This window comes from Meridianimarinicoccus roseus (assembly GCF_003172915.1).
GTDB classification, from domain to species: Bacteria; Pseudomonadota; Alphaproteobacteria; order Rhodobacterales; family Rhodobacteraceae; genus Meridianimarinicoccus; species Meridianimarinicoccus roseus.
In genome coordinates, this window is record NZ_QGKU01000012.1 from 1 (window position 1) to 54,521 (window position 54,521).

At 67.7% G+C, this 54,521-nt stretch carries 56 protein-coding genes, 3 tRNA genes and 1 pseudogene (1 of these 60 running past the window's edge); 33 read left to right on the forward strand and 27 right to left on the reverse strand.

Annotation, left to right across the window (positions count from 1 at the left end; translation table 11 throughout):
* Positions 1-94 precede the first annotated feature (94 nt).
* Both DKT77_RS02805 and DKT77_RS02810 read left to right on the forward strand, forming a co-directional pair.
* Complete coding sequence (locus DKT77_RS02805; protein ID WP_109809696.1) at positions 95-1,291, forward strand: IS256 family transposase; 1,197 nt, start codon at positions 95-97, stop codon at positions 1,289-1,291.
* A 133-nt stretch (positions 1,292-1,424) separates the two neighbouring features.
* Positions 1,425-2,267 (forward strand): hypothetical protein, encoded by an 843-nt coding sequence (locus DKT77_RS02810; protein WP_109810228.1) that lies wholly within the window; start codon positions 1,425-1,427, stop codon positions 2,265-2,267.
* A 150-nt stretch (positions 2,268-2,417) separates the two neighbouring features.
* Here DKT77_RS02810 and DKT77_RS02815 read toward each other — a convergent pair.
* A tRNA-Arg gene (locus DKT77_RS02815) sits at positions 2,418-2,494 on the reverse strand.
* A gap of 157 nt (positions 2,495-2,651) precedes the next feature.
* On the opposite strand from DKT77_RS02815, the gene DKT77_RS02820 reads away from it, so the two are divergent.
* Complete coding sequence (locus DKT77_RS02820; protein ID WP_109810364.1) at positions 2,652-2,834, forward strand: hypothetical protein; 183 nt, start codon at positions 2,652-2,654, stop codon at positions 2,832-2,834.
* Here the strand turns inward: DKT77_RS02820 and DKT77_RS02825 are convergent.
* Entirely contained in the window at positions 2,831-3,592 is a 762-nt protein-coding gene (locus tag DKT77_RS02825) for an alpha/beta fold hydrolase (RefSeq protein ID WP_109810229.1), read from the reverse strand. The genes DKT77_RS02820 and DKT77_RS02825 overlap by 4 nt on opposite strands.
* A 164-nt stretch (positions 3,593-3,756) precedes the next feature.
* On the opposite strand from DKT77_RS02825, the gene DKT77_RS02830 reads away from it, so the two are divergent.
* On the forward strand, positions 3,757-4,140 hold the full coding sequence (locus DKT77_RS02830; protein WP_109810230.1) for a hypothetical protein: 384 nt from the start codon (positions 3,757-3,759) through the stop codon (positions 4,138-4,140).
* A gap of 128 nt (positions 4,141-4,268) precedes the next feature.
* On the opposite strand, the gene glyA is transcribed toward DKT77_RS02830, so the two are convergent.
* Positions 4,269-5,564, reverse strand: coding sequence for a serine hydroxymethyltransferase (gene glyA, locus DKT77_RS02835; RefSeq protein WP_109810231.1), 1,296 nt, complete (start codon positions 5,562-5,564; stop codon positions 4,269-4,271).
* Positions 5,565-5,752: 188 nt separating this feature from the next.
* On the opposite strand from glyA, the gene DKT77_RS02840 reads away from it, so the two are divergent.
* Entirely contained in the window at positions 5,753-6,511 is a 759-nt protein-coding gene (locus tag DKT77_RS02840; protein WP_109810232.1) for an NAD kinase, read from the forward strand.
* 33 nt (positions 6,512-6,544) lie between these two features.
* Positions 6,545-7,213: a DUF4396 domain-containing protein gene (locus tag DKT77_RS02845; protein ID WP_109810233.1), complete on the forward strand. Its 669-nt coding sequence runs from the start codon at positions 6,545-6,547 to the stop codon at positions 7,211-7,213.
* A gap of 24 nt (positions 7,214-7,237) precedes the next feature.
* Here the strand turns inward: DKT77_RS02845 and prpE are convergent, their stop codons facing one another.
* Together prpE and DKT77_RS02855 are read right to left on the reverse strand one after the other, a co-directional pair.
* Complete coding sequence (prpE, locus tag DKT77_RS02850; protein WP_109810234.1) at positions 7,238-9,145, reverse strand: propionate-CoA ligase PrpE; 1,908 nt, start codon at positions 9,143-9,145, stop codon at positions 7,238-7,240.
* A gap of 242 nt (positions 9,146-9,387) precedes the next feature.
* Positions 9,388-11,667, reverse strand: a complete 2,280-nt coding sequence (locus DKT77_RS02855; protein ID WP_109810235.1) for an NADP-dependent malic enzyme — start codon at positions 11,665-11,667, stop codon at positions 9,388-9,390.
* Positions 11,668-11,722: 55 nt separating this feature from the next.
* Between DKT77_RS02855 and DKT77_RS02860 the strand changes: the two genes are divergently transcribed.
* From DKT77_RS02860 to DKT77_RS02885, 6 genes are read left to right on the forward strand one after another with little or no spacing between them, the layout of a single operon-like run.
* Positions 11,723-12,229, forward strand: coding sequence for a cytidine deaminase (locus DKT77_RS02860; RefSeq protein WP_109810236.1), 507 nt, complete (start codon positions 11,723-11,725; stop codon positions 12,227-12,229).
* Between the two features lie 3 nt (positions 12,230-12,232).
* On the forward strand, positions 12,233-13,537 hold the full coding sequence (locus DKT77_RS02865; RefSeq protein WP_109810237.1) for a thymidine phosphorylase: 1,305 nt from the start codon (positions 12,233-12,235) through the stop codon (positions 13,535-13,537).
* On the forward strand, positions 13,534-14,739 hold the full coding sequence (locus DKT77_RS02870) for a phosphopentomutase (protein ID WP_109810238.1): 1,206 nt from the start codon (positions 13,534-13,536) through the stop codon (positions 14,737-14,739). Before DKT77_RS02865 ends, DKT77_RS02870 begins: the two co-directional genes overlap by 4 nt.
* Positions 14,739-15,776, forward strand: a complete 1,038-nt coding sequence (locus tag DKT77_RS02875) for an adenosine deaminase (RefSeq protein ID WP_109810239.1) — start codon at positions 14,739-14,741, stop codon at positions 15,774-15,776. Before DKT77_RS02870 ends, DKT77_RS02875 begins: the two co-directional genes overlap by 1 nt.
* Positions 15,769-16,416 carry a uracil phosphoribosyltransferase gene (upp, locus tag DKT77_RS02880; RefSeq protein WP_109810240.1) on the forward strand — a complete coding sequence of 216 codons (648 nt, stop codon included), beginning with the start codon at positions 15,769-15,771 and terminating at the stop codon, positions 16,414-16,416. The genes DKT77_RS02875 and upp overlap by 8 nt, the downstream gene beginning before the upstream one ends.
* The gene (locus tag DKT77_RS02885; protein WP_109810241.1) at positions 16,413-16,922 is read left to right on the forward strand and encodes an SPOR domain-containing protein; all 510 of its coding nucleotides are present in this window, start codon (positions 16,413-16,415) and stop codon (positions 16,920-16,922) included. Before upp ends, DKT77_RS02885 begins: the two co-directional genes overlap by 4 nt.
* A gap of 63 nt (positions 16,923-16,985) precedes the next feature.
* On the opposite strand, the gene DKT77_RS02890 is transcribed toward DKT77_RS02885, so the two are convergent.
* From DKT77_RS02890 to DKT77_RS02920, 7 genes are all read right to left on the reverse strand, one after another.
* A tRNA-Gly gene (locus DKT77_RS02890) sits at positions 16,986-17,059 on the reverse strand.
* Between the two features lie 34 nt (positions 17,060-17,093).
* Entirely contained in the window at positions 17,094-19,196 is a 2,103-nt protein-coding gene (locus tag DKT77_RS02895; RefSeq protein WP_238547647.1) for an ASKHA domain-containing protein, read from the reverse strand.
* A gap of 135 nt (positions 19,197-19,331) precedes the next feature.
* Complete coding sequence (locus DKT77_RS02900; RefSeq protein WP_109810242.1) at positions 19,332-19,835, reverse strand: cupin domain-containing protein; 504 nt, start codon at positions 19,833-19,835, stop codon at positions 19,332-19,334.
* Positions 19,836-19,948: 113 nt separating this feature from the next.
* Complete coding sequence (locus DKT77_RS02905) at positions 19,949-20,908, reverse strand: methyltetrahydrofolate cobalamin methyltransferase (RefSeq protein WP_109810243.1); 960 nt, start codon at positions 20,906-20,908, stop codon at positions 19,949-19,951.
* 5 nt (positions 20,909-20,913) lie between these two features.
* The gene (locus DKT77_RS02910; RefSeq protein ID WP_238547648.1) at positions 20,914-21,582 is read right to left on the reverse strand and encodes an HAD family hydrolase; all 669 of its coding nucleotides are present in this window, start codon (positions 21,580-21,582) and stop codon (positions 20,914-20,916) included.
* Positions 21,579-22,496, reverse strand: coding sequence for a methylenetetrahydrofolate reductase (locus tag DKT77_RS02915; protein WP_109810245.1), 918 nt, complete (start codon positions 22,494-22,496; stop codon positions 21,579-21,581). The genes DKT77_RS02910 and DKT77_RS02915 overlap by 4 nt, the downstream gene beginning before the upstream one ends.
* Positions 22,497-22,520: 24 nt before the next feature.
* Positions 22,521-22,808, reverse strand: coding sequence for a virulence factor (locus tag DKT77_RS02920; RefSeq protein WP_109810246.1), 288 nt, complete (start codon positions 22,806-22,808; stop codon positions 22,521-22,523).
* Between the two features lie 164 nt (positions 22,809-22,972).
* Here DKT77_RS02920 and DKT77_RS02925 point away from each other — a divergent pair, with 164 nt between their 5' ends.
* On the forward strand, positions 22,973-24,106 hold the full coding sequence (locus tag DKT77_RS02925) for a Ppx/GppA phosphatase family protein (protein WP_109810247.1): 1,134 nt from the start codon (positions 22,973-22,975) through the stop codon (positions 24,104-24,106).
* A 1-nt stretch (position 24,107) separates the two neighbouring features.
* Positions 24,108-24,866 carry an RlmE family RNA methyltransferase gene (locus tag DKT77_RS02930; RefSeq protein WP_109810248.1) on the forward strand — a complete coding sequence of 253 codons (759 nt, stop codon included), beginning with the start codon at positions 24,108-24,110 and terminating at the stop codon, positions 24,864-24,866.
* Between the two features lie 72 nt (positions 24,867-24,938).
* Here the strand turns inward: DKT77_RS02930 and DKT77_RS02935 are convergent, their stop codons facing one another.
* Positions 24,939-26,069 (reverse strand): HupE/UreJ family protein, encoded by a 1,131-nt coding sequence (locus tag DKT77_RS02935; protein WP_109810249.1) that lies wholly within the window; start codon positions 26,067-26,069, stop codon positions 24,939-24,941.
* Between the two features lie 151 nt (positions 26,070-26,220).
* Here DKT77_RS02935 and DKT77_RS02940 point away from each other — a divergent pair, with 151 nt between their 5' ends.
* Positions 26,221-27,042: a DUF4198 domain-containing protein gene (locus DKT77_RS02940; protein WP_238547649.1), complete on the forward strand. Its 822-nt coding sequence runs from the start codon at positions 26,221-26,223 to the stop codon at positions 27,040-27,042.
* On the opposite strand, the gene DKT77_RS02945 is transcribed toward DKT77_RS02940, so the two are convergent.
* The 10 genes from DKT77_RS02945 to DKT77_RS02990 all read right to left on the reverse strand — a co-directional run bounded on the left by DKT77_RS02945 (position 27,039) and on the right by DKT77_RS02990 (position 37,791).
* Positions 27,039-27,905: an NAD-dependent epimerase/dehydratase family protein gene (locus DKT77_RS02945; RefSeq protein WP_109810250.1), complete on the reverse strand. Its 867-nt coding sequence runs from the start codon at positions 27,903-27,905 to the stop codon at positions 27,039-27,041. The two genes, DKT77_RS02940 and DKT77_RS02945, sit on opposite strands and share 4 nt — an antisense overlap.
* Positions 27,902-28,750, reverse strand: a complete 849-nt coding sequence (locus tag DKT77_RS02950) for a glycosyltransferase (protein WP_109810251.1) — start codon at positions 28,748-28,750, stop codon at positions 27,902-27,904. Before DKT77_RS02950 ends, DKT77_RS02945 begins: the two co-directional genes overlap by 4 nt.
* Before the next feature lie 66 nt (positions 28,751-28,816).
* Entirely contained in the window at positions 28,817-29,491 is a 675-nt protein-coding gene (locus tag DKT77_RS02955) for a class I SAM-dependent methyltransferase (protein ID WP_109810252.1), read from the reverse strand.
* Positions 29,492-29,494: 3 nt separating this feature from the next.
* Entirely contained in the window at positions 29,495-30,721 is a 1,227-nt protein-coding gene (locus tag DKT77_RS02960; protein WP_109810253.1) for a BtaA family protein, read from the reverse strand.
* A 28-nt stretch (positions 30,722-30,749) separates the two neighbouring features.
* On the reverse strand, positions 30,750-31,613 hold the full coding sequence (locus DKT77_RS02965; RefSeq protein ID WP_109810254.1) for a UDP-2,3-diacylglucosamine diphosphatase: 864 nt from the start codon (positions 31,611-31,613) through the stop codon (positions 30,750-30,752).
* Positions 31,614-31,704: 91 nt separating this feature from the next.
* Positions 31,705-33,330, reverse strand: coding sequence for an ATP-binding protein (locus tag DKT77_RS02970; RefSeq protein WP_109810255.1), 1,626 nt, complete (start codon positions 33,328-33,330; stop codon positions 31,705-31,707).
* A 132-nt stretch (positions 33,331-33,462) separates the two neighbouring features.
* Positions 33,463-35,181 (reverse strand): methionine--tRNA ligase, encoded by a 1,719-nt coding sequence (metG, locus tag DKT77_RS02975; RefSeq protein WP_109810256.1) that lies wholly within the window; start codon positions 35,179-35,181, stop codon positions 33,463-33,465.
* 68 nt (positions 35,182-35,249) lie between these two features.
* Entirely contained in the window at positions 35,250-35,819 is a 570-nt protein-coding gene (locus DKT77_RS02980; RefSeq protein WP_109810257.1) for a YceI family protein, read from the reverse strand.
* 174 nt (positions 35,820-35,993) lie between these two features.
* On the reverse strand, positions 35,994-37,055 hold the full coding sequence (locus DKT77_RS02985; protein WP_238547650.1) for a glycerophosphodiester phosphodiesterase family protein: 1,062 nt from the start codon (positions 37,053-37,055) through the stop codon (positions 35,994-35,996).
* A 121-nt stretch (positions 37,056-37,176) separates the two neighbouring features.
* The gene (locus DKT77_RS02990; protein ID WP_109810258.1) at positions 37,177-37,791 is read right to left on the reverse strand and encodes an ImuA family protein; all 615 of its coding nucleotides are present in this window, start codon (positions 37,789-37,791) and stop codon (positions 37,177-37,179) included.
* A 109-nt stretch (positions 37,792-37,900) separates the two neighbouring features.
* Between DKT77_RS02990 and DKT77_RS02995 the strand changes: the two genes are divergently transcribed.
* A complete protein-coding gene (locus DKT77_RS02995; RefSeq protein ID WP_109810259.1) occupies positions 37,901-38,944 on the forward strand; it encodes an aldo/keto reductase in 1,044 nt (347 codons plus the stop codon).
* A gap of 17 nt (positions 38,945-38,961) precedes the next feature.
* On the opposite strand, the gene DKT77_RS03000 is transcribed toward DKT77_RS02995, so the two are convergent.
* Positions 38,962-39,690 (reverse strand): NUDIX hydrolase, encoded by a 729-nt coding sequence (locus tag DKT77_RS03000; RefSeq protein ID WP_109810260.1) that lies wholly within the window; start codon positions 39,688-39,690, stop codon positions 38,962-38,964.
* 4 nt (positions 39,691-39,694) lie between these two features.
* On the reverse strand, positions 39,695-40,090 hold the full coding sequence (locus tag DKT77_RS03005) for a DUF983 domain-containing protein (protein ID WP_338016057.1): 396 nt from the start codon (positions 40,088-40,090) through the stop codon (positions 39,695-39,697).
* A gap of 197 nt (positions 40,091-40,287) precedes the next feature.
* On the opposite strand from DKT77_RS03005, the gene DKT77_RS03010 reads away from it, so the two are divergent.
* The 4 genes from DKT77_RS03010 (at position 40,288) to DKT77_RS03025 (ending at position 42,428) form a co-directional block, all read left to right on the forward strand.
* Complete coding sequence (locus tag DKT77_RS03010; RefSeq protein WP_238547651.1) at positions 40,288-40,767, forward strand: EF-hand domain-containing protein; 480 nt, start codon at positions 40,288-40,290, stop codon at positions 40,765-40,767.
* 92 nt (positions 40,768-40,859) lie between these two features.
* Positions 40,860-41,441 carry a sigma-70 family RNA polymerase sigma factor gene (locus DKT77_RS03015; RefSeq protein ID WP_109810262.1) on the forward strand — a complete coding sequence of 194 codons (582 nt, stop codon included), beginning with the start codon at positions 40,860-40,862 and terminating at the stop codon, positions 41,439-41,441.
* Complete coding sequence (locus tag DKT77_RS03020; protein WP_109810263.1) at positions 41,431-41,835, forward strand: hypothetical protein; 405 nt, start codon at positions 41,431-41,433, stop codon at positions 41,833-41,835. Before DKT77_RS03015 ends, DKT77_RS03020 begins: the two co-directional genes overlap by 11 nt.
* 2 nt (positions 41,836-41,837) lie before the next feature.
* Complete coding sequence (locus DKT77_RS03025) at positions 41,838-42,428, forward strand: periplasmic heavy metal sensor (RefSeq protein ID WP_109810264.1); 591 nt, start codon at positions 41,838-41,840, stop codon at positions 42,426-42,428.
* A gap of 320 nt (positions 42,429-42,748) precedes the next feature.
* On the opposite strand, the gene DKT77_RS03030 is transcribed toward DKT77_RS03025, so the two are convergent.
* A complete protein-coding gene (locus tag DKT77_RS03030; protein ID WP_238547652.1) occupies positions 42,749-44,170 on the reverse strand; it encodes a diguanylate cyclase in 1,422 nt (473 codons plus the stop codon).
* A gap of 73 nt (positions 44,171-44,243) precedes the next feature.
* Here DKT77_RS03030 and DKT77_RS03035 point away from each other — a divergent pair, with 73 nt between their 5' ends.
* The 6 genes from DKT77_RS03035 to DKT77_RS03060 all read left to right on the forward strand — a co-directional run bounded on the left by DKT77_RS03035 (position 44,244) and on the right by DKT77_RS03060 (position 48,576).
* Positions 44,244-44,546 carry a DUF3572 domain-containing protein gene (locus DKT77_RS03035; protein WP_109810266.1) on the forward strand — a complete coding sequence of 101 codons (303 nt, stop codon included), beginning with the start codon at positions 44,244-44,246 and terminating at the stop codon, positions 44,544-44,546.
* Between the two features lie 83 nt (positions 44,547-44,629).
* A complete protein-coding gene (locus DKT77_RS03040) occupies positions 44,630-45,346 on the forward strand; it encodes an HAD family hydrolase (protein WP_109810267.1) in 717 nt (238 codons plus the stop codon).
* A 95-nt stretch (positions 45,347-45,441) separates the two neighbouring features.
* A complete protein-coding gene (locus DKT77_RS03045) occupies positions 45,442-46,026 on the forward strand; it encodes a heme NO-binding domain-containing protein (protein WP_109810369.1) in 585 nt (194 codons plus the stop codon).
* On the forward strand, positions 45,954-47,066 hold the full coding sequence (locus tag DKT77_RS03050) for a GGDEF domain-containing protein (protein WP_109810268.1): 1,113 nt from the start codon (positions 45,954-45,956) through the stop codon (positions 47,064-47,066). Before DKT77_RS03045 ends, DKT77_RS03050 begins: the two co-directional genes overlap by 73 nt.
* Positions 47,067-47,487: 421 nt before the next feature.
* A complete protein-coding gene (locus DKT77_RS03055; RefSeq protein WP_109810269.1) occupies positions 47,488-48,045 on the forward strand; it encodes a hypothetical protein in 558 nt (185 codons plus the stop codon).
* Between the two features lie 93 nt (positions 48,046-48,138).
* Positions 48,139-48,576: a hypothetical protein gene (locus DKT77_RS03060; protein WP_109810270.1), complete on the forward strand. Its 438-nt coding sequence runs from the start codon at positions 48,139-48,141 to the stop codon at positions 48,574-48,576.
* Positions 48,577-48,861: 285 nt separating this feature from the next.
* Here DKT77_RS03060 and DKT77_RS03065 read toward each other — a convergent pair.
* Positions 48,862-48,951 (reverse strand) — tRNA-Ser (locus tag DKT77_RS03065).
* 292 nt (positions 48,952-49,243) lie between these two features.
* Between DKT77_RS03065 and DKT77_RS03070 the strand changes: the two genes are divergently transcribed.
* The 7 genes and pseudogenes from DKT77_RS03070 to DKT77_RS03100 all read left to right on the forward strand — a co-directional run.
* The gene (locus tag DKT77_RS03070; RefSeq protein WP_109810271.1) at positions 49,244-50,062 is read left to right on the forward strand and encodes a hypothetical protein; all 819 of its coding nucleotides are present in this window, start codon (positions 49,244-49,246) and stop codon (positions 50,060-50,062) included.
* A 163-nt stretch (positions 50,063-50,225) separates the two neighbouring features.
* Positions 50,226-50,600: pseudogene (rplU, locus tag DKT77_RS03075) on the forward strand (50S ribosomal protein L21); the annotation flags it as partial.
* Between the two features lie 20 nt (positions 50,601-50,620).
* Positions 50,621-50,890, forward strand: coding sequence for a 50S ribosomal protein L27 (gene rpmA / locus DKT77_RS03080; RefSeq protein ID WP_109810273.1), 270 nt, complete (start codon positions 50,621-50,623; stop codon positions 50,888-50,890).
* 224 nt (positions 50,891-51,114) lie between these two features.
* The gene (locus DKT77_RS03085; protein WP_109810274.1) at positions 51,115-51,654 is read left to right on the forward strand and encodes a GNAT family N-acetyltransferase; all 540 of its coding nucleotides are present in this window, start codon (positions 51,115-51,117) and stop codon (positions 51,652-51,654) included.
* 85 nt (positions 51,655-51,739) lie between these two features.
* Positions 51,740-52,780 carry a GTPase ObgE gene (obgE, locus tag DKT77_RS03090; RefSeq protein ID WP_109810275.1) on the forward strand — a complete coding sequence of 347 codons (1,041 nt, stop codon included), beginning with the start codon at positions 51,740-51,742 and terminating at the stop codon, positions 52,778-52,780.
* A 23-nt stretch (positions 52,781-52,803) separates the two neighbouring features.
* On the forward strand, positions 52,804-53,904 hold the full coding sequence (gene proB, locus DKT77_RS03095) for a glutamate 5-kinase (protein WP_109810370.1): 1,101 nt from the start codon (positions 52,804-52,806) through the stop codon (positions 53,902-53,904).
* 71 nt (positions 53,905-53,975) lie between these two features.
* Positions 53,976-54,521 carry the beginning of a glutamate-5-semialdehyde dehydrogenase gene (locus tag DKT77_RS03100; RefSeq protein ID WP_109810371.1) on the forward strand. The gene runs 720 nt beyond the window's last position, so only the first 546 of its 1,266 coding nucleotides appear in the window; it begins with the start codon at positions 53,976-53,978; its stop codon lies off the right edge, out of view.

Sequence of the window (54,521 nt, forward strand, 5' to 3'; positions counted from 1 at the left end):
AGCGCAGCGCGCGGCCGGCGGTGACGCTGGCGGCCATCGCCGGTCTTCGGAGAAGGTTCGGGTTGCGAAACCTGGAACCGAACCGGAGACGACGATGACCGACGATAGAATGACCCTGATGGAGCTGGTGGAGAAGTCCGCCGACGAGGATCTCGTCCGCGACATGCTCGCCTATGCCGCCGAGCGGCTGATGGAGATGGAGGTCGAGGCTGCGACGGGCGCGCCAAAAGGAACGCGCACACCGGCGCGCACCACGCAGCGCAATGGATACCGCGAGAGAGGCTGGGAGACCCGCGCCGGCCGGATCGACCTGGCGATCCCGAAGCTGCGCAAGGGCAGCTACTTCCCGAGCTTTCTCGAACCGCGCAGGACGGCGGAGAAGGCCCTCGTGGCCGTCATCCAGGAAGCCTATGTGCACGGCGTCTCGACGCGCGCCGTGGACGATCTGGTGCGTGCCATGGGCGGGAGTGGCGTGTCTAAGAGCCAGGTGAGTCGGCTCTGCGCCGAGATCGACGAGCGCGTGCTGGCATTCCTCACCCGGCCTCTCGAGGGCGCCTGGCCCTATCTCTGGCTCGATGCAACCTACATCCGGGTGCGCGAGAACGGCCGGATCATCAGCCGTGCCGTAATAATCGCGGTGGCGGTCAACGGGGACGGCCGACGCGAGGTGCTCGGCGTCGCCACCGGCCCCTCCGAGGCGGAGACGTTCTGGACTGGCTTCCTGCGCTCTCTCGCCGATCGCGGCCTGCGCGGCGTGAAGCTCGTCGTGGCCGACGATCACAAGGGGCTCAGGGCCGCAGCCCGCCGAGTGTTCGATGCGACCCACCAACGGTGTCGCGTGCACTGGCTCAGAAACGCGCTCGCCCATGCCCCGGCCAAGAGCCGCACCGCCGTGGCCGCAATGCTCAAGACGATCTTCGCCCAGGAGACCAAGGCCGAGGCGGAGACCCAGTGGGACGCCATCGCCGACGCCCTCCGTGAGAAGAATGACCGGCTCGGCGCCATGATGGACGCCTCCCGCGACGACGTGCTCGCCTACATGGACTTCCCCAGGGAGCACTGGGCGCAGATCAGCTCGACCAACCCGCTTGAGCGCGTCAACAAGGAGATCAAGCGCCGTTCCAATGTCGTCGGGATCTTTCCGAACGACGCGGCCATCATCCGTCTGGTCGGCGCGCTGATGATCGAAACCAACGACGAGTGGGCCGTCGCGCGCCGTTACATGGGGCTGGAGTCGCTGGCCCGCATCACCGATACTCACAACGTCAGACTGCCCGCCGTGGCGACCTGACCAACTCGAGCCTCTCCGAAGGCCGGCCCTCTTACACCACGCCGCGGGGCACTACCTGACAGAGCGGCGCCTGCACTCCCTAACGTCAGCATCCAAGGAAACGCGCATCGGCCCGGCTGTTCTGGATGATTTCTTGACAGAAGCGGGCGCGTTTGCGCCCGGTGACGCGCGTGCCGATGCCCGCAAGACCTTTGATGCGAAAGTCTGGCAGAACATTCTTGGTGAAATCCCGACATTGGTTGGCCCGATTGCGCTGCGACGGGCAATCGGCGCAACCTTGGCCGAATTGAACGGGTTGAAGGCTGACGGTGTCCTCGTCCCGAGGACCAACTTCGCAACGATCAAATCACCTTGGCGGATTGCGGATGGCCACGCTCTTCTTGAGGAGTTGGAGGCCTATGCGCAGCCGGTTGCCGCAGAGGAGCCAGGGTGGGAGACGATCCAACGCGTTCACAAGCGGCTGGACTTTCCTGTTGGCGGGATCATTGCGGCCATTCGGACGGGTTCTCTGCGCCTTGGGCAGCGTCCTGATGTGTTCGGCTACCACGGGCTTGCGGTGAATATCAGTGAGGTTGCTGCGTTCAAGGCGAGGGTTGCGCCAAAGCGCAAGCCATCAATCAACCAGGGAGAGATGGCAGCAGCGGCCTTCGCCCGGTCGGCGGGTATTCGGGGGAGAGGTCAATTCTTGGCTCTGATCGGAGGTGGTAACACGCCTGCGATGTTGGTTTTGAATCCTACGACCAGGCGTCGGGAATGGCGCATGAGCCGCGACGACATCACTGCGTTTGAGGCGAACTACACGACGCCATCGATGCTGTCGGCCGAAACCGGTGTGCATTTGAACACGATTCGGGCCGTTCTGCAGAGCGAGGGGGTCCAGCCGTTCCGCCCGAACGGCTTGGATGTCGGACCGGTATATCTTCGCAACGCCGTTGAGCCGGTTGTGGCACTCCTGAAATCTCAGGAAGGAAAGTGACCGCTAGCCACGGGTTATGCTGAGATACCGTTCTAACCCAGTGTGCTAGAAGAAACCTTCGACACGGCACCCCGAGCCTCTCGACAGGGGGTGCGCATGAAAAAATGCCAAATCGCGCAAGCTTATGGTGCATTGGCAATAATGAGGCACTGGCGACCCCGGAAGGAATCGAACCCTCAACCTGCCGATTAGAAGTCGGCTGCTCTATCCAGTTGAGCTACGGGGCCTGTGCACCAATATCTCATAGGCGGCGACGGGGCGCAGCTAAAGCCCGAAAATGGCACCGCGATATGGTTTTCGGCCTGTGCGGCTGATCTGGATCAAGGTCACATGCGGTTAAATAGATATGATGGGCCCATCTTTAACCGACCGATGGAGTCCATCATGTTGCGCCTTGCTTCCCTACTGTATTCGCTGATCGGCACGACACTTGCGGGCAGCGCGATCGTGGTCGCGCTGGTCATGGGACATGACGATCTTCAGGGCATCGTCGTTGCGGCGGCGCTTGGCGCGGTTGCAGCGCTGCCGGTCGCGGTGGCGGTGGCCCGGCGGCTTTACGCGGCCTAGGCCGCCAGCCAAGTATCGACGGCGGCTTCGAATTCGCGGGGTTTCTCGGCGTGGAGCCAATGCGCTGCGCCGGGGATCTTCACGAATTGCGCCTTCGGAAACAGTGCCTTGATGCGGGGGCGGTGATCGGGCTGGACATAATCCGACCGGCCGCCCGACAAGAACAAAACCTTTCCGTCGTAACTGTCCGACGTGTCGGGGAAATCCATGATATCGGGCATGTCGGCTTCGAGCGTGTCGAGGTTGAGGCGCCAGCGTTTCTCAGGCACGTCGAGGGACTGCACGAGGAAGGCGCGGATCGCGAGTTCCGGCACGGCGTCCTTGAGCTGCCGGTCTGCATCGCCGCGAGAGCCGATCGTGTCCACGTCCACTGCCCGCATCGCGTGGATGTAGGGCAACTGGCTGTGCCCGTAGGCCACCGGAGCGATGTCGGCGACGATAAGTCGCCCGACCCGCGAGGGCTGCGTCAGCGCCAGCCACATCGCCGCCTTGCCGCCCATCGAATGGCCCAGCACATCCGCCACACCGCCATTTTCCTCAATGACTTCAGAAAGATCGGCGGCCATGTCGGGATAGGTATGGCGGTCGGTCCACGGGCTGGCACCGTGGTTGCGCATGTCCACGGTGATGATCGGGCGCTCCTTTGCGAGGTTGCGAGCGATCACACCCCAGTTTCGGCCGGACCCGTAAAGTCCGTGCGCGATCAGCAGCGGGCGGGCGCCGTCGCTGGCCGTTCCGTGGTGATAGGTTGCAAGCATGGGCATTTCCCTTTGGTCGTCGCGGCGCTTATCCGGGCCGCGCGGTGGCGCTGTCAAGCGCCGGAATCGGGTGTAAGAACCCTGTAGGAGTCTTGTAGGAGTCCAGTGGAAGTCCCGTCCGGAGTTCGCGCCGGGATCGGGGCCGAAGGCGGAAGGGGAAGGCAATGAGATACCGGGGCATCATCGAGCGCAACGCGGCGCTGGCGCAATACTTGGGCGTGAAGCTGGACGTGCCGGGCGACGACCTGCGCACGGTGATCGGACGGGCCGGGCGCGAACTGCCGTCGCGGATGCGCAGCGAGGCCCGTTATCTCGTGATGGCCGAGACGATGGCGGGCCACCCGAAGCTGCGTCACCTTGTGGACCGGACCCGGCTGAAGAATGCGGACCGCGCGTTGCGCCGCCACGTGCGTGGGCGTGATCCGGCGAAGGCCCGCACCGACCGCCTGCTCGGACAGATTGCCGGGCTGGTGCTGGGCCTGCTGATCTTCTTCGCGGTGCTGGTCTGGTTCCTCGCGTGGCGCGGCGTGATCGGCCCCGGCGGCTGACACCGCTTTATGCCGTGCCGCGCGGCCCGGCCCCGCCGGGGAGAGGGCCGCCTGGAACGCAAGCGGCGCGCTCCCGGCAGGAGACGCGCCGCGCGCTGCCCCGCGCGGGGCAGCGATAGCCGAAAGGATCAGAGCGTGGGGTAGACCGGGAAGCGGCCGCAGAGTTCCAGCACTTCGGATTTCACCCGCGCCTCGATCGCCGCGTCGCCCTCGCCGCCACTGGCGGCCAGCCCGTCCACGACCTGCACGATCCAGTCCGCGATCTGGCGGAACTCTGCCTCGGCGAAGCCGCGCGTGGTGCCCGCCGGGCTGCCAAGCCGGATGCCGGAGGTCACGGTCGGCTTCTCGGTGTCGAACGGGATGCCGTTCTTGTTGCAGGTGATGTGCGCGCGGCCAAGCGCGACCTCGGTCGCATTGCCCTTCACGCCCTTGGGCCGCAGGTCCACCAGCAGCAGGTGCGTGTCGGTTCCGCCGGTAACGGTGCCGAGTCCACCCGCGATCAGCTGGTCGGACATCGCCTGCGCGTTCTTCACGACCTGTTCGATATAGGTCTTGAATTCGGGGCGCAGCGCTTCGCCGAAAGCGACGGCCTTGGCGGCGATCACGTGCATCAGCGGGCCACCCTGGATGCCCGGGAAGATGGCGGAGTTGAACTTCTTTGCCAGCGCCTCGTCATCGGTAAGGATCATGCCGCCGCGCGGGCCGCGCAGGGTCTTGTGCGTGGTGGTGGTGGCGACATGGGCATGGGGGAAGGGCGAGGGATAGGCGCCCGTCGCCACGAGCCCGGCGAAATGCGCCATGTCCACCAGAAGATAGGCGCCGACCATATCCGCGATTTCGCGGAAGCGCTTGAAGTCCAGCACGCGCGGGATGGCCGAACCGCCCGCGATGATCATCTTGGGCTGGTGTTCCTTCGCCAGCTTCTCGATCTGGTCGTAATCGGGCAGCAGGTCGTCTTCGCGCACGCCATACTGCACCGCGTTGAACCACTTGCCCGACTGGTTCGGGCGGGCGCCGTGGGTCAGGTGCCCGCCGGCATCGAGGCTCATCCCGAGGATGGTGTCGCCCGGTTGCAGCAGCGCGGTGAACACGCCCTGGTTGGCCTGGCTGCCGGAGTTCGGCTGAACGTTGGCGAAGCCGCAGGAAAACAGCTTGCACGCGCGTTCGATCGCGAGGTTCTCGGCGATGTCGACGAACTGGCAGCCGCCGTAGTAGCGTCGCCCCGGATAGCCTTCAGCGTACTTGTTGGTCATCACCGAACCCTGCGCCTGCATCACGGCGTGGCTGACGATGTTTTCCGATGCGATGAGTTCGATCTCGTCGCGCTGGCGTCCCAGTTCGCTGGTGATCGCGCCGAACAGTTCGGGATCCCGGCTTGTCAGGTCTTCGGTGAAGAAGCCCGTGTCACGATGGGGTGCGTTCATTTCTTCCCTCCTCTGAGCGGTGTCGGCGGATCGCCGTTGGAAGGTGTGTATGCCAGCCGGGTGCGCAAAAAAAGACCCTGAGGGGACCCTTTTCGGTCTGTTTGCGAAATGTGGAGCGGTTTGAAGGGGTTGTTTTCGTCGCGGCGCGGGGTCAATGCTGCGCGCTAGGGGCAGGGTGACGGGTGACGATGACCAAGATTTCGTTTCTGGCGGGCGAGTCGCCGGTGGCGCAAGCCGCGCGGCGGGAGTTGTCGTCGCTTTACGGGCACGTGGCGCCCGAGGCTGCCGAGGTGATCGTCGCGCTCGGCGGCGACGGCTTCATGCTGAGCACGCTGCACGGCACCGAACACCTGAACGTGCCGGTCTATGGCATGAACCGCGGCACCATCGGTTTCCTGATGAACGAGTATTCCATCGTCGGGCTGCACGGTCGGCTTGCGTCGGCGGAAGAAGCGGTGATCAACCCGCTGCGGATGCGCGCGGGCACTGCGGGCGGGCAGGAGCACCGGGCGCTGGCGATCAACGAGGTGTCGCTGCTGCGCGCGGGGCCGCAGGCGGCGCGGCTGCGCATCAGCGTGGACGGCCGAGAGCGGATGGCGGAATTGGTCTGCGACGGTGCGCTGGTCAGCACCCCCGCAGGGTCGACCGCCTACAACTATTCGGCGCATGGGCCGATCCTGCCGATCGGCGCCGAGGTGCTGGCGCTGACCGCGATGGCCGCCTTTCGCCCGCGGCGTTGGCGCGGCGCGCTGCTGCCCAAGGCGGCGCGGGTGCGATTCGACGTGCTCGACCCCGAGAAACGCCCGGTGATGGCGGATGCCGACAGCCGGTCGGTGCGCGACGTTCTGTGGGTCGAGGTCGAGAGCGAGCCGCAAGTGCGCCACCGGCTTCTGTTCGATCCCGGTCACGGTCTTGAAGAACGGCTTTTGCGGGAACAGTTCGAGTAGGCACACGTTGGTCGTGGGAGAAAGGATGGTCCCATGATCGAGTTTCTTTCACAGCCGATCGTGCTTGCTGTCTGGCTCGCCGCGGTTGCGGTGTCGCTGGTCATCGTGGTGCGCGATCTTCGCGAGAACAACAGCCACCTCATGAGCCTGATGAAGGCGGTCTGGGTGCTGACCGTTGCCTATTCCGGGCCGCTGGGGCTGACGATCTACTGGCTGACGGGGCGCAGCGCGATCTCGTCCGACGGCACCGCGCGGCGCGCGTTCCGGTCGGTGGCGCATTGCTATTCGGGCTGCGGGATGGGTGAGATCGTCGGTGTCTCATTGGCTGCGGGGCTGCTCGGGCTGGGCAACTGGACGACGGCGATCGTAACTTTTGCGCTGGCCTATCTTTTCGGGTTCGCCCTGACCGTCGGGCCGATGGTGCAGAACGGTGTGGCTTTCCGGCAGGCGATGAAGGATGCCGCGATCGCCGAGACACCGAGCATCACGGTGATGGAACTGGTCGCCATCCTCATCGGCCTTTATGTCGCGGGCGGCGCGGAGATGGGCGAGACGCTGTTCTGGACCTCGCTCATCCTGTCGCTGTCCTGCGGGCTGCTGGCGGCCTGGCCGGTGAACGTTGTTCTGATCCGCAAAGGCGTGAAAGAAGGCATGATGGACCCGCGCCACACCCATCACGGGCATGGCGCGCAGGATGCCTGAGGCGGCAAGCCGCCGCCTGAGGCGTCAGGTCGCGGTGGCCGGGGTGCGCGCGTAGCCCAGCCCTTCGAGCGCGGTACGGATCTCGTCTAGGATGGCGGGATCGTCGATGGTCGCGGGCAGCTTGAACGGCTCGCCATCGGCCAGCTTGACCATCGTGGCGCGCAGGATCTTGCCCGAACGGGTCTTCGGCAGTCGATCGACCACCGCGCAGAGCTTGAACGCCGCGACCGGGCCGATCTTCTGGCGCACCAGTGTCACGCATTCCTTCACGATGTCCTCGTGCGGGCGGTCCACGCCCTTGGTCAGGCACACGAAGCCCATCGGCAACTGGCCCTTCAGATCATCCGCGACACCGATCACGGCGCATTCGGCCACGTCCGGGTGGGAGGCGAGCACCTCTTCCATCCCGCCGGTGGACAGCCGGTGCCCGGCGACGTTGATCACGTCGTCGGTGCGCGCCATGATGTAAAGATACCCGTCCTCGTCGATCATGCCGGCGTCGCCCGTCTCGTAATAGCCTGGGAAATGTTCCAGATAGCTTTTGCGGAACCGGGCCTCGGCGTTCCAGAGCGTGGGCAGCGTGCCGGGCGGCAGCGGCAGCTTGATGGCGATGGCGCCAAGCTCGCCCGGTTTCATCTGGTGCCCGCCCTCGTCTAGGATCTGCACGTCGTAGCCGGGCATCGCCACCGACGGGCTGCCGATCTTGACCGGCAGGTGTTCGATCCCCATCGGGTTGGCGGCGATGGCGTAGCCGGTTTCGGTCTGCCACCAGTGGTCGATCACCGGCACGCCGAGCATGTCCTGCGCCCACGTGATCGTGTCGGGATCGGCCCGTTCACCGGCGAGGAACAGCGCGCGCAGGCGCGACAGGTCGTACTTCTTCAGGAATTCGCCCTTCGGGTCCTCGCGCTTGATCGCGCGGAAGGCGGTCGGTGCTGTGAAGAACACAGACACGCCGTGTTCCTCGATCACGCGCCAGAACGTGCCGGCATCCGGCGTGCCCACCGGCTTTCCTTCGAAAACGATGGTGGTGCAGCCGTGGATCAGCGGTGCATAGCAGATGTAGCTGTGCCCGACGACCCAGCCCACGTCGGAGGCCGCCCAGAACACTTCGCCCGGCGCCACGCCGTAGACATTGGTCATCGTCCAGTCGAGTGCGACGAGGTGCCCGCCTGTGGCGCGGATCACGCCCTTGGGCGCGCCCGTGGTGCCCGACGTGTAGAGGATGTAGGCCGGGTGATTGCCTTCCACCGGCAGGCAATCCGCCGGTTCGACGCCATACTGGAAGGCGTGCCAGTCCACGTCGCGCCCGTCTTCCAGGTGCGCGACTTCCTGTTCGCGCTGGAAAATGACGCAGAAGTCCGGCTTGTGGGAGGCGCCTTCGATCGCGCCATCCAGAAGCGGCTTGTAATGTACGACGCGGCCCGGCTCGAGGCCGCAGGAGGCGGCGATGATGCATTTCGGTTGCGCGTCGTCGATCCGCACGGCCAGTTCGTTCGCGGCAAATCCGCCGAACACGACCGAATGGATCGCGCCGATCCGCCCGCAGGCCAGCATCGCTTCCAGCGCCTCGGGAACCATCGGCATGTAGATGATGACGCGGTCCCCCTTTTCCACGCCCTTGGCGCGTAGCGCACCGGCAAGGCTTGCAACCCGGTCGCGCAGTTCGGAATAGGTGATCGCGTGCTTGGAATGGGTGATCGGGCTGTCATGGATGATCGCCACGCGGTCGCCATTGCCCGCCTCGACATGGCGGTCCACCGCGTTCCAGCAGGTGTTGACCATCCCGTCCGCGAACCATTCGTAGAGCGGCGCATTGTCGTCGAACAGGGCCTTGCTGGGCGCGCGGTCCCAGTCGATCGCGCGGGCGGCCTCCATCCAGAACGTTTCGGGGTCGGCCTGCCATGCCGCGTATGTCTGCTTGTATCCCATAGCGTTCCCTCCTGCTCCGGACCGTCATTGAATACGAGAGCGGAGGGCCATTGGGCAAGCGCACACCCATGCGCCCGGTCGTCACGTTTCGCGCTAACGCGGTGGCAGTGCCCGGGCCGGAACGGTTAACCTGTAGCGCCGATGTTTCTTTCGGTTGGTCCTGACGGACAACGGCGCCAAATACCGCGCGCGCAGTGCGTGAAGCGCGAAGGCGCGCGCAGCGTTCCTGATCCCGACGCGGGTCAGCCGTATTCGGCGACCGGCGTTCCGGCGATTGCGGCGATGTTCAGCAGGCCCCGCACCGTGACGCCGGGCGTCGTGATGTGGGCGCGGTTGCCCATGCCCATCAGGATCGGCCCGACCTCAAGCCCACCCGCGCGCGCCTTGAGCGTGTTGCGCACCCCGGAGGCCGCGTCGGAATTGGCGAAGACCAGCGCGTTCGCGGCACCGGTGAAACGGGCATGGGGGAACACCCGTTCGCGCAGCGTCGGGCTGAGTGCAGTGTCTACGTTCATCTCGCCCTCGTAGGCGAAGTCGCGCGGCGCGCTGTTCAGCAGGTCCAGCGCCGCGCGCATGGTGCGTCCGGAGCGGGTGTCGAGATTGCCGAATTCGCTGGAGGAACACAGCGCGATGGAGGGTTCCACGCCGAAGCGGCGCACGTGCCGGGCGCAGCCGATGACCGTGCTGGCCAGCTGTTCCGGGGTCGGTTCAGGGTTCACGTGGGTGTCGGCGATGAACAGCGGCCCGCCTTCGCCGATCACCAGCGACAGCGCGCCGACAGGCTGAAGATGTTCTGTACCAAGGATTTGCGTAATGTAGTTCAAGTGCCACAGATACTGTCCGAAGGTGCCGCAGATCAGGCTGTCGGCTTCCTCGCGCTGCACCATGATCGCGCCGATGGCGGTGGTGTTGGTGCGCATGATCGCGCGGGCGAGGTCTGGGGTCACGCCGCGCCGTTCCATCAGCGCGAGATAGGTTTCCCAGTAGTCACGGTAGCGCGGGTCGTTTTCCGGGTTCACCACTTGGAAGTCAACGTCGGGCCGGATCGTCAGCCCTGCGCGTTCGCAGCGGGTTGCGATCACGTCGGGTCGGCCGATCAGAATTGGGGTTTCCGTGGTTTCCTCGATCACCGCGTGGGCGGCGCGCAGCACGCGTTCGTCCTCGCCCTCTGCAAACACGATGCGGCGGCTGGCCTTCGCGGCTGCCTGGAACACCGGGCGCATGATCAGTGCGGACTTGAACACCGACCCGTCCAGATCGGCCTTGTACTTCTTCAGGTCCTCCAGTGGGCGTTCGGCCACGCCAGAGGCCATCGCGGCCCCCGCGACCGCGCTGGCGACCACGCCCATCAGGCGCGGATCGAAGGGTTTGGGGATCAGGTAGTCGGCCCCGAAGGACAATTGTTCGCCCTGGTAGGCGGCGGCCGCTTCTGCGCTGGTGGTGGCGCGGGCCAGCGCGGCGATGCCTTCCACACAGGCGATCTGCATGGCGTCGTTGATTTCGGACGCGCCGACATCTAGCGCGCCGCGGAAGATGAACGGGAAGCACAGCACGTTGTTGACCTGGTTCGGGAAGTCCGACCGGCCGGTGGCGATGATCGCGCCGGGCGCCACGGCGCGGGCGAGGTCCGGCATGATTTCCGGTGTCGGGTTGGCCAGCGCAAATATGATGGGGCGGTCGGCCATACGGGCGACCATTTCGGGCTTCAGCACCCGGGGTCCCGACAGACCGAGGAACAGGTCCGCGCCCTCAATCACGTCGTCCAGCGTGCGCAGGTCCGAGGCCTGGGCGAAGCCGGCCTTCTGCGGGTTCATGTCCTGCTCGCGCCCTTCGTGGACCAGCCCGTGGATATCGCACAGCCAGATGTTCTCGCGCTTGACGCCCAGCTTCACCAGCATGTTCAGGCAGGCGATGCCGGCCGCGCCGCCGCCGGTGGAGACGACCTTGATGTCGCCGAAGTCCTTGCCCGCGACGCGCAGCGCGTTGGTGGCGGCCGCGCCGACGACGATGGCTGTGCCGTGCTGGTCGTCATGGAATACCGGGATGTTCATGCGCTTGCGGCAGATTTCCTCGACGATGAAGCAGTCCGGGGCCTTGATGTCCTCAAGGTTGATCGCGCCGAAGCTGGGTTCGAGCGCGCAGACGATGTCGGCCAGACGTTCGGGATCGTCGGCGTTCAGTTCGATGTCGAAGCAGTCGATATTGGCGAACTTCTTGAACAGGACCGCCTTGCCCTCCATCACCGGTTTGGAGGCCAGCGCGCCGATATTGCCGAGCCCGAGCACGGCCGAGCCGTTGGTGACCACGGCGACAAGATTGCCGCGGGCGGTGTAGCGCCGCGCGGCGAGCGGGTCGGCGGCGATTTCGAGGCAGGCTTCGGCAACGCCTGGGGAATAGGCGCGGGCCAGGTCGCGGCCGTTGGCCAGCGGTTTGGTCGCGCGGATCTCCAGCTTACCGGGGCGCGGGAATTCGTGGTAGTAAAGGGCTTCTTCGCGCAGGCTGTCGCCGCCGTCTGTGGTCATTTGTCTTCTCCGGATCATCCGACTTTGGTCGTAGCCGATCCGTCCGGCCAAGGCCATGCCCTGCGTGCGCCGCCGCCCCTTGCAAAGCCACGCGCATCGCCGCAGTCTGGCGCGCGGGATCGTCCCCAAGCGACGCCGCAGCGCCGCATCACAGCAATGGAGACCGCGCATGGATCTTGTCAGCGCCGCAACCGAAGTACGCGCGCGCGCCTACGCCCCCTATTCGCGGTTCCAGGTCGGGGCGGCGCTGCTGGGTGCGAGCGGAGCGGTGCATGTCGGCTGCAACGTCGAGAACGCGGCCTATCCCGAGGGCACTTGCGCCGAAGCGGGCGCGATCGCGGCGATGATCGCGGCGGGCGAGACACGCATCGCTGCCGTCGCCGTCATCGCGGACAGCCCGCGCCCGGTGCCGCCCTGCGGTGGCTGCCGTCAGAAGCTGGCGGAGTTCGCGGATCCTGACACGCCGGTCACTTTGGCCACCATGGCGGGCGCGCGGCTTGAGACGACGGTCGGCGCCCTGCTGCCCGGCGCGTTCCGCCCGGACGACATGCCGGACACCTGAGGCATGGACGCGCCCACTGTCCTCGCCCGGCTTCGCGCCGGCACTCCGCCGGGCGAGGCCGCGTTGCAATGGTTCGCGCGGGGGCTGGCGAGTGGTGTGGTCAGCGATGCGCAGGCTGGTGCCTTCGCCATGGGCGTGTGCCTGTCGGGCCTGACCGACGCCGAGACCGCCGCGCTCACGCTGGCGATGCGCGACACCGGCAGGGTGCTTGACTGGGATCTGCCGGGCCCGGTGCTGGACAAGCATTCCACCGGCGGCCTTGGCGACGCGACATCGCTGGTCGTGGCGCCGGTGCTGGCCGCGCTGGGGTGCTATGCGCCGTTCCTGTCCGGGCGCGGGCTGGGGCACACCGGCGGCACACTGGACAAGCTGGAGGCGCTGGAAGGCCTGCGCACGGACGTGTCCGAGGCGCGGCTGCGCGCCATCGTCGCCGATGTGGGCTGCGCCGTGGTCGGGGCAGGCGGTGACATCGCCCCCGCCGACCGTCGGCTCTATGCCATACGGGACGAGACCGCGACGGTGGACAGCCCCGGCCTGATCACCGCCTCGATCCTGTGCAAGAAGCTGGCCGGCGGGGCGGAGGCGCTGATCCTTGACGTGAAGGGCGGCAGCGGTGCCTTCATGAAGACCCGCGCCGAGGCAGAGTCGCTGGCCCGCGCGCTGGTCGCTGCAGCGCAGGCTGCGGGCTGCCGGGCCCGCGCGCTGATCACAGACATGAACCAGCCGCTCGGGCCCAGTGTCGGCAACGCGGTCGAACTGGCCGACGTGCTGGAGGTGCTGCGCGCGCCGCGCCCCGAAAGCCGCCTGTGCGCGCTGTCGCTGGCGCTTGCGGGCGAGCTGTTGGCGCTTGCCGGGCGTCATTCCGATGCCAAGAGCGGCGCGCGCGCTGCGCTGGAGGTGCTGCAATCAGGCGCGGCTGCCGAGAAGTTCGGCGCGATGGTGCAAGCGCTTGGCGGCCCGGCGCGGCTGCTGGACGATCCCGCGCGCCATCTGCCGCGCGCGCCGGTCTGCCTGCCCGTGGCGGCTGCCGTTGCGGGGCATGTCGCCGCGATCGACGGGGTCGCGCTGGGGCAGGTCGTAGCCCGGCTGGGCGGAGGCCGTCTGCGCGCGGACGACGTGATCGATCCACGGGTCGGGCTGACCGGGGTGGCGAGCCTCGGCACCGCTGTGGCGCCTGGCGATCCACTGGCGGTGATCCATGCCGCGCGTGACAGCGATGCCGAGGCCGCGCTGGAAACGGTGCGCGCTGCGATCCAGATCGGCGGGCCGGGTGCAGGCCCCCCGCTGGTGCACGGGCGCATCCCGTGACCCGCCGGGCATTCCTTGTCGTGCTCGACAGCGTGGGCTGCGGCGGTGCGCCGGATGCGGCGGCCTTCGGCGATGCGGGCGCAAACACGCTGGGGCATATCGTGCAGGCCTGTGCCGCGGGCCGGGCCGAACACGGCCGCAGCGGCCCACTGCGCACCCCGGTGCTGGATAGCCTCGGGCTGCGCGGCGCGATGGCGCTGGCTGCAGAGGGCACACCGGGCGGCGCGGTGCTGCGCGACGGGGCGCTATGGGGCTGTGCGCAAGAGGTCTCGCGCGGGAAGGACACCCCGTCGGGGCATTGGGAGCTGGCCGGCGTGCCGGTGCCGTGGGAGTGGCACTATTTTCCGCGCGCGGTGCCGGCCTTCGATGCCGAACTGACGGCGCTGACCGCGCGGTTGGCAGGCACCGATGGCATCCTCGGGAACTGCCACGCTTCTGGCACCGAGATCATCTCGCGGCTCGGGGCCGAGCATCTGCGCAGCGGCTGGCCGATCTGCTACACCTCGTCCGACAGCGTTTTCCAGATCGCCGCCCACGAGGACGCGTTCGGGCTGGACCGGCTGCACCGGCTATGCGCCGCGCTCGCACCGGTGCTGCATGACCGCAAAGTCGGGCGGGTCATCGCGCGCCCCTTCAGGGGGGATGTGGCGGGAGGGTTCACCCGGACGGGCAATCGCCACGACTATGCCATCGCGCCGCCCGCGCCAACGCTGTGCGATTGGGTGCAGCGCGCGGGCAGGCGGGTTGATGCGATCGGCAAGATCGGCGACATATTTTCGGGGCAGGGGATCGACAGCGTGGTGACTGGCGGCGACGCTGCGCTGATGGACGCACTGAAGGCGGCGGTTGTGGCTGCGCCCGATGGCGGGCTGACCTTCGTGAACCTGGTGGAGTTCGACAGCCTCTACGGGCACAGGCGTGATGTGGCGGGTTATGCGCGGGCTCTGGAATCGGCCGATGCCGGGCTCGGCCGTGTGGCCGACACGCTGCGGCCAGGCGACCTGCTGCTGGTGACCGCCGATCACGGAAACGATCCGACCTGGCCGGGGACAGATCACACGCGCGAACGGGTGCCGGTGCTGGGCCTGCGCCCGGGCGTGCAGGGCGGGCCCCTTGGGGTGCGCGCCTTTGTCGACGTGGCCGCGAGCGTGGCCGCGCATCTGGGTGTGCCCGCGCAGGGGCCGGGACGGAGTTTCCTGTGATGGACAATGGAGAAGGCGGCGCCGCTGGCGCTGGCGGGGACGGGTCTGCCACCGATAACGGACCGCGGATCGAGTTGCACCTGCATCTCGAAGGCGCGGCGCCGCCCGGCTTCATCCGCGATCTCGCGAAGCGCCGTCATGTGGATATCGGGCAGATATTCGCACCCGATGGTGGCTACGCGTTCCGCGATTTCGCTCATTTCCTGGAGGTCTACGAGGCCGCGGCTTCAGTGCTGCGCGGTCCCGAGGATTACCACCGGCTGACCCTTGCGGTGCTCGAGGCGCAGGCCGAACAGGGCGTGATCTACACCGAGGCGTTCCTGTGCCCGCAGTTCTGCGGTGGCGGCGACGTGGCGGCGTGGCGCGACTACGTGGCGGCGGCCTACGACGCGGCGGCGCTGGCCGAGTCGCGCCTGGGAACGCGGCTGCGGATCATCGCCACCGCCGTGCGCCACACGGGGCCGGACGCAGCGAAACGTGCCGCGCTTTGCGCCGCCGAGACGGCGGGTGCTTTCGTCACCGGCTTCGGCCTCGCCGGGGACGAGACGGCGGGCCGACCGCGCGATTTCGCCTATGCCTTCGACATGGCCCGCGAGGCCGGGCTGGGCCTGACCGCCCATGCCGGGGAATGGGACGGCCCTTCCTCGGTGCGCGCGGTGCTGGACGACCTGCGCGTGACCCGCATCGGGCATGGCGTTCGCGCGATCGAGGATACGGCGCTGGTCGCGCGGTTGGCCGCCGACGGCATCGTGCTGGAGGTCTGCCCGGGTTCGAACATCGCGCTTGGCGTTTATCCAGGCTGGGCGGCGCACCCGGTGAACCGGCTGCGCGGCGCGGGCGTGCCGGTAACGCTCTCGACCGACGATCCGCCCTTCTTCCGCACAGCGCTGGGGCGCGAATACGCCCGGCTCGCGGACGCTTTTGGCTGGGACGCCGCGACATTTGCCGCTATCAACCGCACCGCCGCCGGTGCCGCGTTCTGCGATGCGGCCACGCGCGCCGACCTGATCAAGCAACTGGAGCCCGCCGATGAGTGACCCGACCGATCTTCCGCACCTGACCGTGGTCGACCATCCTCTGGTACAGCACAAGCTGACGCACATGCGCGACGTGACCACCTCCACCGCGAAGTTCCGCCAGCTCCTGCGCGAGATCAGCCAGCTTCTGGCCTACGAGATCACGCGCAACATGGACCTGACCACCAAGGCGATCGACACGCCGCTGATGCCGATGAACGCGCCCGTGATCGACGGCAAGAAGATGGCGCTTATTTCCATCCTGCGCGCGGGGAACGGGCTGCTGGACGGGGTGCTGGAACTCGTTCCCTCGGCACGGGTCGGCTTCGTCGGCCTTTACCGCGACGAGGAGACGCTGCAGCCGGTGCAATACTATTTCAAGGTGCCCGAGGGGCTGGCCGACCGGCTGGTGATCGCGGTGGACCCCATGCTGGCGACCGGCAATTCATCGGCCGCGGCCATCGATCTGCTGAAGCAGGCGGGCGCCACGAACATCCGCTTCCTGTGCCTGCTGGCCGCGCCCGAGGGCGTCGCACGGATGAAGGAGGCGCATCCCGACGTGCCGATCGTGACCGCTGCGCTGGACACGGGGCTGACCGAGAAGGGCTATATCTATCCCGGTCTGGGCGATGCGGGCGACCGGATGTTCGGCACAAAATGAGTCGGTGGGCGGCAGCGGCGCTGCTGGCGGCCGCGGCGGGAGCGGCCGCCGCGTCCCCTGCCGAAACTCCGCCCGCGGATTTCACGGGCGATGTCTACGTGGACAGCGCGGGCTGCGTGTTTCACCGTGCGACACTGGGCGCGCGTACCGTCTGGGCGCAGCGGCTCGACCCGGCGGGCACGCCGGTCTGCGGCGCTGAGCCCAGCATCGAACGCTCCGCCGCCGAGGCGCTGCCGCGCATCCCGCCCAGCCGGGCGGATGCGGTTCCCGCCTTTCCGATGCCGGGCATCTACGTGCAGCTTGGCGCGTTCACCGCGAACAGCACGGCGGACCGGATCGCCGCCGACCTGTCGGGGCAGGGCTACAGCCTGTTGCGGCAGGACTTCCCGCGCCTCTTCGTACTTTTTGCGGGTCCCTTCGAGGATGAGGCCGCGGCCGCTGCGGCCCGGCGCGATCTGCGCGGTCAGGGCTTTCCCGACGCTTTCCTGCGTCGCACGGAACCGTAGCGCAAATCGCGGCGTGCCATGCACCGGGCACATGATGCGGCCGGATCAGCGGTGAAGATGGATTGGAGCGGGTGAAGGGAATCGAACCCTCGTCGTCAGCTTGGGAAGCTGCTGCTCTACCATTGAGCTACACCCGCGTAGCGCGGGGATTAGCCTTGCGGCGCGGTCCGGTCAAGCCTGTTCCTGTGTCCGCCCGCCCGGCGTATCCGAGGTGTTGGCGCGTCCGCGTGCGCGGCGCCGCCCGCCCCCCGCAGCAGCGCCGAAGGACGGATCCGGCAGCGGCGTATGGGCGCGCAGAAGGGGAAACGGATCGGCGGCATGGGGCAGGGCGTTGGCGGCGACGAAATGCTCCTGGAAGCGCGGCGCGATGGCGGTCTCGACCTTGACGATCCGCGTGGCGAGCGTTTCGACCTGGCGCCTCGCCGCGCGGCTGCATAGCGCCATCCGCGCGCCGGTGCCCGCCGCGTTGCCGGCCGAACGGACCTTGTCCAGCGCGCAATCCGGGATCATGCCCAGCACCATCGCGTGCAGCGGCGAAATATGCGCGCCGAACGCCCCGGCCAGCACCACCCGGTCCACGCCTTGCGTGCCGAATTCGTCCATTAGCAGTCGTGCCCCGGCATAAAGCGCGGATTTCGCGAGCTGGATCGCGCGGATGTCTCCCTGTGTGACCGCGATAAGCGGCCCGCCCGTAGCGCGCCCGTCATGCAGCACGTAGGAAAAGGTTCGCCCGTCTGGCACGATGCGGTCGCAGCCGGTGGCGCCGGGCGACCCGATGAGGCCGCTCGCATCCAGCAATCCGGCCATGCGCATTTCGGCCACCGCTTCGATGATGCCGGAGCCGCAGATGCCCGTGATGCGACCGCCCGGCAGCCCGGCGTCGAAGCCCGGATCGTCGGACCAAAGGTCGCTGCCGATGACCCGCAGCCGCGCGGCGCCGGTTGCGGGGTCGATGCGGACCCGTTCGATCGCGCCGGGCGCGGCGCGCTGGCCCGCGCTGATCTGCGCGCCCTCGAACGCCGGGCCGGTGGGCGAGGAGCAGGCCAGCACGCGGCTGCGGTCGCCCAGCAGCAATTCGGCATTGGTGCCCACGTCCACGACGAGCACAAGGTCGTCCGAGCGGTCCGGCGCTTCTGCCAGCGCTACGGCGGCGGCATCGGCGCCGACATGGCCCGCGATGCAGGGCAGGACGTAAGCGCGCGCTGTGGGCGCGAGCGCGCCCAGCCCGAGATCGCGCGCCGCCATCCGCAGCGCGCCCGACTGCGCCAGCGCAAAGGGGGCCTGCCCCAACTCCACAGGGTCGATGCCCAGCAGCAGATGATGCATCACCGGGTTGCACACCAGCGCCACCTCGACCAGCAGCGCGGGATCGATCCCGGCCTCTGCCGCAAGATCGCGCACCAGCGTATCGAGTGCGGTCCGCACCGCCGCCGTCATCTCCTGCGCGCCGCCTGGGTTCATCATCGCGTAGGACACACGGCTCATCAGATCCTCGCCGAAGCGGATCTGCGGGTTCATGACGCCGCCTGACGCGACCACCGACCCGGCGGTCAGATCGCACAGATGCGCCGCGATGGTGGTGGAACCGAGGTCGATCGCCAGCCCGTATAGCCCGCCTGCCGGCAGGTCCGGCCACAGGCCGACAAGGCGAGGCGCTTCGGTGCCGTCGTCGAACACGGCGGCTGCGACTTGCCAGCCGCCCTTGCGCAGCACGCCCTGCAGGCGCGGCAGCAGCGCCGGATCGCAGCGCAACGTGTCGGCAACGCCCCATTGCGCGGTCAGCGCCGCGCGCAAACGGTCGAAATCGCCTGACGGATCGTGCATGTCGGGTTCGGCCACGTCTACGACAAACAGCCGCGTGGCGGGGTCCATCGCCATCACCCGGTCGCCTGCCGATTTGCGCACGATCTGGCGATGCATCTGGCTTTCGGGCGGTACGTCGATCACGACGTCACCCTGAACCGTGGCCTGGCAGCCCAGCCGCCGCCCGTGTGCAAGGCCGCGTTTTGCGCGGTAGCGTTCCTCTACGGCGTTCCACGGCGACAGCGCGTCGGCGGTGACTGTCACACCATGCTTGGCGAAGTTGCCCGTTGCCGGGGCGACCTGGCAGCGCGAGCAGATGCCGCGCCCCCCGCAGACCGAATCGAGGTCCACCCCGAGTTGCCGCGCCGCCGTCAGGACCGGCGTGCCGCGTGCGAAGCGCCCGCGTTTGCCCGAGGGCAGGAAGATCACGAGCGGATCTGGGAGCGGGGTCGGGGTCACGTCCTCGGTCACGGGGCGGCGTCCATCGGTAGGGCGGCGGTTGAGGCCAAGATCAGCACGCCTGCGCCCCCTCGTCCTGCGCCGTCAGCGACCCTTTGCGGACGGCAGCGACGCGGCGGGCCCGCGCCGCACCCGTCGCTGCGCCGGTCACTGTACCGGGTAATCGCCGAGGTAGATTTCCGGCGTGGGGTCCAGCAAATCGGGCATTGCCGGGTCCGCTGCGACATCGGCGGGCACCAGTTCCGGCGCCGCGTCGGCGAGGAACTGGTATTCCACGTCCGCGAAACTGTCGGTGGCGAAGGCATAAAAGAACTGCGCGGCCTCGGTGTCGGCGAAAATGCCATGCACCGCGCCGCCGGGGATGAAAACCGCGACGCCGGGCCCGATCGCATGGGCGGTGCCGTCGATCATGACCCGCGCCGTGCCGGACACGCCGAAATAGATCTCGGCCTGCGCGTGACGGTGCAGTGCGAGGCAGTCGCCCGTCGCAAGATGCGCCAGCCCGCAGGTCAGGTCGCGCGTCGGCGTGCGGTCGGCGGTGAACAGCGTCTGCCACGACACCGTGCCATAGGACGGGTCCGCGAACCGTTCGATCGGCAGATCGTTCGCGGCCAGAACGCAGGGTTCGGTGACCCGGTCTTCGTCAAGCATCGCGCACCTCCCTTGCGTTCGCCTACGTCGCCCCCGCATAGGACGGGCGCAGCGTGCGGTCGGCGCGGTTTGCGGCATGTAGCGCGTCGTTTTCGGACCGCGCGGGCAGCGTGTCAGCCCCGGCGGCGTCTGCGCCCGCCGCGCCCGCTTCCTGCGGCCTGCGCTGCCTGGCTGGCTTCGGCGAAATCGGCGCCTTCGGCCACGGCGTCGAGAATCCGCGAGAAGCCGATCCACGCGCTGCCGTTCGCGTCATGGTCCATCAGGAAATTGGCGGCGCGGATCGCCTCCATCTCGACCGGGCGGAGCGGGTTCATGATCGCACTGGTCATGCCCGCGCCGATCGCCATCGGCAAAAAGGCCGCGTTGATCCCGTGCCGGTGCGGCAGCCCGAAGCTGATGTTCGACGCGCCGCAGGTGGTGTTCACGCCCAACTCCTCGCGCAGGCGGCGCACCAGCGCGAAGACCTGCCGCCCGGCGGTCGCCATCGCGCCCACGGGCATCACCAGTGGATCGACGACGATGTCATGGGCCGGGATGCCGAAATCGGCCGCGCGCTGCACGATCTTGCGCGCCACCGCGAAGCGCACGTCGGGGTCTTCGGAAATGCCGGTGTCGTCGTTCGAGATCGCCACGACGGGCACGTTGTATTTCTTCACCAGCGGCAGGATCGCGTCCAGACGCTCTTCCTCTCCGGTAACGGAGTTCAGCAGCGGACGGCCACTGGCCAGTTCCAGCCCGGTCTCGAGCGCGCCTGGCACCGAACTGTCGATGCAGAGCGGCACGTCGACCAGCCCCTGGACCAGTTCGATCATCCGGCCCATCAGCGGCGGTTCGGTTTCGTTCGGGTTGGGATTGGAATTGTAGACAACGCCCGCGTTCACATCCAGCACCATCGCCCCGCAGGCGACCTGCATCAGCGCGTCGCGTTCCACGGTCGAGAAGTCCCCGGCCTCGAGTTCGGCCGCGAGCTTCTTCCGGCCGGTGGGATTTATTCGCTCGCCGATGACGCAGAACGGCTCGTCGAACCCGATGGTCACGGTGCGGGTGGCGGATTCGACGGTCGTTCTGGTCATCGGGCTTATCCTTTCAGCCGGTCGAGAAGGGGGGTGAGGTCGGGGTCGGTGAAATCTGCCAGCGTCGCCTGCGCCCCGGCGGCGCGCAGCGGCGCATCCTGCAAAGACGAGCGGATGCCGACCGTGTATGCCCCAGAGGCGCGCGCGGCACGCAGGCCCGACGGGCTGTCCTCGAAGGCGAGGCAGGCGGCGGGCGGCACCTTGAGCGCCTCCATCGCCGCCAGATACGGGTCCGGGTGCGGCTTGGCGCGGGTGCATTCCTCGCCGATCACGATGGTGTCGAACGCATCTGTCAGTCCGATCGCGGCCAGCATTGTCGCAGCGTTGACGCGCGGCGCGTTGGTGACCACGGCCAGCCCCCAGCCGCGGGAGCGCGCCGTTTCGAGCAGGGCGACGGTGCCGGGCATCGGCGGCACGTCGGCATCCAGCCGGTCGCGGAACCGGGCTTCCTTGTCGTCCGAAAGCGCGGCGGCGTCCTCGCCGGGCAGGTGGACAGCGAAGATGTCGGCGTTCAGTTGGCCATGCACGTTCTGCAGGTAGAACGCTTCATCGATCTCGCGGCCGCGCTCGGCGAAGAGGTCGCGGAATACCTCGAAATGCAGGACGTCTGAATTGATCAGGGTGCCGTCGAGATCGAAAAGCAGGGCGGCGGTCGGCTGGTCTGGCGATGTCACGGTCTCTCCCGGGGCTCGGAACGGGCGGTGGCCCATTCGCACGCCGCAGCAATACCGCCAAGCGGGAAGAAGTGCACCCGTTCGATCCCAAATCCGGGGCTCGCCGCCTTGTGCCGTGCCAGCGCGGTCAGGATCTCGGTTGGCTCGAACGGCATCAGCAGTTTGGTGACGTCGCGCGCCCGGCGCTGAAGCACGCGCAGCGATGCGCCGACACCGCAAGCGACGGAAAAACGGATCAGCGTCTGCAGTTTCGCCGGACCGGCGATGCCGATATGGATCGGCAGGGTGATCCCCTCGGCCTGAAGGCGGTCCGCCCATGCGATCACCGGGTCCGCCTCGAAGCAGAACTGCGTGACCAGCGCCATGCGCGCATCGCTGCGGTCGGCGAAGGCCTGTTTCCAGCGCAGCGCGTCCATCACCGCGCGGTCCGACCCGTCCGGGTCGATGTCGCGGTTGCCTTCGGGGTGGCCGGCCACGTGCAGGCGGGTGAAGCCCGCACGGTCGAACGCGCCGGAGCCGAGCAGTTCCATCGAATTGTCGAAACTGCCGCTGGGCGTATCCCGCCCGCCCGCCAGCAGAAGCGCCTGGTGCACCCCGGCTTCGCCCTGGTAGCGCGCGATCCAGTCGTCCAGCGTGGCGGCGTCGGGAATGCTGCGCGCAGGGAAATGCGGCATCACGTCGAACCCGTCCCGTGCCAGCCGCGCCGCGGTCGCCACCATCTCGTCGATCGGCGTGCCGTCGATATGCGCGATGTAGACCCGCGTGCCGCGCGGCAGCAGCGCCGGGAAATCGGCGATTCCGGCGGCGGTGCGCGGCATCACCTCGATCGAGTGGCCGTCCAGCAGGTCGGCGAGCGCAGCTTGGTCCGCGGCGGCGGCCGTGTCGCGGGGGCGGCGGAAATTCACAAGGGCCATGTCACGTCTCCGTTCCGGGCGGGGTCAGCCCCATCCATTGTTCTCGACCAGCCTTTTCAGGCGCGCATCGTCGTAGTCCTGCACCAGCCGTTCGGCAGCCTGCGCGGCATCGGAGCCGAGATCGGGCGCGCCCGGCGCACGCCGCCACTGGGCGAGGTACTCATCGGTTCCGGCCGCCCCGCTGCGCATGGCGGCGCGGTCGATCGCCTGCTCGAACCGTTCGGGCAGCGGCAGCTTCGTGGCCGCGCGGCCGCGCCCTGCCAGCACTTGCGCGGGGATGTCCCGCCAATAGACCACCGTGATCCCCGACATGGCCCGTCTCCCTCGCGCCGCTGCTTTCCCCAGCGCTAGCAGGCCAACCTGCTTCGGCGCGGTCGAATTTCGACATGGCGGGAGCTTCCAGCGACGCGGTGACGCCGCTTGCGTCGCACCGGTGGGATGTTTACATTTAGCTCAACTGAAAATGGAGGGCGCAAATGACGCCCAAGCGTCCCGGCCAGGCGGCCGCGATCCCGGAAACGGTTGATCGCGGCCCCAAGGTCGTCGTCCGGAAAGAGCCGTATGCGGCGCTCGATCTGGGAACAAACAGTTGCCGCATGCTGATCGCCCGTGCCGACGGCAATCAGGTGCGCATCATCGACAGCTTCTCGAAGGCTGTTCAACTTGGCGCCGGGCTGGAGTCGTCGGGAACTCTTTCGCGCCTGTCGATCCGCCGAACTGTGCAGGCGCTGCGCGTGTGCCAGCGCAAGCTCGACCAGCACAAGGTGCGCAAGATGCGGCTGGTGGCCACCGAGGCGTGTCGCCGTGCGCGCAACGGGGCATCCTTCATCGCGCAGGTGCGCCGGGAAACCGGCCTCGAGCTTGAGGTCATCACACCCGAAGAAGAAGCCCGCCTCGCCGTCGTCAGCTGCGGTCCGCTGGTGCATACCGGCGCGGACCAGTTGCTGGTGGTCGATATCGGCGGCGGGTCCACCGAACTGGTCTGGATCGACCTGTCGGATGTCGCGCCCGAACGGCGGTCGGCAGCGGTGCTTTCGCTGCATGGTTGTTCCTTCGCCGATGCCGGTTTCGGCGCGCGCGTGGTGGACTGGATATCGGTCCCGCTGGGCGTGGCAACGTTGCGCGACCGCTTTGCCGACGTGCAGGACGACGCGGGCGCCTTCGCGCTGATGAGCTGGTATTTCGAAGAGAATCTGGCCGACTTCATCCCCTATGCCGGTATTCACCAGAAGGCCGGTTTTCAGATCGTCGGCACTTCGGGCACGGTCACGACGGTTGCGGCCTCCCATCTCGGGCTGCGCCGATACGACAGGGCCTTGGTGGACGGGCTGGTTCTGACTTCGGACCAGATCGACGCGGTGATCCGCGACTATCTGCGGCTTGGTCCCGAAGGGCGCAAGAACGACGCGCGGATCGGGCGCGACCGGCACATGCTGATCATGCCCGGCGCCGCGATCCTGCAGGCGCTTCTGCGGCTGTGGCCGACCGACCGGCTGTCGGTGGCGGACCGTGGGCTGCGCGAGGGGCTTCTCTATGCACAGATGAGCCGGGACGGCGTGTTTCCGACGGCGGATAGTCCGGCGGGAAAGTCCGGCGGAAAGGGAGCCTGAGATGGCCAAGAAGACCAGCGGGCGCGGCCAGCGCGACCTTTTCGTGAAGGTCAAGACGGCGCGCGGGCGCAAGATGTCCTCCACGAAGTGGCTGCAGCGCCAGCTCAACGACCCCTATGTGGCGCGGGCGCGGGCCGAAGGCTATCGCGGGCGCGCGGCCTTCAAGATCATGGATCTGGACGACCAGTTCCGGTTTCTCGTTCCCGGGGCCCGGGTCGTGGACCTCGGGTGCGCGCCGGGCGGCTGGCTGCAGGTTGCGGTGCCGCGTATCAACGCGCTTGGCGAGAAGGCGGGCAAGGCGCGCGGGCGGATCATCGGGCTGGACCTGCAGGAGGTGGACCCGATCCCCGGCGCCGAGATCCATGTGCTGGATTTCATGGCCGACGGGGCGGACGCTCAGGTCAAGGACTGGCTTGGCGGACCTGCGGACGTGGTGATGTCGGACATGGCGGCGGCAAGCTCGGGACACAAGCAGACCGACCATTTGCGCATTGTCGCACTGTGCGAGGCGGCGGCGGAACTCGCTTTCGATGTTCTCGACGTGGGCGGCACCTTCGTGGCGAAGGTGCTGGCGGGCGGTGCGGAGGGGCAGTTGCAGACCCTTCTCAAGCAGCGTTTCGACAAGGTGTCGAACGTCAAGCCGCCATCCAGCCGGTCCGACAGTTCCGAGAAGTTCGTCGTCGCGCGCGGGTATCGCGGCAGGCTTGCGCCGGGTGGTGGCGATGACCCGCAGGACGAACGGGACGCTGACACTGCCTGACAGCCTTCCACCCGCGCACTGGTCCGGACCGAGGCGGGCCGGTGCTGCGCCGACCTGTGCCAACCCGGCGAGTCACAGCAGCGCGGTCATCAGCCAGTAGGCTCCGGCCAGCCCGATCAGGGCGGACGCGGGGCGCGCGATCCACGCGGTATACCAGGGCCGGGCACGAAACCACAGGCCGACCGTCACGAAGGCCGCCGCGATCACCGCGAGCTGGCCCAGCTCCACCCCGATGTTGAACGCCGCCAGCGCGGCGAGGCGCGCGCCCTCGGGCAGGCCCAGTTGCGCCAGCATCGCCGCGAAGCCCAGCCCGTGCAGCAGCCCGAAGCTGGTCACCACGACCAGCCGGACGCGGGTTTTTTCCGCGCTCGGCACCACCCCGCGCTGGCGTATGTTCTCGACTGCGATCCAGACGATGGACGCGGCGATCAGCGGCTCCACCAGCGCGCGCGGCAGATCGAAGATGCCGAAGGTGGCAAGGCCCAGCGTCACGGTGTGCGCCAGCGTGAAAGCGGTGACCTGCAACAGCAGCGGCCGCAGCTGCGACGAGTAGAAGAACAGCCCAAGCACGAACAGGATGTGATCGACGCCCAGCGGGACGATGTGCCGGTAGCCCGCGACGACATAGCTTCCCAGGCCGTCAAGCCCGGCGCGGCCCGCGCGCTCCAACGGCGGCGTGGACACCCCGCCGGTGAGATAGCCGGTATAACCTCCTTCGCCGGTCTGGCGCAGTATCAGCGGCCCCAGCATCGGCGCGACAGAGAAGCTGACCGGCGCGCCCCCTGCCGGCAGATCGGCCACGAGCGTCAGCCGCCCGTCGCGCGGCAGATCGCGCGGGATGCCTTCCGGCACGGTGACGCCGACCACTGCCAGCGGCAGAACCGACCCGCCGCTTTCCAGCCTGAACAGGCGGCCAAGCGCGGGCCAGGCCGCGCGCATCCGGTCCTCCAGGGCGGCGGCGGGCAAAGCGCGCAGCGCGTCGTGCTCCGCCGCGCGGGGGCTGTCATTGGTGTCGGTGACGCTGCCAAGGTCGACCCCGGCGAGGACCGGCTCCAGGGGCAGGGTGACGATCAGCGTGACCTGCGCCGCGCCGATCGTCAGGTCGGCCACCGCCGGACGAGTTTCATGGGCCTGCGCAAGGGCTGCAGAACACAGTGCGGCAAGGCAAATCAGAAGGACGTGAAGGATGTGGCGCAAGGGCATGGCGGACCGGAGTTGCTGGCGACAGGCCCAAGTCCTAGCAGGGCGGCTGACGCCTGCCGACCCCGTTGTTCCGCGCACACGTCTTGACACCTGCCCACGGGCTGTGAGGGTGAAGCGACCTGATGGTGCCGGCCGGACGAGGAGCATGGGCATGACGGAACCTTTTCGCGGCGCGCGCGCGGCGCTGGCAATCGTGTTGGGGTTGTGCGCGCCGATGGCGGCGCGGGCCCACGAATTCTGGATCGAACCGCAGGCCTACACGCTTGGACCGGGGGACGCGTTGCGCGCCAGCCTCAAGATCGGAGAGATGTTCGCGGGCGCGAGCTATCCCTACGTGCCCGACAATTTCCTGCGTTTCGAGGCTGGTCCGGCGGACCGTCTGCGCCCCGTGTCTGGCCGGATGGGCGACCGCCCGGCGCTGGCGTTGGAGCCTCCCGCGACTGGACTGTGGGTCATCGTGCATGAAACCACGGCGCTGTGGCTGACCTATGACGGCTGGGACCGGTTCGAGGCGTTTACCGGACAGCACGACCTTGGCGCGGCGCGCGATCTGCACCGCGCGCGCGGCCTGCCGGACAATGGCTTCCGCGAGATGTATTTCCGCCATGCGAAATCGCTGGTGGCGGTGGGGGATGGGCGCAGCGGCGCGGATCGGCGTCTCGGTCTCGAAGTGGAGATCGTGGCAGAAACCAACCCCTACACGGTGCGCGACGGAGGGCCGGTCGTCTTGCGGATGTTCGATGGCGGCGCGCCGCGCGCCGATGCCCAGATGGAACTGTTCGTGCGCCATGGCGGCAAGGTCACCCGCGACACGCTGCGCAGCGACGCGCGGGGCCGGGTGACGGCGGTGCTGCCCGCAGGGGCGGAAGTGCTGGCCAACTTCACCACGCTGGAGCCGGTGGAGGGCGATCCCGCCGCGCGCGAGGCCGTCTGGCTGTCGCGGTGGGCGTCCCTGACCTTCGCGATGCCCTAGCCGCCCGGGGGCAGCGCGGCCAACGTCGCGCGCAGCCGCGGCAAGCCCCCAGGCTGCCAGCCAAGCGCCGCGAGGCTGTCGCAGGCCATTTCGTTCGGCGGTGGACCGGGGGCGCGGTCTGGTGGGGCGTGCGGGATGCCGTGCAGGTCCGCATAAAGCGACAGCAACTCGTGCCGGTCGAGCATCAGGTCCGACAGGTTGAAGGCGCGTCCCGTCACCTGACCGGGTGGTGCGGTCAGCACGGCCCAGAGCCCGGCTGCCATGTCCGCGCCGTGCACTTCCGTGGCGATACGCGGGGCGATCGGGCGGCCCGCCGCGAAATCGGACAGCAGGTCGGCCCATTTGTGCGGCGTGCCGGGGACGGCCTGCCCGTAGACGCCGGTGATGCGCAGGCTTGAAGGGGTGAAGCCCGGCGTCGCGCGGGCGTGCAGGTCCGCCTCGGTGTCGGCCTTCATGCGACCATAGAGCGTGTCGGGCGCAAGCGCGTCGTCTTCGCGCAAGCGCGTGCCCGGCGGGCGCGGGCCATAGACCGCGCGTGAGGACAGAAAAACCACTCGCCCGATGCCCGCGGCCTGCGCAGCGTCGAACAGGCGCGCGCTGCCATCGCGGTTGCGCCGCACGAAGCCGTCCGCATCGTCGCCCTCGCCCCCGCGATACCGGCCCGGCACGTGGGAGAACGCGGCGTGGACCAGCGCGTCGGCGGCGGGCAGGGCGGACGGTGGGGCGTCCAGATCGAACCGGAGCCAGCCGCCGCTGTCGGGGGCCTTGCGACCCAGCACCGTCAGCGCCGTCCCTTCAGCCCGTGCGCGGGCCGCGATGAACCCGCCAAGGTAGCCCGACGCACCGGTCAGCAGCAGCCTCATGCCGCGGCGGGCAGCGTGTCCAGTGCCGGGATCGGCCCGCCCGAGACATAGGCCTGCCAAAGCGCGATCAGCGGGGCCAGTTCTTGCGCCTTGGGATGGGGTGTCTGCCAGGGTTTCTCGTACTGGTAGTGCAGGATCCGGATGCTGCCCCAGTCCCATAGCTCGGGCATGTTGAACCACACGTATTGCAGCATGTTGAAGGTCACCGGTAGCCCGTGCCAGTCGGGGAAGTAGTGTTCGAGAAATGTCTGATCGGTGCGCCGCCAGAAGGTGCCGGGCCTGTCGATGCGGGTCAGCATGTCGGCGAAGGTGTCACTGTCGGGGCGCGCGGTGAATACGCCCGAATTCAGCCGGTGAAAATCCGCCATGCCTTCATAGACGTTCGGCGCGGCGCAGAATTCGGGATAGTCGAACAGCCGGTCCACGTTGCGCAGCACCAGCGCGTCTGCGTCGATGAAGACCACTGCGCGGTACTCGGTCAGTTGCCACAGCCGCAGCTTGACGAAATTGTCGAGCGGGGTGTGAAAGGTAGGCTTCTCGCCCTTTGTGAAGGGCGCGGCGGCATGCTGGTTGCGGCGCGAATGGGCAGTGTTGAACGCCGCCGAAGTCGGCAGCAGTTCGGTGCGGACCAGCCGGGCACCGAGGTCTCGCAGCCCGTCGAGATCCCGCGCGGCGACGGCAGCCGTGTGCAGTACCACCATGTCGGCCGCCGTGCCGGTCAGCGCTATGGACCGTAACAGCGCCCGTGCCCCCAGTACGTAGTCGGCATTGGTGACCAGAGTGACGAAGGCGCGGTCGGAACGGGCGGGGCGGTCGGGGCGAAGCCCGTCGGGAAGCTGTCTCATGGCGGTCCGTGCATTGCGTTGCGCGGCAGTCTAGGCGCAGGACCGGCCTGTTGTCGAATGAAACAATTAAGACGGCGCCGGAGTGTCTGCGCGGTGGATGCGGCCCAATACGGCATAGTCGCGGTAGAGGTGCGACAGCTCGGCCCTTGCGCCGTCGCGGTCGGCCAGCTGCGTGACCGCGCCTGGTAACTCGCGCCGCGGCGCGACGTGGAACTTCGCCAGCCATGCCAGCAAGCCCTTGGAAAACCAGCGTGGAAGGTCGGCCTGCTGGCTGAAATCCACCACCGCAAGCTGCCCCCCCGGCGCGGTCTGGCGCAGCGCACAGTCGAGCGCGGCTTGCCAATCGGGTATCATCGACAGACTGTAGGAGATGAAGACGCGGTCGAAAGCGGGCTGACCGAACAGCGTGTCAGCGCTGAAATCAGTGGCGTCAGCCTGTATCAATTGCACCCTGTCCGCCATGCCCGCCCGCGCCAGGTTCGCGCGCGCCGTGGTCAGCATTTCGGTCGAGATGTCGAAGCCGTAAAGCCGCGCATCTGGATAAGCCCGGCCGGCCTTGATCAGGTTGCGCCCGGTGCCACAGGCGACTTCCAGCACGCTGCCGCCCGGCGGCACGTCCAGCCCCTCGATCAGCCGGTCGCGGCCAAGCAGGTAGTACTTGCGCGTCACGTCGTAGATGAAGCGCTGGTTGCGGTAGACCGCGTTCATCAACTGGTCATGGTTCGTGGTGGTGCCTGCCATCGCTCAGCCCTCGAACCGGTAGACATGCACGCCACCGTAGATCGCGGACCGGTCCCGCGCCCACAGGTCTTCGCAGCCCGGCTGGTAGCGCCAGCGCGACAGGATGCTGTCGGGGACGCGGCCGGGCAGGATGTCGGGGGCGCCGCCGGTGCGGAACAGCACCCTTGCGCCAGGGGTCGCGGTGCGGGTGATCTGGGTCCACAGCGCCTCGAGTTGCGCATCGGTCATCCAGTCCTGCGCATCGAGCAGCACATAGGCCTGCGTGCTGGCCCCTTCGCGGTCGGCCAGCATGTCGGTGAGCGAGCGGTTGACGATGCTCGCGCGCGGGGCATGGGCGCGGACCGCGTCGTAATTCGCAGCATTCAGATAGGGCGGCACAGGCCCAGTGCCATCCGCGCGATAGCCACGGTTGAAGGCCGCCCAGGCGAAATAGTTCTCGGATATCGGGAAATCGCACATCAGCTTGCGGGTTCGTTCGCGAAGCACCGGCACGATGTCGCCGCCGCCGTCGCTGGCCAGTTTCTCGAACTGGGCGGGCGGGATGCCCAACCCGAACAGCGAGGCACGGCGGCGCGCCAGCATCCGGACCAGCCGGTTTTCGAACAGCGGCGCGATCTGGCTGTCGAAGAAAGCGGTCTGTTCTTCAAGGGTGCGCGCCGCAAGCAGCGGGGCATAGTCCACCCCGCCGATGCGGGAGACAGCGTGCATCGCGGTGATGAACCGGCCCAATGCGCCAAAGCGGTAGAAGCCGTGCGCGAACATGTCGATCCGGCGGCGCAGGCGGCCTTGGCGCGTTTCCCACCAGGCGCGGCTTTGCGCGTCCAGCACGGGTGCGATGTGGCGGTCATAGAGCGCGGGGTTTCCGGGCCGGTCGGCATGTCCGAAGAAGTCGTAAAAGGCCGCGTGATCCGGCAACGCCGTCGCGGCCGCGATCTTCAGCCGGTTCAGCGCCACATGCGCAGGCGACAAGTCCACCGCAGAAATCGAACCGGGCGCGCGGGTCAGGTAGCTCATCATGTTGCAGCCGCCCGACGCGATGCAAACGATGTTGTCGCCCGGCTCCAGCGCGAGCCCGTCCATGTCGACGACCGGATCCTCCCAGATCTGGGCATAGACCAGTCCCTGGAAAAGCTTGGAAAAAGCGCGTTCCTGCAAACCGGTACGGCTGAATGCACGGTTCTGGTGAACGGCGCCGGAAAGCTGCTGGCGGGCAAGGTCTGTCTGGGACATGTGCGCGTGTTCCTGTGGCCCCTGGCGTTCAGTGGGCTTTTTCCGTTGGGTTTTCGGCCAGCGGGGCGGGAGCCGGAGCCGGGGTTTGGACCTGCGCCCGTGCCCGCAGCCGCTTGCGGTGGTTGGACTGGCGCACCTTTCGGGCCCAGTCGATCAGTTGCAGCGTGCCGTCGTGATGTTCCACGATCGCGGTGCAGCTTTCCACCCAGTCGCCGCAATTGACATAAAGGATGTCATCGACCGGGCGCAGTTCGGCCTTGTGGATATGACCGCACACGATCCCGTCGTAACCGCCGCGCCGGGCCTCGTCGGCAAGCACCGTCTCGTATTCGCCAATGAAGTTGACAGCCCGCTTGACCTGCTGTTTGGCCCAGTTCGACAGCGACCAGAACTGCCCGCCCCAAAGACGACGGACCCGGTTCACCGCTGTGTTGAGGATCAGCACCGCGTTGTAGGCGCGGTCGCCCACATGCGCCAGCCACTTGGCGTTCATCACCACTACATCGTACTGGTCGCCATGCGTGACAAGCAGCCGCTTGCCGCAGGCTGTCACATGCTCGTCGTTGGCCTTGACCTCGATCCCGCCGAAATGGGTGCCAAGATAGCTGCGCATCACCTCGTCATGGTTGCCGGGAATGTATGTGATCGGGGTTCCGGCATGGGCTTTGGCCATGAGCGCTTCGACCACGTTGTTGTGGGCCTGTGGCCAGTGCCAGCCCCGCCGCAGGCGCCAGCCGTCGAAGATGTCGCCGACAAGGAAGATCTTGTCGGCCTCGTGCCGCCCAAGGAAATCCAGAAGCATGTCCGCCTGACAACCGCGCGTGCCGAGGTGGATATCGGACAGGAAAAGCGTGCGAACGTGTTTCGTGCGGGACGCGGCGGCGGGTTTCATGGGCGCGGTTTACGCGAAACATCGTGACGGGGCCATGACAAAACCGTGTTCGGATCGTGCGCAGGCGTCGCAGCCGTCGCCGGAACCGGGTTCAGCGTGCGTCCGATCCACCGCCGTCGCCGCCCCGTGTTTGGGGCGCGAATTGCCGGATCAGGTGTTGCAGGCGGTCGCGGTCCACCGGCTTGGGCAGGAAATCATCCATGCCCGCGGCGCGGAAGCGGCCCGGATCGGCAATATGCGCCGAGCAGCCGATGATCGGTGTCACATGGCGCGGTGGCGGCGCGCTGCGGATCAGGCGAGTGGCACCCAGCCCGTCGAGCTGCGGCATCGCCACGTCCATGAACACCATGTCGAACGGCTGCGATTCGATTTCGCGCACGGCGGCCAGCCCGTCGGGCGTGGTGGTGACGCGGTGACCGAGTTCGGTCAGCATCTCGCGCATCATTGTGCGGCTGGCCGGGTTGTCCTCGGCCACGAGGATATGCAAGCCCGCCGGGTCGTCCGTCGCCCCGCCGCGCCGCGGCTCGTCCCGCTCGCATCCGGTGCCGTCGGACCCACCGGGATCGTCGGAAAGAGGCGCTGGTGTGCCGACATCGACCTCGAAATGGAAGGTGGATCCGACGCCGACCCGCGACGCCACTCCCACCGTGCCGCCCATCGCCGTGGCGATCTGGTGGCAGATCGACAGGCCAAGCCCCCAGCCGCCGCGTTCGTTGCTGCAATCGGCGCCGACCTGCACGAAGGGCTGGAACAACCGCTCGGTCTGCGCGTCGCTCAGGCCGGGGCCGGTGTCGCTCACCTCAAAGCGGATGCGGCGGTGGGCCCCATGATGGGCGATCTCCTCGATGGCGAGGGTGATGCGGCCCTGTTCGGTGAACTTCACCGCATTGCCCAGGAAATTGTTCAGAACCTGCTGGATGCGCCCCTTGTCCGAAATGATGCATCCCGGCAAGCCCTGGTCCTTGGCGATCCGCAGCCGCAGGCCCTTGTCCGCCGCGGCGGTCTGCCACCAATCTGCAAGCTGACCAAGAAAATCATCCAGATCAAATGGTTTTGCCTCGATCTTGATGTGACCCGCTTCCATCTGGCTGAGATCCAGAAGATCGGTCAGAAGGTTCATCAGCGTGCCGCCGGCGCTTTGGATGGCGTCCACATGGGCGCGCCGCTTGTCGTCGAGATCGGACATCTTCAGCAACTGCGCGAACCCGAGGATCGCGTTCATGGGGGTCCGGATCTCGTGGCTCATGGCGGCAAGGAAGCGCGACTTGGAGGCGTTCGCTTCCTTGACCTCGGCGATGGCGGCGCTCAGCGCGGCCTGCGCGGCCTTGGCTTCGCTGTTGTCGAACATCGTCACCAGCACACGGATGACACGGCCGGTATCGTCGATCTGGGCCCGCGCCGACAGCACCACAGGCAGCACCGACCCGTCGGCGCGCAGGAAATCCAGCTGCACCCCTTCGATCACGCGCGTTTCGGTAAAACGCGGCAGGGTTTCCGTTTCGGCCTTCTCGCGGCTTTCCGGGGCCAGAAATTCCAGCGCGCAGCGCCCGCGCAGGTCATCGAGCGCGTGGCCGGACCCTTCGCACCATGCCTTGCTGGCGCGCGTGATGGTCCAGTCTGCGCTGGCCGAGAACATGTAGACCGGCGCCTGTTCGAAGAAGGCTTCGAAGGCGTCATCCGGGGCGTTCAGCCAACTGTCCAGATGCTCGGGTTTCATGCGCGCCGCTGTCTGCGCCCGCCGATCCCGTGCCACCCGTCGGCAAAAGATATGCGGACAACGCAGATTATTGCGACGCTGCAATGAAAAGTCGAGTCTTCCGTCGGGCGAGTGCCGCGTGTCCCTTGCGGTTCAGTCGCGCTGCCCCGAGAAGCGGGTCTGCCAGTCCTCGCGGGCCTCGTCGCTGATCTTGGCGAACATCACTTCGGGCACCCGGAACGCGTGACCCGGTGCCAGCCGCGACAGCGCGGCGTCGCAGTCGTCGGGCCAGTCCAGCGCGTCGATGCCCATCGAAGCGGCCATCTCGGCGCTTGCATCGGGAATGAAGGGCTGCGACAGCGCAGCGTAGACGCCGATCAGGTTCAGCGCGAAGCGCGTGACGGCGGCGGCGGCCTCGGGGTCGGTCTTGAACAGCGACCAGGGCGCGGCCTCCTGGAGGTACTCGTTGCCCAGCACCCAGATCGCGCGCAACTCCCCAGCCGCCTTGCGGATTTCGATCGCATCCATATGCGCCTCGTAGCTGCGCACCCGTGCGCGCAGGGCGTTGATCACGTCTTCCTCGCGGCGACCATAGCTGCCGCCTTCGGGGACCTGCTCTCCGAACTTGGACCGGCAGAATTTCGTGATCCGGCTGACGAAATTGCCAAGCACGTCCGCAAGGTCCTTGTTCACGCTGACCTGGAAATTCTCCCACGTGAATTCGCTGTCGGACCCTTCGGGCGCATGGGACAGCAGCCACCAGCGCCAGTAGTCGGCGGGCAGCACCTCCAGAGCCTGATCCATGAACACGCCGCGCCCCTGGCTGGTGGAAAATTGCCCGCCATCATAGTTCAGATAGTTGAACGACTTGATGTAATCGACCAGCTTCCAAGGCTCGCCCGAACCCATGATTGTCGCCGGGAAGGACAGCGTGTGGAAGGGCACGTTGTCCTTGCCCATGAACTGCACGTAACGGACGTCGTCGGCGCCCATGTCGGTGCGCCACCAACTCAGCCATTCGCCGCCCTTTCGGCCCGTTGCCTTCGACCATTCGGCGGCGGCGGCGATGTATTCGATCGGCGCGTCGAACCAGACGTAGAACACCTTGCCTTCCATGCCGGGCCAGTCATCGCTGCCGCGCTTGACCGGGATGCCCCAGTCGAGATCGCGGGTGATGCCCCGGTCTTGCAGGCCGTCCCCGTCGTTCAGCCACTTGCGGGCGATGGAGGTGGTCAGGATCGGCCAGTCGGTCTTCCCGTCGATCCACTCGTTCAGCGGGCCGCGCATCCCCGACTGCCGCAGGTATAGGTGTTTCGTCTCGCGTACTTCGAGATCGGTCGAGCCGCTGATCGCGCTGCGCGGGTCGATCAAGTCGGTCGGATCCAGCTGCTTGGTGCAGTTCTCGCACTGGTCGCCGCGGGCCTTGTCGTAGCCGCAATTGGGGCAGGTGCCTTCGATGTAGCGGTCGGGCAGGAAACGGCCGTCGGCATTTGAATAGACTTGCCGTTCGCTCACTTCCTCGATCAGCCCGGCATCGGCAAGGCGACCCGCAAAATGCTGTGTCAGGCGATGGTTCTGCGCGCTGGAGGAGCGGCCGAAATGGTCGAAGGACAACCGGAAGCCGCGCGCCAGTTCGGCCTGGATGGCGTGCATTTCGGCGCAGTATTCCGCCACCGGCTTGCCGGCCTTCGCGGCAGCCAGTTCGGCGGGCGTTCCGTGTTCATCGGTAGCGCACAGGAACAGCACCTCGTTGCCGCGCGCGCGGTGGTAGCGCGCGTGCAGGTCGGCGGGAAGCTGGCTGCCCACCAGGTTGCCCAAGTGCTTGATCCCGTTGATGTAGGGGATTGCAGAAGTGATCAGAATCCGTGCCATGCCCTGCGCCTTTGCGAACCGCGTGTCTGGGGCGGGGAGTAGCGCAGTCGGGGGCGGAGTTCCAGCGGTCAGTCGCTGCGCAGCAGCCGCGCCCGGATGTCGAGTGTCACCGTCGGCTCCACCAGCCCGGAATAGCCCGACGCGCCGAAGGCGTGCCGGTCGATCGCACCGGTCAGCCTCACGGTCAGGCGCGTGCGGTCCCCCGGCGCGCTGCCTTCGGGGCGGAAGATGGTGGCCCGAAGCGTCAGCGGCCGGGTGACACCGCGCACAGTCACATCGCCGCGCACCACCGCACCGCCCGGGCTTGCGGTGAAACCCGTGCTGCGGAAACGGATGTCGGGAAACCGGTCCGTATCAAGAACATCATTTCCTTTCAAAGCGCTGGTCATCAGTGCAACGCCGGTCTGCGCGCCTTCCGCGCTAAGAGTCACGCGCGCGCCCGACGCCGCAGCGTTGTCAAAATCCAGAACGATGTCGGCAGCGGTCACGGGCATCGTGCCGGCCGCCTCCACCCCGCCCACGACATAGGAAAAGCGCACCTCCGACCCGGTGGGATCGAGTGCGTAGCGGGCGGGAGCGGCGACCGCGAGGTCGCCGCAGGCAAGGACCACGAGGCAAAGGATAGCGCGCAGCAGCATGAACGGAGCCTATCGCGGATCGCGGCGCGGCGGGGAAACATCACCGTGATGACGCTGAAGGTGTCCCGTAGGAGGCGCGCGGCGCCCCGTCCGCGCTGAAACGAGGCGCGGCGCGGACGGGTTGACGCATCCGCCCCCGCGGCCTGCAGCGGGGCGCGGGCGCGGATGGCATCGTCAGGCGCGACGAGTGCGGCGGGCCGTCAGCGTCGCCATCACGCCCAGTCCGCCCAGCAGAAGCGGGAGGCCCGCGGGCAGCGGCACAGGAGTTGACGCAGCGCGTGCGACCGCGGCGACGGCGAGGTCCGTGTAGTTGGTGAACAGCCCGTCGAGGCCCATCCCGATGAAGCTGCCATACTGATCGGCGGCGGCGATCGGGTCGGCGATGTTGAAGGTCCAGCCGTGCACTTCGAGGCCGACCGCGTGGGCGGCGCTGACGAAATCGGCGTTGAGGTCGGACGAGGCGAGCGCGACGCCGACGCCGCCCGCGAAGGTGGCAAGATCGGCCAGCGGACTGAGTGTCCCGTTCACGAAGTCGAACACGCCGAAGCCGCTGCCCATCGCGACCGCCGCGCCGAGGGCCGCGACCGGCACGGTCATTCCGCGCGCGGCCTGAAGGTCGGCAAGCTGACGTGCGGCGAGATGGTCGAAGGTCTGCAGGTAGCTGTTCTGGTCCGCGGCGGTGAACCCGTAGGCCTGCATCAGGTCGACGATCTTGGTGTTCTGGCTGGTCGTGGCGGGGATCTTGGATTCGGGATAGACGCCGATACGGGTTCTGTTCGTGTTGTTGTAATCCCTCACGTAGGCGAGAAATTCGGCGAAGGTCGGCACCTTGTAGGGGTCGGCCATGGACGGGGTGAAGCCGGGATAGCTGGTCGCCGCCGTGCCGGTGGGGTCGACCGTGAGGGTCTTGATTTCGGCCAAGGTGAAATCCGCCACCGCGTATCCGCCGTTGCGGGGGGCGAAGCGCGCCTCGATGTCGGTGGTGCGGGTGAGCGTCGTGTCGTGCATCATGATCGCTTCGCCATCGGCGGTCAACAGCACGTCTGGTTCGACGATGTCGGCACCGAGTTGGATGGCGAGTTCATAGGCGCCAAGCGTGTGTTCCGGCAGATAACCGGAGGCGCCGCGATGGGCGATCACCAGCGGCGCCGTGCCGTCGAGCGTGGCAAAGCTTGCCGCGAAGAGCGGGGTCGTGCTGGCCGCGGCGACCGCCACGGCGATGAGTTTCGCAAGCATTGTCGGGGTCCTTTCTGGCATGGCGCGCCCGCCTTCCGGGGACGCTTGGCGCTGTGTTAACCATGATGGATGACAGTCTTTTGACGGCAGCATGACAGCGGCACCGGCCCCAGCGCGGCGGTCAGCCGGTGCCGCGTGGCGCCCCGAGTGGGCGGGTTTCGCCGCGCGCGTCCACATGCCATGCGGCGGGTGGGTCGGTGCGGGCGCGGCGGCGTTCGAGGCGCCAGCCGTCTTCTTCCTTCAGACCGTGGGCGAAGGTCATGTACCAGCGGCTTTCCACGCCCGGCACCCCGCCGTTCGCCTGTGCCAGCAGCAGGCCCAGCGGCGCGGTGCCCATCGCCTCCGCGCCCGCTTCGGCGGCAAGGTGCAGTCGGCGCACCGGGGTCAGGCCGGGCAGGGCGTGCAATTCGCACACCACCAGCGCGACCGCCCCGCAGCGCAGCGCCTCTTCGGCGGACCACAGGATGTCTTCGGCCCGGCGCGGATCGACGAAGATCAGCCGTCCAGGTTCCACCCCCAGCGGCAGCACGCCTTCGGGATTGAGCCGTTCGGCCTGCCAGCCGGGGCGGATCCAGATCACCGGCCCGTCCAGCTTCGCCGCCACGCGCAGCGCCAGCGTGCGTCGCGCGGGACCGCAGAATTCGTGCACGCGCCCCAGCCGCAGCGTCATGTCGCCCAGCACCGGCAGGTGCGGGACGGGCCGTTTCGGGGCCATGTGAAGGCGCAGGTCTTCCATGCGCTGAAAGTAGTTTGTTCGCCTTATGTTCTCAAGCGATTCCGCTGCGCGCTTGCGCCCGGAGCGCGGTCTGGCTAGGCATGCGGGAAACATCGACAGGGAACGAAACATGCAGCACAGACCGCTTGGACGGACCGATATCATGGTGTCCGACATCTGCCTTGGCACCATGACATGGGGCAGCCAGAACACCGAGGCCGAGGGCCACGCGCAGATCGACCGCGCGCTCGAGGCGGGGGTGAACTTCATCGACACCGCCGAGATGTACCCGGTCACGCCGATCAAAGCGGAAACGGTGGGCCATACCGAGGCGATCGTGGGCACCTGGCTGGAAAAGACCGGGCGGCGCGGTGACGTGGTGCTGGCCACGAAAATAACCGGCGCCAATGGCGGATTCTGCCGCGACGGTGAGCCGATCAGCGCCGACGCAATCACCCGCGCGCTGGACGGCTCGTTGCGGCGGTTGCGCACCGACCACGTGGACCTTTACCAGTTGCACTGGCCCAACCGCGGCTCCTACTGCTTCCGGCAGAACTGGGACTATGACCCGTCGCACCAGAACCGGGCCGAAACGGTCCAGCACATGGAAGACGTGCTGGGCGAACTGCAGCGCCAGGTCGAGGCCGGGAAGATCCGCCATGTCGGCCTGAGCAACGAAACCGCCTGGGGCACCATGATGTGGCTGCGCGTGGCGGAGGCGAACGGCTGGCCGCGCATGGTGTCGATCCAGAACGAGTATTCGCTGCTCTACCGGCTGTTCGACACCGACCTTGCCGAGGTCGCCGCGAACGAACAGGTCGGGTGCCTTGCCTATTCGCCGCTGGCCACAGGGCTGCTGAGCGGCAAGTACGCGGGTGGAACGGTGCCCGAAGGGTCGCGCATGTCGATTCAGGAAACGCTGGGCGGGCGCGTGACGCCCTATGTGCACGATGCCGTCGCCGCCTATGCCGAGATCGCGCAGCGGCACGGGCTCGACCTTGTCCAGATGGCGATCGCGTTCTGCCGGGCCCGCCCGTTCATGACCTCCACCATCATCGGGGCGACCTCGGTGGAACAGCTGGACCGGGCGCTCGGCGCGGCGGACCTGACCCTGCCTGACGCCGTGATGGCTGAGATCGGGCAGGCGCACCGGGCGCATCCGCTGCCCTACTGACGGGACCGCTGGAGTGGTCAGTCCTGCGCGGGTCGACCGTGCAGGCGCAGGAACAGGCTCTCTTCGTCGTCGTTGCGGAAGAACGGCACGGCGTCGGGGGGGCCTTCGGTGCCGATCAGCGCCGCGACCTCGGCCAGCACGACCTGCGTGATGAACGGCAGGTCGAACCCGCGCACCCGGTCCAGCGGCACCCATTGCAGCGCGCTCAGCTCGTCGCAGGCCTGCGAGAAATCGTCCGGGTCGCCCTGCAACGCGGCGGCATCGGCCAGAAAGAACCGTGCATCGAAGCGGCGCGGGCGGCCCGGCGGCGTGATGGCGCGGAACACGAAGCGCAGGGCGGCGGCGCAGGGCCGGTGGCCGGTTGCTGCGAAGCCCGCCCAATCGGGGGGCGCGTCCGGCCAGGCGCCGGGTGTGCCGAGCACGAGGCCGGTTTCCTCCCACAGCTCGCGGATCGCGGCCGCCGGAGCGGCCCGCGCGATGTGGGGCGCGGCATCCTCGGCCAGCCGCGCGCGGCAGATCGGGCCAAGCCCGTCGGCCAGCGGCACGGCGGCATCGCCCGGGTCTATTGCGCCGCCCGGAAACACCATCTTGTTCGGCATGAAGGCGGCGGCGGCGCCTCGCTGGCCCATCAACACTTGCGGCCGATCCGGGTTGCGCGCGACGATAACCGTGGCGGCATCGCGGATGCGCGTCTTGTCCTGCGGCGTTCCGGGCACGGGGCGCGCGGGGCCGGAGGGCGCGGTCATCGCTTCAGGCGTCCTGCGACGCGTCGCCGAAGCCGTGCATCCGCCGCGCCCACTGAAACCCGATGATCAGTCCTTTCATGCGCGGCAGCAGGAACAGCGACAGCGCGACGCAGCCCGCCGAAAGACCGAACGCCATCACCAGCGGATCGGGCCTCCACGTGGTGAAGGCGACATGGATGAACGGCGCCATCAGGTGCCCGACCACGAGGATTGTAAGGTAGGCAGGCCCGTCATCGGCGCGGGCGGGTCGCAGGTCCTCGCCGCAAGCCGGGCAGCTGTCCAGCGGCTTCAGGTAGGTGCGCATCAAGTGCCCGCGCCCGCAGGACGGGCAGCGCAGGGCGAGGCCGCGGCGAAGGGACAGGCCCAGCGGGCGGTCGGTGTCGGTAGCGGTAGCGGTCATCGGGATCTCCATTTCACCCGCCGACATACACTTTCGGGCGCGAATTGGAACCACGTGCGCCGCCGTGTCGCCGGCCCCGTTCCCGGCGGATTCGGTTTTCCGGCCCGGCACGCGACGGAATGCGCAAGCGGCTGCGTTATAGCTTTGAACCGGGGGCGACGGGCCGCCGGTCGGTAACCTGCGAAGGATGACGTAACATGACCACCAAGGGTTTTCTCCGGCTTGGAACCGCGCTGATGCTGGCGCTCGTGGCAACTGGCCCGGCGCTGGCGCGGGACGGCGGGCCGATGCGCCCGGACTTCTCGCAGATCGACGCGGACGGTGACGGACTGATCACCGCAGCCGAACTCGACAGCCACGGCGCGGCGCGCTTCGCCGCGCTTGATGCCGATGGTGATGGCGCTTTGTCGGCGGACGAACTGGCCGCGATGACCCAGCGCATTCAGGCCGACAGCGCCGTGCGGATGATCGCGCGCTTCGATGCGGATGGTGACAGGAAGCTGTCGCAGGCCGAGATGCCCGGCCCGGACCGGACGCGGATGATGGCGCGCATGGACATCAACGAGGATGGCGTGCTTGATGCCGGGGAGTTCGCCTCGGCGGGGCGGCACGGTGGGCCGCGCGGGCACGGCGGTGCGGATGGGGCGCGGCACGGCGACCGGATGCCATCGAAGTAAGCCATGCGTGGAACACCGGCCCGGGCCGCTTCGCGGCCCGGTGCTGAACATCCCCGCTCGTGGCGGGGCCTCAACGTGACGGGACCGGCCTGATGGCTCTGGACGCAGACAGCCCGGCGGGAGACGCCGACCTTCTGGCGCGCTATTCGGCCGGGGACCGCGCTGCCGCGCTCGCGCTGACCGAGCGGCTGGTGCCACAGGCGCTGTCGGTGGCACAGCGGCTTCTGGGCGACCGGGTCGAGGCCGAGGACGTGGTTCAGGAGGCGATGCTGCGCCTCTGGACGGCTGCGCCGGGCTGGCGCGCGGGCGAGGCGCGGGTGTCGACCTGGCTGTACCGCGTCGTCGTGAACCTGTGCACGGACCGGCATCGCCGAAAGGTGCCGCAGCCGCGCGACACGCTGCCCGACCATCCGGATGGCACGCCGGGTCAGGAAGCGCGCTTGCAGGCCCGTGCCCGGCAGGCCGCGTTGCAGGCCGCGCTGGCCGATCTGCCGGACCGGCAGCGGCAGGTCGTGGTGCTGCGCGACATCGAGGGGCTGCCCAATCCTGACATTGCCGAAATCGTCGGTGTCAGCGTGCAAGCGGTAGAAAGTCTTGCCGCGCGCGGGCGGCGCGGATTGAAGGCTGCGCTGGCGGGACGGCGCGGGGAACTGGGGTTCGAAGATGACGGATGATGGCAAAGACGAGGATGGCGGCGCGGAGGCCATGTTGACGGTACTGTTCTCCGAGGCGCGGGCGACGCGGCCCGGGCCAAACGCGGCGCTGCTGGAGCGGATCGCGGCCGACGCGCTGGCAGCGCAGCCGCACGCCGCGGCCGTCAGCGGACCGCAGCGGGCTGCCGGGTCCGTGCAGGGCCGACTGTTGCGGGTCGGGCAGGCGGCGTTGGCCCGCTGGGAAGCGCTGGCCTGGCCCGCTGGGGTGGCGGCAACGGTGTTGGCAGGGGTGTGGCTGGGTGGCTGGGCCGACGTCAACGGCTTCGTGAGCGGTGCTGGCTTCGCCCAGAGCGGGCTTGCGCTCACATTGGCGCAAGGCCTGCCCGGTGCCGCGGGCTGGATCGGGGGCTATTGACCATGAGACTGTCTTTAAGGAACCCGTGGCTGAAGCTGGCGCTGGCGCTGTCGCTGGCGATGAACCTGCTGGTGCTCGGCGCCGTGGGCGGCGTCGTGCTGCATCGCGGCGAAGCGGGGCGCGGCCTGCCCGGCCTGCCGGGGCTGCACGATCCGGGGCTGTTCGGCTACGTGGCGATGCTGCCCCGCGAGGCGCGGGCTGCGTTGCGAGAGGAGGGGCGTGCGCTGCGGGCAGAGGTCGGGGTGCAGGACCGGCGGGCCGAGATCCGAGCGCGCAACGCGGCACTGGCGGCGCAGATCGCGGCGCCCGACCTGGACCCGGATGCGCTGCGCGCAGCCTTCGAAGACCTTGCCGAAGCGCGGGGTGAGGCCGAAGCGGCGCTGCGCGCCGCGCTTATCCAACGCATCCTCGCGCTCCCCGCTGACGAGCGGGCGCATTATGCGGAGCGTATCTTGCGCGGTCGTGGGGGGGCGGATGGCACGAGGTCCAGCGGATCGCGGGAAGGTCCGCCCCCCGCTAGCGGCCGCCTCTGGGCCTGTCGTGGTTCTGCCGCCCAAATACTCGATGTCACCGGTCCGGGAGTTTGCGAGTGAAAGGCAACTCGGGCAGACGACCGGGGTGCGGTGAAGGGCGTGGCAGATGCGCTTGCGTACCCGGTGAGACGAAGCGGCTCAGGCGCGCGCCGTTGCGCGTAAGCCTGGGGTGGCGGGTCCGGGTGCGGAGCGCCATGCGAAATCCCGATGTCGTCTGCATGTGCGCGCAAGGCGGCGCGGCTTCCGGATCTCGCGTGGCGGCGGCAATCGCGCGCCGCGCGGCAGCCGGGTCGGCCTGTGGCACGGATGCAGGGAGGGAGCAGGCGCGTCGTTTTGGTGTGACTCGCCCGTGGCCGCGCCATGTCGTTAGAGTTGGAATGTCAGGCCGCAAAGGGGGCGAATGTCACCTTGTCCCGGCCATCGGCCTTGGCAGCGAAAAGCGCGGCATCGGCGCGATCCAGCAGGTCATCCAGTGTCGGGTCTGATTTGGACGCCGGGTCCTGCACGGCGACGCCGATGCTCATGGTTACGCGAATCAGCCCGCGGCGATCCGGAAGAGTGATCGGGTTCGACCGGATCAGGGTGCGAAGCGATTGCGCCATGGCCGCGGCGCCGTCGCCATCGGTGTCGGGCAGGGCGATCCAGAACTCTTCCCCTCCGCTGCGCGCGATCAGGTCGCGCGGGCGCAGTGCTTCGGACAGGCGCTGTGCGACCTCGATCAGGACGGCGTCGCCCGCCGCATGGCCATGCGTGTCGTTGACCGATTTGAAGCGGTCGAGGTCCAGCGCCATCAACGCGGTCGGACACCCTCTGTCCCGCGCGCTGCGCAGAATTCGGCTGATCCGTGGCACAGCGTAGCGCCGATTGTAGAGGTTGGTCAGCGGGTCGCGCGCGGCCATCTCGATGCCTTTGTGAAACGCTTGGCGCATCATGTCGGTGATGCGTTTGCGCGCGGTCTGTGCCTCCAGCCTGAGGGCGAGTTCCGACACGTGAAAGGCCCCGTACAACACATCGTTCGCGCCGAGATCCAAGGCCATCGCAGCGCGGGACGCGGTATCGGCGCACGGACCTGCGTCGTCGTTCGCTTCGCGTCCCATGACCAGCAGCAGCCGCGAGTGTTGTGTTGCGGCGCGGGCATGCAGTTCCGAAATCAAATGCAGCGCGCGGGGCCGGTCCGCGCCGTCCGCGAAGATCACGAAGGCATCCGGCACCGCGTCGCGATCGCTGCGTGCAAGCGTCTGGTCCGGCGAGAGCGCTCGCAGGTCAACGCTTGGAAGGCGCGCGCGCAGGCGCGCCGTCCAGTCCCGAGCGAGTGTCAGATCGCTTGCCACGATGGCGATGGACCCGGGCGCATGGGCGAAGCCGGTCTGCGGTTCGGCAAGGCCCATGTCCTCGGCACTGGCCTGGCGCCTGCGCGACTCTTTCAGCCCGTTGGACTGGCGCAGGATCTGGCGCAGGGAGGCCAGCAGAAGATCGTCATGCAGCGGTTTCGGCATGATGTCCCACGCGCCGGCCTGAAACGCCGCGATCCGTAGCGTTGCGGTGGCGCGGGTCGCCATCAGCATGACCGGAACCCCGACCTGCGCCAGCTGACCGGCGAGGGCGCGGCACAAGGCCAAAGCCTGTTTCGGAGACTGGTCGAGATCGCAGATCACCAGATCCGGCGCATCCGTTCGCGCCAGCCGTGCCAGATCGTCGTAGCTTTCGGCCTGAATAACATCGTAGCAGGCCGCCGACAGCTTGCAGCGCAGAACGATACGGTTGGCCGCGATACCGTCGTAGATGAGAATTTTTCCCGCCATCATGTCGTGCCTTGATATCCGCGCCTCTTTGTCGCCATCATTCGGGCCAAGAGTTAAGAAAGGCTTGCTCCCGATGGCGCCCAGGAGAGATTCCTCACTGACCCTGTCCGAGGCCGAAACCGTTGCGTTGCAGGCATTGGACTACATCGCAGGGACGGACGACCTGCTGCACGTCTTCGTGAACGCCACCGGGATCGAGGCCGCACGATTGCCCGGCGCGGCGCAGGACCCTGAGTTCTTGGCGGCGGTGCTGGACTTCGTGCTGATGGACGACGCGTGGGTTCTGGGCTGTGCGGAGGCTGCCGGAATCGTTCCGGAAGCCGTGCCTCGGGCGCGTGCCGCGCTGCCCGGCGGCACGTTGCCCAACTGGACGTAGCGGCGCCTGCGCTGACGCAAGGCAAAGAAGATTGTCTTTGGCGCTCGGCTGCGGCATAGTGGTGCGGCTTCCGGGGGGAACCGATGACAACCATTAAGGCGATCCTTTTCGACAAGGACGGCACGCTCTTCGACTACCACAAGACCTGGGCCAACTGGTCACGTGCCTTTTTGCTGGATATGGCCCAAGGCGATGCTGCACTGGCCCGCAAGCTGGGGGATGCTGTCGGATTCGAGTGGGATTTCAGTGCCTTTCGTAAGGACAGCACTCTGGTCAGCCACACGCCCAACGACATCGCGGCAGCGCTTCTGCCTTTGCTTCCGGGTGCTTCCATGGCCGGGATCGTAACCCGCATGTCGACGCTTAGCGCGACCGTGCCGCAGGCCGAGGCGACGCCGCTCGTGCCGCTGATGGACGAATTGATGGGCCGCGGGTTCACGCTTGGTGTGGTGACCAACGATATGGAACGCCCTGCGCGGGCGCATCTGCGCGAGGCGGGGATCGAGGCCGCTTTCGAGCGCATCATCGCCTGCGATAGCGGTTTTCCCGCCAAGCCTGCTCCCGACATGCTGCTGGCTTTCGCCGAGATGTGCGGGCTGGAGCCGGGCGAGGTGCTGATGGTCGGTGACAGCGCACATGACATGGCTGCGGCGCGCCGGGCCGGAATGCCGCGGGTCGCCGTGCTGACCGGCGTTGCCACGCGGGCTCTGCTGGAGCCGCTGGCAGATGCGGTCCTGCCCAGCGTGGCCGGCCTGCCCAAATGGCTGCGCGCGCAGCAGCCGGGGCAGTGCGCGGCCTGACGGGCCGACCTTCGGCTGCTTTCAGCCCATATCCGTTCGTGAATTGTTAAACCCCCGCTGCCTAGACTTGCGGTCACAGGCAGTTGGAGTGGGTGATGCATGGGTTGGTGAACAGGGCGATCCAGTGCTTTGTGCGCGATACATATGGCGGCACGATGTGGGAACGGTTGGCACGCCAGTCGGATGCACCGGTCGCCGGGTTCGAGGCGATGTTCGTCTATGACGACGAGGTGACGGAAAGGATGCTGTGCGCGGCAGAGGACCTTCTGGGGCGTGACCGCGCGATCGTGCTGGAAGACCTTGGCACGTACCTCGTCTCGCATCCCAACGTCGGTTCGTTGCGCCGCCTGCTCCGCTTCGGCGGTGACACCTTTCCTGAATTCCTCGACTCGCTCGATGATCTGCCGTCGCGCGCTGCGCTGGCGGTGCCTGAACTGGAATTGCCGCGCTTCGACGTGATGCAAGGTGAAGGCGGGATCGTGCGGGTGCTGTGCCGCAGCCCACGCGCCGGCTTCGGCCATGTGCTGGTGGGCATCATGCGAACGCTCGCTGACGATTACGGCGCCCTCGTGCTTCTTGAGCACGAAGGCCGGGAAGGAGAAAACGAATGGATCAGTGTCAGCGTTCTGAGCGCGGATTTCGCGCAGGGCCGACCGTTTCAACTGGCAGCGGACCGCTGACCTCGCCGGTCGGCGCGACACTGGACGCGCCCGCGTGGGATACGCTCATGCCGATGCACCTGCAGCTCGATGCGCGCGGCCGCGTGCGCCACGCAGGCCCGACGATGCGTCTGCTCGGGTCCGGAGGCGGACTGCTCGGCCGCGACTTCTTCACGCTCTTCCGGCTGCGCCGCCCGCACGGGATCAGCGACATGGCGGGTCTGATGCACCATGCCGGCGCACGGCTCCAGGTCCGTTTCCGCGACCCGCCGCACACCCAGTTCAAGGGCGTGGCGGTACCAGCCGGTGACGGCGCGCTGGTCAATCTGTCCTTCGGCATCTCGATCGTCGAAGCGATCCGGACGCATGACCTGAAGAGCCGCGATTTCGCTCCGACCGACCTGACGGTGGAAATGCTTTATCTGCTCGAAGCGAAGGAAACCATTCTCGAGGAATGGCGACGCCTGAACAGCCGCCTGCAATCGGCCCGTGTCGCTGCCGAGGAACAGGCCTTCACCGATACGCTGACCGGTTTGCGCAACCGACGCGCGATGGATCACGTTCTCGACCGGCTGGTGCGCGACGGGCATCCTTTCGGACTCGTGCATCTCGATCTCGATTTCTTCAAGCAAGTCAACGACACCTTCGGCCATGCGGCGGGTGATCACGTGCTGCAGGTGGCCGCGCGTGCGATGGTGGACGTGACAAGGTCTGAGGATACGCTGGTGCGTGCCGGAGGGGATGAGTTCGTGCTAATCCTGCCGGGACTCGTGGATGCTCGGCGGCTGGAAGATCTCGCCTGCCGTCTTATTGAGCGCCTTGAAGAGCCGATCTCGTTCGAAGGTCACCAGTGCCGTATCTCTGGCAGTGCCGGTATCGCCGTCAGTCATGGCGGCGGGGTGCAGCCGGTCGCCGTGCTACTCGATCAGGCGGACCGGGCGCTCTATGCCTCCAAGAAAGAGGGCCGCGGCCGCGCGACTGTGTTTTCGGTCGAGCGGCATGATACGGCTCACGCCCCGAGCTTACCGGACACGGTTGAAAAAGACGCCGGAAACGCCTGATCGCTGGAGCAAACGAGTTGCGGCATGAATCGGAGCCCAATCTTAACCTCGGTCGGGTCGGACTTAAGCGTCTGAAATGTAATGAGAATCCGCGTCTTGGGAGGGGTTGCAATTGGCGCCGCGCATGACCCCTAAAAAGCGCTCAGAAATCTCATGATTTCAACGCTTTAGGGGAAGCTTTACGGGAGTCAAATTGCGACGCCGATTCACAGGCGTCACCACGCGCTCCGCTCCGAAGGCGCAGCAAGGGAGGCGATCCGTTCCCTGCGCGGTCTTTGTGACGCGCACGAAACGGATCGCCTCTGGGAAAACAGGGAAAGAGGATACCGAGTAGGCTAAACACCTTCTGCTGCTACAGATCGCTCGGGTTCTCACCGGTGCGTGCGCGTCGCTTTGATCAACTCACTGCGAAGGACCGCACATGTTCGACATCACCACACATTCACCCGCCATCGCTCCGTCCGACAACTGGCGCGAGACGCTCAGCTGGGGCGACATCGTCAGCTTCCGCTTCCCGGTGGAAGGCGCAGGACGCCCTCCGAAGAAAAGGCCCTGGCTGGTGCTGGAGATCGCCAAGCTGGGCGAGACCCGCTACGCCGTGCTCGCCTACGGCACCAGCGCCGACACATCTGCCAATCGCGGCTACGAGGTCAGGCTGACCGAAACCGAGGCCCGCGCCGCCGGTCTGCACCGTGCGACGCGCTTCGTTGGCGCAAGGCGGATGCTCGTCGCGCTGGACCATTGCGGCTTCGTCATCTGCGCGGCCAAGGGCGCGCCGAGGATCGGCCGTCTGACCGGAGATGCGTTCGAGCGGATGAATGCGGTGCGCGGCCGCATCCACGTAGAAGCCGACATGGCCGCCGACCAAAGGACCCGCCGCCGCCGCACCCGCCGGACACGTCATCGCCGCGCCGGGCAGCGTCCCGTCACGGTCGAGCATTGCGCGCCGCGCCATCGGATGACCGCTTGCCGGGCCTGAGCTTCCGTCAATGCACCGCAGGACCCGCCCGGGCCGCCCTGTGTGGCCCGGACGATCCCGCTGTGCCTCAAACAATCCCAAAAGGACAACCCAATGCATATCGACACCAAGACACTGCTTCCAGGCAGCATCCCGACCCAGAACACGCACCGCCTCGTGGTGATCACAGCGCAGGCCCATCCCGACGAGTTCGCGCGACTGGAGATGAGCACCGCAGATGCACTTGCCGCGGCCCGCGCAGCGCTTGCCGCGTATCACGCCGATCCGATCGCCGACCCTGCGCTGCAACCCGTCATTCGGGCACTGGACGATGTCATCGGTCGCGGCCGCGTTCTCGGACCGGCCTTTCACGACCTTGCCGACGAAGCGCTCCGCTATCTGTCCCAGATCGAGGCAGACACAATGTCGGCCACGCTTTGCGCCATTCAGCGACCGCTGGGCGAGGCCCTGACGCTCGCTCTCCGCCTGTCGGACCTTCTGGCCGCCGAGCGCGAGATCGGCTGGCACCGCGGCATCGACCGCGATCGGTGAGACACGAGCGCCCCGGCTTCGGCCGGGGCGGATCATACATGAGACATCACAAGGGGCACCGGAGCAGCGCCCGGTCGGCAGCAGAGGTGATTGGCGGCAAAGCCACAAAGGCGAGCAGTCCCATCATCTCGGCAGCGGAGCGCCAGAGGCTCACAAGCGCCCGAGCACAGTCACCGAAGGGCCGAAATGTGGAGCAAATTGTGGAGAAAACACCGAGCCCCAAACCGCCTCTTGCGCTTAAACCCCTTGTTTTTAAAGCCATGATCGCAAGCGAACGCAAAAATATGGCGGAGAGACAGGGATTCGAACCCTGGGACCCCGTGAAGGGTCAACGGTTTTCGAGACCGCCCCGTTCGACCACTCCGGCACCTCTCCGCGAAGGGTCTCGCGGCGGTGTAGTCAAAGCGCCTGAGGGGCGCAACCCATTTTATCGCGCGCCCCGTGCTGCGCCGCCGATGCCCTCCCTCCGGCGCCGTCGCGTGCCACTTCACAGCCGGGCAGGCGGGTCGCCCGGAACGTCGGCGCGGCTGCCCCGCAGCCCCCGTCGCCAGCTCGCAGGAGTTGTCCGCGCAGCGCGCCCCAAGGCCGCCGCGGACGACCCGTGGCCCCGACGGCCATTGCCAACACCCGCGCGACGCCCCATCCTTGTTCCAAACACGGAGGTCCCATGCGTGCCATCATCCTTTGCCTTCTGATCCTCGTGCCCGCCGCGGCAGCGGCGCAGCCTGCGCGGATCAGCGACGCCGTTCTCGACGCCATGAAGATCGAGGCGATTTTCGAGGTCATGCAGGAGGAGGCGGTGGCCTCGGGCCTCGAATTGGGCGACAGCATGATGCCGGGGCGCGACCTGTCGGGCTGGCAACTGACGCTGACCCGGCTCAACGCGCCCGGACGTGTGCTGCCGGGCTTCCGCGACCGGTTCGCCGAGGCGCTGCCAGAGGCGCAGGCCGATGCAATTCTCGACTATCTCGAGGCGCCGCTCGGCCGCCGCATCGTGGAACTGGAACTGTCTGCGCGGGTCGCGCTCAACGCCCCCGACATCGAAGAGGCGGTGCTGGACCGACTCGCGCAGATGCGGCGGTCCGGCGATCCGCGGGCCGACGCGGTAGCGCGTTTCATTGCGGTCAATGACCTCGTGGAGGCGAACGTGCTTGGCGCGCTCAGTGCCAACGCAGCCTTTCTGACCGGCCTGCGCGAGGGAGCCGACCGGCCCGGCTTTCTTGGGCAGGGCAGCGTGCTGGACGATGTCTGGGCGCAGGAACCGGAGATCCGCGCCGCGACCCAGGACTGGCTCGAGGCCTTCGTCACGCTGGCCTACCGCCCCCTGACCGACGCCGAGATGGCGCGCCACATCGCGTTTTCGGAAAGCGTACCCGGCCAGGCGCTGAACATGGCGCTGTTCGACGCCTTCGACGTGGTCTTCGCGGAGTTGTCCCGCGACACCGGCGCCGCGCTGGCAAGACTGATGAATTCCGAGGAACTCTGACCCCGGCAGGCTTGACTTTTTCCCTGCGCCCGAGCATATGGCGCTTTCCGGCCCGGCCGGATCACAGCAATCACGCCATTAAGGCGCGCTGTCCGAGGTGCGCGAAAGCGCCACAACGCCACCGCGGTGGGACCACAGGACGCGAAGACAAGGATAAAAACGGATGTTTGCGGTTATCAAAACCGGCGGCAAGCAATACAAGGTGCAGAGCGGCGACGTGCTGCGCGTTGAAAAGCTGATCGCAGAGGCCGGCGAGACGGTCCAGTTCAACGAAATTCTCATGCTCGGCGGCGATGACACCGTGCTGGGCAGTCCGCTGGTCGACGGCGCTGCGGTGCAGGCCGAAGTGATCGACCAGATCAAGGGCGACAAGGTGATCAGCTTCGTGAAGCGGCGCCGGAAGCACTCCTCGCAGCGCACCCGCGGTCATCGCCAGAAGCTGACGCTCGTACGCGTCACCGAGATCCTGTCCAGCGGTGGTGACGCCACCGGCGTGAAGGCCGCCACCAACAAGGCGGCGCCCGCCGCCGCCGCGGCCGAGTAAGAAGGAGCGAGAGCATGGCACACAAGAAAGCAGGCGGTTCGTCCCGCAACGGTCGCGACTCCGCAGGTCGTCGCCTCGGCATCAAAAAATTCGGCGGCGAAACCGTGATCCCGGGCAACATCATCGCGCGCCAGCGCGGCACAAAGTGGTGGCCGGGCGACAATGTCGGCATGGGCAAGGACCACACGATCTTCGCTACCGTCGAAGGCAACGTGAAGTTCCACACCGGTCTCAAGGGCCGCACCTTCATTTCCGTGCACCCGGTGGCAGACGCCGCAGAGTGAGCCGGACCTGACCCCGCACACGGGCTCGGGGGGCCGGCGGAAACGCCGGCCCCCCGGCTTTTTTCGGGCAGTGCCAGGGTCGCCCGTATCTGGCCAGATCGCCGCATATTGTTAACGCAGATACGCTAGATACCGTTGTCGAGCCGGGGCCGTCGCCCCAGAATTACGTGTTTCGATCGGGCGCCGCGCATGCGTGGGCCCGGTGCGCTTTTGGGAGGAAGGGCATGACCGAGGACACCATCACAGCGCAGCCGGTCATCACCACCGGACGTCTGAGCCTGCGCCCGCTTCGGCAGTCCGACCAGGGACTTCTGACGCTTTACGCGGGCGATGAACGCGTGGCGCGCAATACGCGCTCCATCCCGCACCCGCTGCCCCCCGGCGCGGCAGAGGCGTTCGTGAGCCGGGCCACCTCCGACACCCGGCGCGAAGACGTTTGGGCGATGGATGCCAGCCATGTCGGCCTGACCGAACTTCTGGGCGTGATCGGCCTCACGCGGCTGTCCGACGACAGGTCCGAAATCGGCTACTGGGTCGCGCCCGCGTTCTGGAACACCGGCTTCGCCACCGAGGCGGTTCAGGCGATCCTGCAGGCCAACCCGCAGGGCGTGAAGACCATCTTCGCCGAGGTGTTCCAGTCGAACGCCATCTCGGCGCGTGTGCTGACCAACGCGGGCTTCGACTACATCGGCGATGCCGAGGCGTTCTCGGTCGCGCAGAACAGCACCGTGCCAACCTGGACTTATCTCAAGAAGCTCTCCTGATCCTGCGGCGCATGGGGGGCACCGCGCGGGCTTGAGCCGCGCGGCAATTCGCAGTATCGCCGCCCGTGATTGCAAGGAAAGCCGCATGAAATTTCTCGATCTCGCCAAGGTCTACATCCGCTCGGGCAGCGGCGGGAACGGCTCCGTCAGCTTCCGCCGCGAGAAGTTCATCGAATACGGCGGCCCCGATGGCGGCGATGGCGGGCGCGGCGGCGATGTCGTGGCCGAAGCCGTGGACGGCCTGAACACGTTGATCGACTTCCGCTATCAGCAGCATTTCTTCGCCCGGAACGGGCAGGGCGGGCAGGGCCAGCAGCGCACCGGCAAGTCCGGCGAGACGGTGGTCCTGCGCGTGCCCGTTGGCACCGAGATCCTCGACGAGGACGAGGAGACGGTGATCGCCGACCTGTCAAAACTGGGCGACCGGGTTATGCTGGCGCAGGGCGGGAATGGCGGCTGGGGCAACCTCAAGTTCAAGACCGCGACCAACCAGGCGCCCAGCCGCGCCAATCCCGGCCAGCCCGGCGTGGAGCGCACGGTCTGGCTGCGCCTGAAGCTGATCGCGGATGCGGGGCTGCTGGGCCTGCCGAACGCGGGCAAGTCCACTTTCCTGTCGGCCACGTCGAACGCGCGACCCAAGATCGCGGATTACCCGTTCACCACGCTGCACCCGAACCTCGGGGTGGTGGGCGTGGACAACGCCGAGTTCGTGATCGCGGACATTCCGGGCCTGATCGCCGGCGCCCATGAAGGCAAGGGTCTGGGCACGCGCTTTCTGGGTCATGTGGAACGCTGCGCGGTGCTGCTGCACCTCGTGGACGGCACGTCCGAAACCGTCGCCGAGGATTACCGCGCGATCATCGACGAGCTTGAGGCCTATGGCGGGCATCTCGCTGACAAACCCCGCGTGACCGCTCTCAACAAGGTCGATGCGCTGGAGCCCGAGGCGCTTGCCGATGCGAAGGCCGCGCTGGAGGAAGCCGCACAGGGCCGCGTGTTCCTGATGTCCGGCGTGTCGGGCGAGGGGCTGACGCAGGTGCTGCGCGCCGTGCGGACCGAGATCACCGAGGATCGGATCCGCCAGCGCGCCCCCGATCCCGAGGACGATGCGCCGTGGCGGCCCTGACAGACAGCGCCCGTGCGCCTGCGTTGGCCACCTCCCCCGGCGCGCGGGTGGTGGTCAAGATCGGTTCCGCCCTGCTGGTGGACCGCGACGCGGGTCTGCGCGAGGGCTGGCTGCGCGGACTGGCGGGTGACGTGGTCGCGCTGCGGCGGCGCGGCGTGGACGTGGTGCTGGTCTCGTCCGGGTCCATCGCGCTGGGGCGCCGGGTGCTGAATCTGCCCGCCGGACCGCTGCCGCTGGAACAGTCGCAGGCCGCCGCCGCTGTCGGCCAGATCCGCCTCGCGCGCGCTTACGAGGATGCGCTGCGCCCGCATGGCGTTGTGACCGCGCAGGTGCTGGTCACGCTCGAAGACAGTGCCGACCGGCGCCGCTACCTGAACACACGCGCGACGCTGGGCCAGCTACTGGGGTTCGGCGTTGTGCCCATCGTGAACGAGAACGACACCGTCGCCACGGACGAGATCCGCTTCGGCGACAATGACAGGCTCGCCGCGCAGGTCGCCGCGACGATCGGTGCCGACCAGCTTGTGCTTCTGTCCGACGTGGACGGGCTCTATACCGCCAATCCGGGTCTCGATCCCGCTGCGCGGCGGCTCGACGTCGTCGACGCCATAACCCCAGAGATCGAGGCGATGGCCGGCGACGGCATTTCCGGTCTGTCGCGCGGCGGCATGATCACCAAGCTGATGGCGGCGAAAATGGCGACCGGCGCGGGCTGCGCGATGGTCATCGCCAAAGGCGATGCCGACACCCCGCTGTCGCGGCTGGAACGCGGCGCGCCCTGCACCTGGTTTCTCGCCGATACCGACCCGCAGGCGGCGCGCAAGCGCTGGATCGCGGCGATGAAGCCGCGAGGGCAGATCGGCGTGGATGCCGGTGCCGTGCGCGCGCTGGGGCAGGGCCGCTCGCTGCTGCCCGCCGGGGTCGTCTCGGTCACCGGCCGCTTCGGGCGCGGCGAGCCTGTGACCATCGCCGGGCCGGACGGGGCGGTGTTCGGCAAGGGTCTGGCGCGCTATACCAGCGACGAGGCGGGTGCGATCCGCGGCCTGCGCTCGGACCAGATCGAAGCCGTGCTCGGCCATCCGGGCCGTTCGGCACTGATCCACCGCGACGACATGGTGTTATGACGGCGTCGGCGGGACTGACAGAAGCAGACGGCGAAGGCGACGCCGACACGGGACAGGAACAGGGGAAGGCCATGAAGGACGGGCAGAACATCGCGGAACTGATGGCGGATCTTGGCGTGCGGGCGCGCGGCGCGGCGCGGGCATTGGCGACGGCGCCAGCCGCGTCAAAGGCTGCCGCGCTTGACACCGCCGCCGATCGCATCCTCGCGCAGGCGGATACGATCCTGGCCGCGAACGCGCGCGACATGGAATTCGGTCGCGAGAAGGGCCTGTCGGATGCCATGCTCGACCGGCTGGAACTGACACCGGACCGGCTGGCGGGTATCGCCGCCGGGCTGCGCGCAGTGGCCGCCCAGCCCGATCCGGTCGGGCAGGTGATCGCCGAATGGGACCAGCCCAGCGGCCTGCACATCCGCCGCGTGCGTACGCCGCTGGGCGTGATCGGCGTGATCTACGAAAGCCGTCCCAACGTGACAGTGGATGCGGGCGCGCTTTGTGTGAAATCCGGCAACGCGGTGATCCTGAGGGGCGGGTCCGAAAGCCTGCATTCCTCGGCGGCGCTGGCCGAATGCCTCGTTCACGGCCTGACAGCGCATGGCTTGCCCGCCGATGCGGTG

Bases quoted from the DNA above. Each gene is read 5' to 3' on its own strand.
- DKT77_RS02805 (WP_109809696.1), top strand. From the start codon at position 95: ATGACCGACGATAGAATGACCCTGATGGAGCTGGTGGAGAAGTCCGCC.
- DKT77_RS02820 (WP_109810364.1), top strand. From the start codon at position 2,652: ATGTTGCGCCTTGCTTCCCTACTGTATTCGCTGATCGGCACGACACTT.
- DKT77_RS02825 (WP_109810229.1), bottom strand. From the start codon at position 3,592: ATGCTTGCAACCTATCACCACGGAACGGCCAGCGACGGCGCCCGCCCG.
- DKT77_RS02830 (WP_109810230.1), top strand. From the start codon at position 3,757: ATGAGATACCGGGGCATCATCGAGCGCAACGCGGCGCTGGCGCAATAC.
- glyA (WP_109810231.1), bottom strand. From the start codon at position 5,564: ATGAACGCACCCCATCGTGACACGGGCTTCTTCACCGAAGACCTGACA.
- DKT77_RS02840 (WP_109810232.1), top strand. From the start codon at position 5,753: ATGACCAAGATTTCGTTTCTGGCGGGCGAGTCGCCGGTGGCGCAAGCC.
- DKT77_RS02845 (WP_109810233.1), top strand. From the start codon at position 6,545: ATGATCGAGTTTCTTTCACAGCCGATCGTGCTTGCTGTCTGGCTCGCC.
- prpE (WP_109810234.1), bottom strand. From the start codon at position 9,145: ATGGGATACAAGCAGACATACGCGGCATGGCAGGCCGACCCCGAAACG.
- DKT77_RS02855 (WP_109810235.1), bottom strand. From the start codon at position 11,667: ATGACCACAGACGGCGGCGACAGCCTGCGCGAAGAAGCCCTTTACTAC.
- DKT77_RS02860 (WP_109810236.1), top strand. From the start codon at position 11,723: ATGCCCTGCGTGCGCCGCCGCCCCTTGCAAAGCCACGCGCATCGCCGC.
- DKT77_RS02865 (WP_109810237.1), top strand. From the start codon at position 12,233: ATGGACGCGCCCACTGTCCTCGCCCGGCTTCGCGCCGGCACTCCGCCG.
- DKT77_RS02875 (WP_109810239.1), top strand. From the start codon at position 14,739: ATGGACAATGGAGAAGGCGGCGCCGCTGGCGCTGGCGGGGACGGGTCT.
- upp (WP_109810240.1), top strand. From the start codon at position 15,769: ATGAGTGACCCGACCGATCTTCCGCACCTGACCGTGGTCGACCATCCT.
- DKT77_RS02885 (WP_109810241.1), top strand. From the start codon at position 16,413: ATGAGTCGGTGGGCGGCAGCGGCGCTGCTGGCGGCCGCGGCGGGAGCG.
- DKT77_RS02900 (WP_109810242.1), bottom strand. From the start codon at position 19,835: ATGCTTGACGAAGACCGGGTCACCGAACCCTGCGTTCTGGCCGCGAAC.
- DKT77_RS02905 (WP_109810243.1), bottom strand. From the start codon at position 20,908: ATGACCAGAACGACCGTCGAATCCGCCACCCGCACCGTGACCATCGGG.
- DKT77_RS02915 (WP_109810245.1), bottom strand. From the start codon at position 22,496: ATGGCCCTTGTGAATTTCCGCCGCCCCCGCGACACGGCCGCCGCCGCG.
- DKT77_RS02920 (WP_109810246.1), bottom strand. From the start codon at position 22,808: ATGTCGGGGATCACGGTGGTCTATTGGCGGGACATCCCCGCGCAAGTG.
- DKT77_RS02925 (WP_109810247.1), top strand. From the start codon at position 22,973: ATGACGCCCAAGCGTCCCGGCCAGGCGGCCGCGATCCCGGAAACGGTT.
- DKT77_RS02930 (WP_109810248.1), top strand. From the start codon at position 24,108: ATGGCCAAGAAGACCAGCGGGCGCGGCCAGCGCGACCTTTTCGTGAAG.
- DKT77_RS02935 (WP_109810249.1), bottom strand. From the start codon at position 26,069: ATGCCCTTGCGCCACATCCTTCACGTCCTTCTGATTTGCCTTGCCGCA.
- DKT77_RS02940 (WP_238547649.1), top strand. From the start codon at position 26,221: ATGACGGAACCTTTTCGCGGCGCGCGCGCGGCGCTGGCAATCGTGTTG.
- DKT77_RS02945 (WP_109810250.1), bottom strand. From the start codon at position 27,905: ATGAGGCTGCTGCTGACCGGTGCGTCGGGCTACCTTGGCGGGTTCATC.
- DKT77_RS02950 (WP_109810251.1), bottom strand. From the start codon at position 28,750: ATGAGACAGCTTCCCGACGGGCTTCGCCCCGACCGCCCCGCCCGTTCC.
- DKT77_RS02955 (WP_109810252.1), bottom strand. From the start codon at position 29,491: ATGGCAGGCACCACCACGAACCATGACCAGTTGATGAACGCGGTCTAC.
- DKT77_RS02960 (WP_109810253.1), bottom strand. From the start codon at position 30,721: ATGTCCCAGACAGACCTTGCCCGCCAGCAGCTTTCCGGCGCCGTTCAC.
- DKT77_RS02965 (WP_109810254.1), bottom strand. From the start codon at position 31,613: ATGAAACCCGCCGCCGCGTCCCGCACGAAACACGTTCGCACGCTTTTC.
- DKT77_RS02970 (WP_109810255.1), bottom strand. From the start codon at position 33,330: ATGAAACCCGAGCATCTGGACAGTTGGCTGAACGCCCCGGATGACGCC.
- metG (WP_109810256.1), bottom strand. From the start codon at position 35,181: ATGGCACGGATTCTGATCACTTCTGCAATCCCCTACATCAACGGGATC.
- DKT77_RS02980 (WP_109810257.1), bottom strand. From the start codon at position 35,819: ATGCTGCTGCGCGCTATCCTTTGCCTCGTGGTCCTTGCCTGCGGCGAC.
- DKT77_RS02985 (WP_238547650.1), bottom strand. From the start codon at position 37,055: ATGCTTGCGAAACTCATCGCCGTGGCGGTCGCCGCGGCCAGCACGACC.
- DKT77_RS02990 (WP_109810258.1), bottom strand. From the start codon at position 37,791: ATGGAAGACCTGCGCCTTCACATGGCCCCGAAACGGCCCGTCCCGCAC.
- DKT77_RS02995 (WP_109810259.1), top strand. From the start codon at position 37,901: ATGCAGCACAGACCGCTTGGACGGACCGATATCATGGTGTCCGACATC.
- DKT77_RS03000 (WP_109810260.1), bottom strand. From the start codon at position 39,690: ATGACCGCGCCCTCCGGCCCCGCGCGCCCCGTGCCCGGAACGCCGCAG.
- DKT77_RS03005 (WP_338016057.1), bottom strand. From the start codon at position 40,090: ATGACCGCTACCGCTACCGACACCGACCGCCCGCTGGGCCTGTCCCTT.
- DKT77_RS03010 (WP_238547651.1), top strand. From the start codon at position 40,288: ATGACCACCAAGGGTTTTCTCCGGCTTGGAACCGCGCTGATGCTGGCG.
- DKT77_RS03015 (WP_109810262.1), top strand. From the start codon at position 40,860: ATGGCTCTGGACGCAGACAGCCCGGCGGGAGACGCCGACCTTCTGGCG.
- DKT77_RS03020 (WP_109810263.1), top strand. From the start codon at position 41,431: ATGACGGATGATGGCAAAGACGAGGATGGCGGCGCGGAGGCCATGTTG.
- DKT77_RS03025 (WP_109810264.1), top strand. From the start codon at position 41,838: ATGAGACTGTCTTTAAGGAACCCGTGGCTGAAGCTGGCGCTGGCGCTG.
- DKT77_RS03030 (WP_238547652.1), bottom strand. From the start codon at position 44,170: ATGGCGGGAAAAATTCTCATCTACGACGGTATCGCGGCCAACCGTATC.
- DKT77_RS03035 (WP_109810266.1), top strand. From the start codon at position 44,244: ATGGCGCCCAGGAGAGATTCCTCACTGACCCTGTCCGAGGCCGAAACC.
- DKT77_RS03040 (WP_109810267.1), top strand. From the start codon at position 44,630: ATGACAACCATTAAGGCGATCCTTTTCGACAAGGACGGCACGCTCTTC.
- DKT77_RS03045 (WP_109810369.1), top strand. From the start codon at position 45,442: ATGCATGGGTTGGTGAACAGGGCGATCCAGTGCTTTGTGCGCGATACA.
- DKT77_RS03050 (WP_109810268.1), top strand. From the start codon at position 45,954: ATGGATCAGTGTCAGCGTTCTGAGCGCGGATTTCGCGCAGGGCCGACC.
- DKT77_RS03055 (WP_109810269.1), top strand. From the start codon at position 47,488: ATGTTCGACATCACCACACATTCACCCGCCATCGCTCCGTCCGACAAC.
- DKT77_RS03060 (WP_109810270.1), top strand. From the start codon at position 48,139: ATGCATATCGACACCAAGACACTGCTTCCAGGCAGCATCCCGACCCAG.
- DKT77_RS03070 (WP_109810271.1), top strand. From the start codon at position 49,244: ATGCGTGCCATCATCCTTTGCCTTCTGATCCTCGTGCCCGCCGCGGCA.
- rpmA (WP_109810273.1), top strand. From the start codon at position 50,621: ATGGCACACAAGAAAGCAGGCGGTTCGTCCCGCAACGGTCGCGACTCC.
- DKT77_RS03085 (WP_109810274.1), top strand. From the start codon at position 51,115: ATGACCGAGGACACCATCACAGCGCAGCCGGTCATCACCACCGGACGT.
- obgE (WP_109810275.1), top strand. From the start codon at position 51,740: ATGAAATTTCTCGATCTCGCCAAGGTCTACATCCGCTCGGGCAGCGGC.